Here is a 52,272-nt window from a genome sequence, read left to right on the forward strand (position 1 = left end):
CAACCAGTTTGCCTATGACTACTATCAGGGTATGCTGCTGGCCCGAAAGCAGCTCAAAGACGAAGGCATACTGGTCAACCTGCAGTCATATGATATCAATAATGATGAGGAACCGATGCGGGACCTGGTCAATAACAACCAGTTTCGGCAGTCGGATCTGCTCATAGGCCCCCTGTACCCCAAGACCTACGAAATCGCTTCGCAGTTTGCCTCGGATAATGAGGTTGTTCTGTTCAACCCTCTCTCGACGGATGGTAACCTGCTAAGCAACAGCACTACCTCGTATCTGGCGCGTCCGTCAGTAGAGTTCCAGATGAAGCAGGCGGCTCAGATGGCAAGCCGGCTGAGCCCGCGGCTCACGGCGGCTATCTACTACGGCGGCTCATCCAAGGACTCGGCCATGGCGGCGGCTTACGTAGAGGAAATAAAGAGTCGTGGTGGTAAGGTACTTGAGAAAGTCCGCATCAACGATCAGAAAGCAGATATAGATGCCAGAATATCCTTGTTTGAAGGAGAGAAGCCTTCTCACATTATCCTGGCTTCCACCGATCCTCAAACAGGTCCGGCGCTTTTTTCGGTACTGAACAGCCGCAAACTTACCGGCATTCCGGTTATTGCTACGGCCACCAGTTTTGATTTTCAGCGGTCAAGGCCTTCCAGCTATGGCGGCCGCCTGTACCTGATCGAGACCGAGTACATTGACCTGTTTAAGGAAGGGGTACGCAATTTCCGTCTGGCCTACTACGAGCAGACCGAAACCCTGCCCACGGTGTACTCGTACCTGGGGTACGATCAGATGCTGTTCCTGGGGCGTATGATGGCCCGGTATAAGGACCGCCTGGCTGAGGGGCTGAAGAGCCGCCAGCAGGAGGAAGGGTACCTGCTCTCGGGTTTTGATTTTACCAGGTCGCGCGAAAACCAGATACCACCGATCCTTCGTGCCGAAGGCTCTCGCTGGGTACCGGTAAGGCAGTAGTGAATTAGTTAGAAATAGTAAAAACAGATATATACAAGGTAATAACACCTCCTGTAATGGATCATATAGAAAGTCAACAATTATTCAAAAGAGCCCAGCAGTTTATTCCGGGCGGAGTAAATTCACCGGTCAGAGCCTTCAAAGCCGTTGGGGGATCACCCGTATTTATTAAATCGGCCAAGGGAGCCTACCTCTACGACGAGGATGGTAACCGATATCTGGAGCTGATCAACTCCTGGGGGCCGATGATCCTGGGCCACGCGCACGAGCTGGTCGAGAAAGCCGTTTCGGACGCCATACGTCAATCATTTTCCTTCGGAGCACCTACCCGCAAGGAGATCGAGATGGCTGAGTTGATAGTAAGCATGGTGCCGTCGGTAGAAAAAGTGCGGATGGTGAACTCCGGTACCGAAGCGACCATGTCGGCCATCCGGGTAGCCCGGGGCTATACCGGCCGGGACAAGATCATCAAGTTTGAGGGCTGCTACCACGGCCATGGTGATAGCTTCCTGATCGCAGCCGGAAGTGGAGCCGTTACGTTTGGTACGCCCGATAGTCCCGGAGTGACCCGCGGAGTAGCCAACGATACCCTGACGACTCCTTACAATGACCTGGCTGCCGTACAGCAGCTCGTCGATGCCAATAAGGGTACCATTGCTGCGATTATACTTGAGCCCGTAGTAGGTAATATGGGTTGTGTATTGCCCGCGGAGGGCTTCCTGAAAGGACTGCGCAGCATCTGTGACAAGGAGGGCATAGTACTTATCTTTGATGAGGTAATGACGGGCTTTCGTCTGGCCAAAGGGGGCGCTCAGGAGCGCTTCGGTATCATACCCGATATGACTACTTTGGGTAAGATCATCGGAGGCGGGATGCCCGTAGGTGCTTACGGTGGACGTAAGGAGATCATGGACTGCGTGTCTCCGGCGGGACCGGTGTACCAGGCAGGTACTTTGTCTGGTAACCCCATCGCTATGTCGGCTGGTCTGGCTATGCTGCATTACCTCAACGAAACACCTGATGTGTACACCCGTCTGGAAGCCATTGGGGCTAAGATCGTCGGTGGCTTCAATGATACGCTGAGCCGACTGGGCCTTACCTATACCATCAACCACATCGGGTCCATGTTCACGCTATTCTTTACAGATCAGACGGTAACGGACTTCCCGTCGGCTAAAAGCTCCAACCTGCCCCTGTTTGGCCGGTACTTCCACGCCATGCTGGATCGGGGGGTATATATAGCTCCTTCGCAGTTTGAGAGTCTGTTCCTATCGGTAGCGCTGGAGAATCCCCATATTGACAAGATCATTAAAGCCAACGAAGAGGCCCTGAAAGAAATCATGGCTCAGGGTTAGTATTCATAGATATTTCCTGGTACAATGCCGCCCTCTGTTTGCAGGAGGGCGGTTTTTTTTTACCTTGCCTCTCCTTTTTAAGATTTTAGAGGCTTTGTAGCCACTAGCTCGTCCCTGATCGGGTTGATGAGCCATTCCAGGACAATTCATGCGTAAGTACTCAATAATAATCCCTGTATATAACCGTCCGGATGAGCTGGAAGAGCTCCTGGATAGCCTCACCCGGCAAACCTATACCCATTTTGAGGTGATTGTGGTGGAGGATGGGTCAGTAAGAAGATCAGATCAGGTGGTGGAGCGGTACCACGACCGCCTTGACCTGAAGTACTTTGAGATAGAAAACCGGGGGCAGGGCTTTGCCCGTAACTTTGGTTTTGAAAAAGCGTGCGGTGACTACTTCATCGTATTTGATTCGGATACGATCATCCCGCCCCGGTACATGGAGGTAGTCAACACGCGCCTTAGCGACGACTTTCTGGATGCCTACGGAGGGCCGGATGCGGCCGATGAGAACTTCTCAGATCTGCAGAAAGCCATCAGCTACTCTATGACTTCGGTATTTACTACGGGAGGTATACGCGGCAAAAAAAATAACGCCGGAGGAGCGTTTCAGCCGCGAAGCTTCAACATGGGGATTTCCAGACGGGTCTACCGCGAAACCGGAGGCTTTGCCAAGCGGGATATGGGGGAGGACATTGAGCTGGGTATCCGGCTAAAGAAACACAACTACCGCATGGGACTTATCCCCGAGGCCTTTGTGTACCACAAGCGCCGGGGCAACTTCGGGGACTTCTTCCGGCAGGTCCACTCGTTTGGCCGCACGCGTTTTGTTCTGGACAAGCTACACCCGGGTCTGGAGCTGATCAAGCCGGTACACGCCTTTCCGTCGGCGTTTGTACTATTCTGCCTGCTTATTCCGGTCTGGTACTTTGTATTTGAGCCCTTTTTCTGGCTATCGCTGGCGGGACTGGCGCTATTTATAGTACTCATTTTTCTGGATGCTACCAGCCGAACCAAAAGCCTTAAAGTAGGTGCACTCAGTATCGTAGCAGCTTTTGTCCAGCTGTTTGGGTACGGGCTGGGCTTTATTCAGGAAGGGGCCAGAAGGGTACTTAGAAGATAGTACATGAGGCCGTTGGCCGGTAGCCGACTTATTTGCCGGCTACCGGTGCGTGGCCCGCTACATCCCGTTCGTAGGTAATATAATGTTCCAGAAGCGTCTGGAGCTGGTCAGCATACGTATCCGCCAGCTGAACATAGTCAGCCGCGGAGGTTTCGTCTACATGTACCGCATCCGTACGGGCTTTCAGAATCTCCACCTTGAGACGGGTGCAGGCCCGGTGCAGGCAGTAGTACTTAAACAGGATGACATCCTCCTGCGTGTGCATTACCTGAAACTGCTCGTTATAGGCCTCCATGAACGCCTTTCGGAGTTGCGGCTGCTGATACAGGTCCAGGTCGATGCAGAAGAAGGCGATCTCGTTCAGGACGTCAATACGGCGACAGGTTTCGTCGTATTCGAGGCAGTCAAAAATAACGGGGTCCTCTTCGTACATGAATATATTGCCCGAATGAAGGTCGCCGTGGCCGTCGCGCTGGAAGCCCTGCTCCATACGCTCCTTCATCCGCCAGGCAAAATGGTCAATGACCCAGTGGGTGAGCCGGGTCCATTCCTGCACCCTCGACTGCCACTCTGTGCCCAGGTGAATCGCCATCCAGTCGCTGTGTTCCAGAATTTCCATGAAGTCGTCCTTCTTCCATTCCACATTGACGGGTGTATGGGTAGGGGGCGAGGCCATATGAAAGGCCGCCAGCTTTTGGGCCAGTTTTTGAACAAAGGGTACGCTAACCTGCCCGTAGGCCAGCTGGTGGTTGAGCAGACGTTCATCGTCCAGCCGCTTCATAACGACGGCATAGTCTACTACTTCGCCATCCGTACCTATACATACGGTCCCATCCTTACTGACAATGGGTGATACGGCCAGGTATATATCCGGCGAAAGCCGCTGGTTAAGGGCCAGCTCGCGGCGGCACAGTTCATGCCGGACTTCCCGGTCGGTAAAATCAAGAAATGGGAACCGTACCGGTTTCTTTATCTTATAGGCTAGTGAGTCGGTCAGTAATACCCACGAAATATGCGTCTCCAACTGGTCTACGGGCTTCGTAGTTTCCCTGGCCAGCCAGTTTCTCAGTTGATCTATCTGATACGTTTGCATAGCTGTCGGGTTAAAAGGTTTACCTATTGTACAGGGTATCAATGGTAGAGGATCAGGCCGGCAGATCAGTACGATTATCTAGGTAGTAGCCGGCTCCTGATGCTCTGATATCTATGAGTAGAAAGTCAAAAGACCGTGCCAAATGGATTTGACACGGTCTTTTGCTAAAAACGGGAAATATGCAGCTATAAAAGAGTTATTTTTTCTCGCAGAAGTAGATAATCTCCCCGGCCGGCAGTGCATAGCGCCTCACTTCCTCTTTGGTAAGTTCATCCATCACAAAGCGATCCTCCTTTACCGTGAAGCCGCCTTTTTCGAGCTCGCGGGCGTAGTCACGGCCGAAGAGACGCAGGTGGTCATTCTGCCAGAAATGCTTCTCCCGTTCGCGCGGGTCGGTAATGGTAGGATCTTCGTAGGTAGTAGCTCTCGAGAAGTCCTGCGGTGACTGGATAATAGCCCAGCCTCCGGGGCGCAGTACCCGGTAGAGTTCGCTCATAGCCCTGACGTAGTCATCCACGTGCTCCATCACGTGGTTACAGATCGCCACATCAAAGGTATTGGCCTCAAAGGGGATGGAATGGATATCCATCTTCACCTTGGCCAGCGGTGATTCTATATCGGCCGTAATGTAGTCCAGGTTTTTCATGGACTCAAAGCGGTGGATGAAGCTGTACTCCGGAGCCACGTGCAGTACCTTCAGGTTATCGCGGAAGAAATTGGTCTTGCGCTTAAGGTACAGGTACATGAGGCGGTGACGCTCCAGCGCCAGACAGTTGGGACAAAGCGCATTGTCACGGCCGGAACGACCATAGGGCAGGAACTCACGGTACTGGTGGTCACAAACGGGACATTCGACGTTACGGCCGGTATAAAACACACCCAGTACCCGGGCCGCCCAGTGGCCTACCAGCTGAAGATAAGGACGGGGAACATGCCGAAGCACCAGGCTAAATATTGATTTCATGGAAGAAGGTCAGAGAAAAGATACTAGTGTAATCGTGATAAAAGGCATTGACTTTGCTACAAATGTACAGGATAGCCCGGAAATAGCGTTTTAATGGTCTCGAAAAGTCGCTGATTTATTAAAATAAGATTGAAAAAATAATTATTTTTGAAGATAGAATTAATTGCCTTTTACCATGATTGTTCCTAAGGCTGAAGCTAAGCCACCCGGCCGAAAGCTTCTAAAAAAAATGTCGTCGCATACTAAATGGCTCTTGCTGTCAACGTTCAGCCTGATTCTGATTAGTTATGGATTGTTTGTATTCAATGAAGCCGGAAATCTCAAGCATACGGGGGAGCCAACGGTGAAGTGGGTACTACTGAGTATATACAGCCTGGTACTCATTAATAGTGGTATTGCCTTGTTTGGGCAGGCGATCCGGATCCGGGTAATGATTGATGTTCGACAGGCTATTCGTCGTAATAATCGTAAGACGGAGAAGCAACTGGACGCTGTGAAGAAAGCGGCTAAAAAATCCAAAAGCCCTACCAAAGCTAATTGACAGGGCCTTTTTGAATACGTGTATCGCTTGGGGATAAACCCGTTCGTGCTTACTTCTTATTAGCTTCGAACTCGGCTTTGATAGCCTCTACGTCCACGTTCTTGATCTCAGGGCGACGAAGTAGATTCTTAATACGAGCCACACGATTCTTAGAGGTGGCTTTATTTCTACGTCCCTTACGTTTCAATTCCGTTACTCCCATTGTCTTAGTATAGTTTTGTTAAAGAGGCGCAAAAATAGCGTTTATTTACGAAAAAAGTAAAAAACAGACCTAAAAATTGCAATGCCTGCCCTACCTTTGTGGTAGAGTAGCAGGTCTTCCCGACGCTGCGCTCGCTGTTATACCCAATAGTTTAACGTAGTAATTCTTACACCGTAAGTACTGTCAGTTAGGGCAGATCAGTGATCTGAGGCTATAGACAGTAATATTTGGTGTACTGTGAATATTCTAATATGAGTAAACCATCCCTTGCCCGCGGAACGCGCGACTTTGGTCCCGACCAGATGGTGAAGCGCACGTTTATCTTTGATACCATCCGGCGTACGTTCCAGCGGTATGGCTTTCAGCCCCTCGAAACTCCCGCAATCGAAAACCTGTCCGTGCTGATGGGAAAGTATGGTGATGAAGGGGATCAGCTTCTTTTCAAGATACTTAACTCCGGCAACTACAACGAAAAGCTTACCGAGCAGGACTGGAAACTGGACCCTAAGCAGCTCACCACCCGGATTTCAGAAAAAGGCCTTCGCTATGACCTGACGGTACCTTTTGCCCGGTACGTAGTCATGAACCGGGGGACCCTTACCATGCCCTTCAAACGGTACCAGTTGCAGCCCGTGTGGCGGGCCGACCGTCCGCAGAAGGGCCGCTACCGTGAGTTCTACCAGTGCGATGCCGACGTAGTAGGTACCGACTCGCTGCTGTGCGAGGCCGAGATCGTGATGATGCTGCATACCATTCTGCACGAGCTGGGCATCACGGACTTTACTATCAAAATCAACAACCGCAAGATCCTGACCGGAATAGCCGAGGCCATTGGGGCCGCGGGGCAGGAAGGACCTCTGTGCGTAGCCGTCGATAAGCTGGATAAAATAGGCAAGGACAAAGTACTCACTGAACTGCACGAGCGCGGATTCAGCGAAGAGAGTACTTCCAACCTGGAGCCGATGTTTGCTCTGGCTTCCGAGACGGCTCCCTTTGCGCAGCTGCGCGAGTGGCTGGCCGGCTCCGAAACGGCCCTGAAAGGAATCGATGAGCTGGAACAGGTGTGGCACATGGTAGAAGGCTTCGGCCTGCAGAACCCCCGCACCCAGCTGGACGTAACCCTGGCGCGGGGACTATCGTACTATACCGGTGCCATCTTTGAAGTAAAGGTCAATAATGTACAGATCGGCAGCATCAGTGGTGGTGGCCGCTACGATAACCTGACGGGTACCTTCGGAGTACCGGGCCTATCGGGCGTAGGTATATCGCTGGGGGTAGACCGCATCTACGATGTGATGGAAGAGCTGGACCTGTTCCCCAAAGACCAGACCATCACGACCCGCGTCATGCTGACCAACTTTGATGCACAGGCTGCCAGCTATGGCCTGGGTGTCCTTTATAAACTACGTCAGTCGGGGCTCAACGCCGAGATGTACCCTGACTCGGTGAAGCTGAAGAAGCAGCTCGACTACGCCGACCGGAAGCAGATACCCTTCGTGATCCTGATCGGATCGGAGGAAATGGCTTCTGGACGCCTGACCCTGAAAAATATGCGCACCGGCGAGCAACAGCAAGGTACCCCCGAAGAACTTACAGCAATTATACAAGCATAGAGAGTATTATATACAGCTAACCCATGAATGAAATACTACGCATAGCGGTACAGAAGTCTGGTCGGCTCAGTGAGGATTCCCTCAAGCTGATCAAGGAGTGCGGCATCCGGTTTGACAACGGAGCCGGCAAACTAAAAACGGCTGCTACCAACTTCCCGGCAGAGTTCCTGTTTCTGCGCGACGATGATATTCCTGGTTATGTAGAGGATGGCGTGGCACATCTGGGGATAGTAGGGGAGAATGTAGCCGGTGAGACCAACCGTGATGTTGATACTGTACATAAGCTGGGCTTTTCGAAGTGCCGGTTGTCGATAGGTATACCAAGAGGCGTAGAATATAATGGGGTACAGGATCTGGATGGCAAAAGCATAGCTACTTCGTATCCGCGCCTGCTGGGCAACTACCTGGCTGAGCACGGTGTAACGGCCCAGATCCACGAGATCAGCGGCTCGGTAGAAATAGCCCCTAGTATCGGTCTGGCCGATGCCGTGTGTGATATAGTGAGCTCAGGAAGTACCCTGTTGAGCAATGGCCTGAAGGAGGTGGAGGTGATCTACCGCTCCGAGGCCGTAATGATTGCGAGTCGTACCCTGACCCCCGGGCAGAAGGACCTGCTGGACCAGCTGCTATTCCGGATCAAATCGGTACAGCAGGCCAAGAATAATAAGTATATCCTGCTCAACTGCCCCATTTCGGCCGTAGACGAGATTACCAAGTACCTGCCTGGTATGCGGGCCCCGTCGGTACTGCCTTTGGCTACGGAGGGCTGGTGCTCGCTGCACTCGGTGATCAACGAAAATGATTTTTGGGAAAATATTGAAAAAATCCGTCAGGCTGGAGCCGAAGGTATTCTGGTAATCCCGATCGAGAAAATGATCCAATGATCGTTTTTGAGCATCTGACGATTTTTAAGGATAAATGATCCATAACCATTAGTATTCCAGATTATGAAAATCGTATGCTTTCCTGAACGTAGTCAGTGGCCGGAGCTATTGGCTCGTCCCGAACACGAGTCGGGCAATATTGAAAAAGTAGTAGAGCCTATACTGCAGCAGGTTAGGGAAAAGGGCGACGCCGCCCTTCGTGATCTGGCTATGAAGTTTGATAATGTAGAGTTACAGGATCTGGCGTTCGCCCCGGAGGCGTTCGATCAGGCCGAAGCCAGGCTGGATGAAAAGCTGAAACAGGCCATACAGCAGGCCTATAACAACATTCGCCGGTTCCACGAGGCCCAGTACCAGCCCATCGAGAAGGTCGAGACCATGCCGGGTGTAACCTGCTGGCGTCGTAGTGTCGGTATTGAGAAAGTAGGTATCTATATTCCGGGAGGTACCGCTCCGCTGTTCAGCACCGTACTCATGCTGGGAATACCGGCTCAGCTGGCGGGCTGTCGTGAGATCATTCTCTGTACCCCCAGCGATCACCCGGCAATCCTGTACGCCGCCAAGCTGGTAGGTGTGACCAGAGCATTCCAGATTGGTGGTGCCCAGGCCATTGCCGCCATGGCGTACGGTACTGAGTCGGTACCTAAGGTGTTCAAGATCTTCGGTCCGGGCAATCAGTACGTAGTGGCAGCCAAAATGCTGGTTAGTAAGGAAGGCGTAGCCATCGATATGCCGGCCGGTCCGTCCGAAGTAGCCGTGTATGCCGACGAAACTGCCCAGCCCGCTTTTGTAGCCGCTGACCTCCTGTCGCAGGCCGAGCATGGTACCGATAGCCAGGTGCTGCTGGTAACTACCAGTAAGAAGCTCGTTAGCTGCGTTAACATGGCGCTGGCTAACCAGCTAGAGGAGCTGCCACGCCGGGATATAGCCCGCAAGGCCATCGAAAACAGCAAGGCCATTCTGGTAGACAATGAAGACGATGCCATTGACCTGCTGAATGAGTACGCCGCCGAGCACCTGATCCTGAGTATCAAGAATGCGGAGGAGGTGACTGAGCGGATCATCAATGCAGGTTCGATTTTTTTAGGTCATTATACACCTGAGTCCTGCGGTGACTACGCCTCCGGTACCAACCATACTCTGCCTACCAACGGGTTTGCCAGGGCGTACAGTGGCGTATCACTGGACAGCTTTGTAAAGAAAATAACGGTACAACATATTACTCAAGAAGGTATACGGGCCATTGGACCTACCGTAGAAGCCATGGCGGAGGCCGAGTCACTGCACGCGCACAAACGAGCCGTGAGTATCAGGCTGAAAGCGCTGGACGAAATGTAGTAGCCCCAATGGCCGCATTGGCAGCCTATGGAGCTATACAGAATTACGCGTGACCGTCACCGGGACGACCTGACGGGAACGGAAGCCTTTAAGAGCGGGGGACGCTGGAATACGGAGGGCAGACATGCCCTCTATACCGCTTCTAGCCGATCGCTGGCCTTGCTGGAAAAGCTGGTGCACCTGGAAGAAACCCCACCGCCAGATGACTACGTGATGGTAGTACTACACGTGCCCGACGAGGTGTCGTGTCGTCAGCTGGAAGACTTACCCGCCGACTGGCCCAGTCAGCGCTCCTGGACCGAAGATGCCGGCAACCGGTGGCTGGACGAAAATAAGACTCTTCTTCTGAAAGTACCCTCGGTTATTGTACCTTTGGAGTACAACTATATCCTTAATCCCCGGCACGAGGATATGAAACTAGTAAAAATAGTTGGCATAGAGCCCTTCACGATTGACGAACGTTTATGTACCTATGAACAATAAGTTTAGCCTCAGTACTATCATCCGACCGCACATCCTGACCCTTACGCCCTACTCGTCGGCCCGTGATGAGTACACAGGCAAAGAGGGGATATTTCTGGATGCCAACGAAAATCCGTTTGGCTCGGTAGGGCAGGAGTCCTATAACCGCTATCCTGATCCGTATCAGTCGGCCATCAAGGAAAAGCTGGCTCCTATCAAAGGAGTGCGACCTGGACAGATATTTCTGGGCAACGGAAGCGATGAGCCCATCGACCTGCTGGTACGGGCTACATGTACACCGGGTCAGGACCGCATCTTGATTATGCCGCCCACCTACGGCATGTACGAGGTAAGTGCTTCCATCAACGATGTACCCCTCACCAAAGTACCGCTGACGCCCGACTTCCAGATTGATACCGATGCGGTGCTGGCGGCCATTACCCCTGATACCAAAATCATATGGATATGCTCCCCTAATAACCCCTCCGGCAATCTGGTGCAGGCTTCGGCCATTCAGACCCTATTGGAGCAGTTTGCGGGTCTGGTTGTAGTCGATGAAGCTTATATCGATTTCGCCGAGGTTGAATCCTGGACGCAACGACTGGATGAGTACCCTAATCTGGTGGTACTACAGACCTTCTCCAAAGCGTGGGGACTGGCCTCGCTGCGACTGGGGATGTGCTTTGCCTCCGAGGACCTGATCAGGATCCTGAATAAGATCAAGCCGCCGTACAATATTAGTGGGCCAACCCAGCAATTGCTTCTGAATGCCCTGGACGGCGTAGAGGCCAAGAACCAGATGGTCATAGATATCCTGCACGAGCGGGACACGCTGCGTAACATGCTCAATGATTTGCCCCTGGTAAAGAAGGTACACCCTTCGGATGCCAACTTCCTGCTGGTGCAGTTTGAGGATGCCAAGGCCGTAATGGATTACCTGCTGAGCGAGAAGATCATTGTGCGCGACCGCTCCCGCGTTATCCTGTGCGATGGATGCCTGCGAATCACCGTGGGTACCCGCGACGAAAACGTGGCGGTAATTGATGCGCTCAAAAAATACCACCAGAATGCGGTGGAGGCGTAGTGGTGAAGCAAGGAATAGATGTCTTAGTGTATACAGTACTGAACCAGACCTACCATGAAAAAAGTATTATTTACCCTCATAGGCTTATTTGCAATGAACCTGGCGCATGCGCAGTATGACAACTGGGCCGTTGGTTTTAAGCTGGGAGAACCTACCGGGTTTAATGTACGTAAGTACTTCAACAACATCAATGCCTTTGACGTCACTATTGGTACATACGGTGGTATCGTGGGCAACAACCGCGACTATCGCCAGGGACAATATCGTAACGCCGGGCTCTCCGTACAGGCTCACTACCTGTGGCACTACCCCCTGTTCAACGCGGAGCTGGTCCATATCTACTACGGCTTTGGGGGACAGCTCAACAGTCGTCGCTACTATCCCAACCGCCTGAGTGGTGGCTACGAAAATACTATTTCGCTTGGAGGATCCGGTGTGGGTGGTATTGAGTACTACCTGCCTGATGGCCGCCTCTCGGTATTTCTGGAAGGTGGTGCCTACGCCGAAGTACTTCCCCGCCCACTATACATCAGCCCCAATATTTCCGGAGGGATACGTTTGAATCTTTGATCGTTTGATATAGAATACCAAAAAAGCACAAAGTTGAACTTTGTGCTTTTTTGGTAACTACCGTCCGGCAGCGATCAGGGCTGAGCCGTTTCCTGCCCATGGTAGGCAAGGGATATGGCTTCAATATTGATCTTCCCCATTTGCATCATAGCATGCACTGCTCTTCCCGCTTTTTCTGCCTCTTCGCTATGCAGGTACTTACCCAAGGTGGCCGGTATGATTTGCCATGACAAACCAAATTTGTCTTTGAGCCAGCCGCACCGGCCCTTTTCTCCCCCATACGACAGCTTATCCCACAGTTCATCTACTTCCTGCTGGGTGTCACAGTGTACGAAGAGCGATGTACCGTTTGAGAAGGTAAAGTAGGGGCCTCCGTTCAGCGCCATGAATTCCTGTCCTTCGAGCTGGAACATAATGGACATAACAGTACCTTTCGGCAGATGTCCACCATCGCCATAGCGAATGGTCTTGGTGATGCCGGAGTTCTTGAAGAGGGAAGTATACAGATTCACCGCTTCTTCGGCCTGGTCGTTAAAGGTCAGAAATGTCGTAATCTTTTGCATAGTAGTTAAGTCAGGATATAGGTATAAGCAAAAGTAAGGGTTACGAAGCCAATAGGCCGGGTGTGGGAGAGCCATTCTACGGGTGAATTGCGACAATGTTTTTCCAAGTCCTAAATGGCAGGTACTTAACAACTGCTTCTACACCCTACCAATACTACTACAAGCAAAAGAGCAGGACCTTTGCCTGCTCTTTTGCTATGGGTGCTTTATACCGAAGGTACGGTGCTACGGCTTAATGATGTACGATGGAATGTAGTTGAACCGGGGCTTATGTATCTGGATAGCCATATCCTCAAAAAACTCATCAACAGCCCTGGTTTCACCCTCCACGGTTCCGTAATCATCAAGCATGACCACTCCACCCTTTACAACCCGCTCCCAAAGATTCTCAAGGATGAATTTCGTAGGTTCGTACACATCCACATCAATGTGAAGCAGCGCAATCTTTAGGGCCGGGTTTTGCGCCAGGAAGTCAGGTAGGGTAAGCAGGATATCGCCCTGTACCAGCGAGAAGTTAATAAAGCCCTTGTTTGTAAGGTGCATTTCCAGTTCTTCGCTGCTGATTCCGTACCCTCCGGCACTTTCAAATTTTTCTACAAAGCTCCGGTCACTCTCCAGCTCAAGCGCATCTGGAAACTTACCAAACATATCAAATCCGTAGACTTTTCTGACGTATTCATTTTCCAGTAGGTTTCTGAATGACAGCAGCCTAACCAGCGACGTGCCCTTATATACGCCAAACTCAAGGATATCTCCGGGCAGGTCCAGAATCTTATGATAGACGTCCAGATGATTGAGCAGTTTCCCGATTCGGTTGGTTTCGCAGGTTAGATAAAAACCATTCTCATAGTCCCATTTTTTATCTGGGTTAACGGTGTAGTTTTTCATGGATTTGAATGCCTGATGTGGTTTCTTTTACATGCAAATTATGCAATGGACGATCAATATATTTCTGTTTGCTCTGATACTTTTATTTCTCCTGATACAATTGTACCTACAGCACATCCCTATATTAAGAATATTAAACCAATAAAAAACAAACGCATAGTTGCACCGACATGATGCGCGTTTGTTTTTTTATTGGTACATAAATAAAGCTGACTTACTACATTCTCCTCATATAGTTGATTTATAGTACTTGATTAGCCGGATCAGAAATTGGTGTGGCGTTAGATCAGGCTGCCTGCTTCTCCAGCTGTGCTCCTTTTCGTACATAGCTAACCGGAGTTATGTAATTATTGAGATAATGAAGCAACGCATAGATAAAGGTGGTAACACCCAGCATTTCCATAAGTTCTTCGAGGCAGTACAGGAGCTGATTGTACAAGTGGTCAATGCTGTACATCTTATAGAAATAGCCTTCAAATAGCTCAAGACCTACTGCACCTCCTACGAAAATGGTTGCGGATAAAAAAAATAAATTCCGGGTAATGGTAGGCAATGAGAGCACAAATCGGAACATATAAACAGCAACGGCCAAAAACATCAAAAAGTAAGGTACTACCCATGCCCAATGTAATAGTCCGGCATAATCATTTGTGATATAGGGCCTTACGTGGAAGGTAGTAGTTTCGTGGATCTGGAGGTTTTCGTCTAAGGCCAGAAAAAAGAACACAATGCTCAGGACGAGCCATTGCTTCTTCCCTTTGCCGGATAATTTAATTTGGGTCTGTTTATATATAAAAAATAAGATAAGACTTGCCGATAACATCAGGAGGGTAGAGAAGAACGCAGGAAAATTATTTTCTCCGTTGAAATCAAAATATTTATGCAAAATTCGTGCGTACCAGACTTCGTAGTAGGAGGAGTTCTGAGCAATGATATTAGCAATATTAGCCAGCAGAAGGAAGGTTATGGCTACTGCTACATACTTTACAATTCTTCCCGGGTTTACCGAAACAATGTAAGAGGCTGTTTTCGTAGAGCCTAAAGTTTTTTCCATAAGGTTTTGTGTTTGGGGTGGTATACAACAAAGATGCCTGGTTATTCAATCCACTTTACACGCTACTTGAGGTTTGATTTTTACGTAAGTGCAGGTGGAAAAAATAATGGAAATTTAACATGGCGCATTAGATGGGTTCTTAGGTTAACGCCCCCCAAAAACGTAATGTTTGGAAAAAATTAACAAAAAGATAAAATGAAAGGAGCTGATTATGGCCCTGTTATATAAAAATCCGGCGCTGAGTATGAGGAGATTGTATTCTCAATTTGTGTTTGATCGGTAGGTAATTTACTTGTTTACAAAAAGTTACATACCTGTTCGTTAGTTTAACTCCTGCATGAAGAATTTGTAAAATTTACAGGATCATAAAAAAGTTTTGACTAGCCTTGAACCTGGCCATTTTTTGTGGCTTATCCACCTTTGGAGAGGCTGTGCTGGTGGAGCTGAACAGCCCCCTGATTCCGTCGCTGAAGCTGCATGGTATGGTTTTATACAACCCTGTTCAATTTCTAACTTGTAATGAGGATGTATAACTAATTACTACCATGGCTAAGAGTGAGTGTACTTTGAATAATCATCTGATACAGCGTAAGGGGGCGGCTGGCGTGACTACCTATACAGGCATCCAGCGGGGTATCCAGCGGGGCTTTCAGCCGGGCCTCTTACCAGTACTTTTTATACTTCTTTGTCTTTTCCTCAGCGGTTGTGCTACTTCTGAGTTGGGAAAGGCCGGGCAGCGCAAAACCGCCGGTAAAACATTCGTCATCGTGGGAGCATCCAGTGGATTTGGTCGTGGAGTAGCGGAGCAGCTGGGAGCCTATAAGGCCAACGTGGTACTGGCCGCCCGACGAGCCGACCTGCTGGAAGAAATAGCCGGTAAAGTGCGAGCTGCCGGTGGAACCGCCCTGGTGGTACCCATGGACATCAGTAAGCCCGAAGATGTACAGCGCCTGGCAGATGAGGCCCTGAAGCAGTATGGCGATATTGACGTATGGATCAATATGGCCGGAGTAGGGGGGATCGGGCGCTTCTGGGACATCCCACTGGAAGATCAGGCCCGGATCGTCGATATCAACCTCAAGGGCGTCATCTATGGCAGCTATGCCGCCATCCGGCAGTTCAGAAGCCAGGGGTATGGTACCCTTATCAATATGGGGTCGGTAGAGAGCAATGTACCGCTTGCCTACCATGCTTCGTATGCGGCCACCAAGGGAGGAATACTTAACCTGGGACAGGCGCTCAATCAGGAACTACGGCTCAACGGAAACAGGAACATCCGGGTAGTGACCGTAGAGCCCTGGGCGGTGGATACGCCGTTCTGGCGGCACGCGGCCAACTACAGCGGAGGTACGCCGCGTATGGCAGCCATGGATCCGCCCAGTAAGGTAGTCAATGCTACCATACGGGCTTCGCTCCACCGCCGACCCGAGCGCCCGGTGGGCTGGAAAGCCAAGGGAGCCTGGATTTCGCACCACCTGTTTCCCCGCTTTACCGAAAGGCTGTCTGGTAATATCATCCATAAGTACCAGATCAGGAATGCGCCTCCGGCGCCTCCTACTTCCGGGTCGGTACATGAGCCCATGGAAGCAGGCCGCGGAGTGGATGATGGGGTGCGCCAGCGCATGAAGGAAGAAAAACGTCAGCGACGCAAAAACCAGTAATAGCTACGCATTCTCCTGCGAATATGGGGCAGTAGTGCCTGTTATTCGTGTGAGAGTGCACATTTAAGAGGTTATTTCTGAGCCGGTATAGGATGGGACCACAGTACATTACCATCGGGCTTGGCCAGCGCCAGCAGGAAGGTGCCGAATCTGTCCCGGCCTGTCAGGTTGAGGGTGCCATCGGGGAAAGGAAGTACTTCCACCCAGGCACCAACAAACGAATGTCCATATACCTGGTTACGCGCGATTTCCTGCCCCGACTGATCCGTTACCAGCAGATGGATGTTATTCCCGTTTAGGGAGTACACGGCTGTAGCGGTACTGGCAGAACTGAAGATACCCAGGGGCGTGACATTGCTTTGGCCTTCGGAAAGCGGATAATTCTTAACCCTTTGTAAATCGCCGGTTTCGCTTAGGGTGCACTGAAAAATATTTTTCTGATTATGGGTCTGAGTGGCTTGTAGTAGGTAACCACCTCCCGGCCTGGGACAGGCAAATCGAGATGCAAAAAGGCTGTACTTCCTGGACCAGAGTTGGCTGCCATTGGCATCTGTTTTCAATATGTAAGTTTGATCAATGTTTTCGTTCTGATTCCATTCGTGCCAACTTAGCAGAAATCCATTTTCCGGGGTGGGAGTCAAGCCGATAGGATCACTACTAATAATGGATTCAGGGTATGTCTTGTGCCATCGGATTTGGCCCTCCTTACTGTATCGGACTATTGCCGGAACGGGGTCACCGTCACGAGTACGCATCCTGCCGGCAACGACGAAGCCTTCGTCAGGTAGAGACAGGATACGATCAGGTGTAAAAGTCGTGGGATAGTAGGGAAGGGAGGCTTGCTGTTTTTCAAGTACCTTACCCTGCGCATCCAGACGGAGTACCAAAGCGGAGGTTTGCTCTACTCTTGGGGTGGAAACCCACTCAAACGGAATTGTGAATACCCAGAAGCTGCCATCGCTTAGCGGATGAATCAATGGACGTTGTTCCGTCATGCTTACCGACGTATAAGCCAGAGCCTCCCACAGAGTCTGCCCCGTCAGCGAGGTTTTTACCACCACTACCTGGTATTGCTCCAGCCAGGGGTAAGTAGGGGCAATGGCGCCGGGGGAGTTGTTGGAGGCTTTGCGCAGCATGACGGTAGCCAGCGTCCCGTCGGCTGCTACGCAGGTATTGCCCAGCATCAGGTACCGCTTATAGGGGAGGTCCTGGTCCTGAATGGGGAGGTCACGCTTCTGCAGGTCTATCTGAATCAGACAACTACTGAGCAGTATCGAGATGCTGATGAGTAACAGGATCTGTTTCATGACAAGTACCGTTAAAACCGTCGGCCAAAAGAAAATCCAGGGAAGAGGTTCAGCCGGGTTACCTCCTGTTTCACCAGTTCGCCAGCCGCATTGGTATCTGACTCGATATCGGTGTATACCCAGCCGGTCAGGTACAGCCGAAAGAGCCACCTTTGAGGGCCATTGTACCGCAGGCCCAGCAGACCCGCAGACAGATAGGACTGGTATTTTAAATCGTCAAAGAGAAAGTGGGTTTTGAAAAGGGAGCCAGCATAGCCCAACTCCGTCTGGAGCCTGCGCCCGTATAGCAGGAGTAACGAATGGTGGGTAGACACACTACCGCTGCATCGTTCAAACAGGCAAAGGCTCGGCATATAACCCAGACCAGTACTCAGTTCAACAGCACCTCTATATAGGTTGCCTTCGGGCCGGAAACGTACCACCTGCACGTGGTAGCTGGCTCCGATAACAGGAGTGTTACCCGCCAGATCAAGCGTAAAGGCATTCCGTAAGGCTTCGGGTTTGGGCGTAAGAGTGGAGTCCTGACCCAGTACCGGCCATCCTACCGACAGCAGCACAAGCAGCAAAACAAATCTTGGTAAGGCCATAGTGTGTATCCAATAGTGTGTACATAAAGATACGGCTGTTATCCTTTACCTGCGTCACCTCTTAATAAAGTTTCAGTGACTTGTCTGTTGCTTTTACCGATAGTACTTTTTTCTAAACTCTGCTTTCTGCTTTACGTACTCCGGATGGTTTTTGGCCCTGAACCAGTACTCCCTGAATACGTCCGCCGCCCGGGCCTTTTCGTTGGTCAGGGCATCTTCTTCCTGTTTCAGTATGGGGTTGCCTTTGTTCCTGCTCCCTGATGTATAAGGGTACTCCAGTCCTTCGGTTTTGTCGTCTTCGCCGATGCTGTACTTCCGGCCGCTCTTATGGTTGGCGTAGCGCCGGGCGCGGGTAAATCCCATCTGTAAGTACTTACGGGCCATGTCGGCCCCTACAAAGTCAGCGTCTTTGAGGTACTGCTCAAACATGTCATAGATCTTCTGTGCCGACTCCCGCGCTACCTCTTCGTTCTTAAACCTCCAGTGGGGCAGTATCTCCGACTTGTACGGCTGCACCAGCAGTACCCCCTGTTCGCCCACGCCTATACGATACAGCTCCGGATGCTGCCGGAAGTCAGTAGTTGTAAAGTCCAGGGTATAGTCAAAGGCGTTTTTGGGCATAGAGTGGGGAGTATGGAGTAATTGGTAATGATTATCGGTTTAACACAACACACGTACACCTTTTTGCAGCGGTACCTCCGCAATCAAATCTACACGTAGCTGATCAGGTCATGGATCTCCTCCATTGAAAACGACACAAAATTGTTTCTGAGTCACTGCATATAATTGCCAAAGTAGTAGCTTTACTGTAGATAAAATTGCTATTAACTCTCCAACCAGAAATGAATCAAATAGTTAGTACGGATCAGCAGCTAGTGTGCAAGAATTGTGGTGAAACCTTTACTAAAGAATTTTGTAATCATTGTGGACAGAAAGCCGCTCATCGAATTACTGTACATCATGTTCTGCACGATCTAGTCCATGTGTTTCTTCATGCCGATAAGGGAATCTTTTCGTTTTTGACTCGTGTAGTTCTTACTCCGGGCGTTCTGGCTCGCGAGTACGTCAATGGAAAAAGGAAGATTTTCAACCCGTACCAATACCTTATATTCAGCGTGGGTATAGTTATCTTTTTAATGTCCAGGTCTCATTTCTTCGAAAGTCTGGATAGTTATAGTACAGGCAGTTCAACCCGAATGCCGGAATATATGCAAAAAGGATTTGCCGGATTCAACCTGTTTCTCAGGAATTACATGAACATCATCACGTTTATGGCATTACCTATTTACGCGTTTTCGGGATGGGTGTTCAACCGCAAAAGAAAGGAAAACTATGCTGAACACTTTACAATTCTGGTTTTTGCCATGTCTCAGATCAATACCATCAATGCTCTGGTACTGCTTCTGCTCATCTTTTTGAATATTACCACTTTGGGAACCGTTTCCATTTCCATCGCTCTATCCATATTTAGCTTCTGTATAACGTATAAACAATACTACAACCTGACTTGGATGGCCGGACTTTGGAAAGGTATCATTATTTATATTGCCTCCTATATGGGCCAGATCCTGATCATGGGTATGGGGCTGCTGATTTATATACTACTACTCAAGTATCACTATCTGCATTGATACGTATCGATCTCAGTACAGAGTGAGAGTTATACTTAGTCCAACTCTACGCTATCCTTGATCTGTACTACACCTTCTTTCAGAACAACGTCATATACAGCCTAAATCAGGCGGTCTTTTTATCTATTGGTACTTTCTGGGTCTTGTCAAAGCAGCGTAAGCAAGTTTTAAAGCCCTGGTGTGCGGCGATCAATGGTAGATGCTCTAAGCCTGGAAAACTGAAACTTTTTGAAAAGTTCAATAAATTTTTAGACCGAATCAGTCTGATATACAGCCGTCTACCTCTGAGGTGCTACCTGATTAGCTATTTTGTATAGAATAGCTATTAAACCTTAGGAGAAGAAGATCCTCTAACCCACATAACACAGAACATCTATTAGCCATAACATCTATTAGCCATGAAAAAGACCCTTATTCTATTTGCTCTGTTTGTAGTTGCCAGTCTGGGAGTTTCGGCGCAAACCGTACGGTCCAACCGTACCCTGCCCAGTGATCGTCAGGCCATAAACCAGATTCAGCAACTCGACCAGGAAGTACGTACCAAAATAGCCCGCGGCCTCGAAAGGGAAATGATCAACCCCACTGATGCGATGCGGCTGCTCAACGAGTACCAGCGTATCCAGCAACGTGAGCGCCAGTACCTGACCAACGGCAGGCTCAACAACCGCGAAACCCGCGACCTTATTTACGATCTTGAAAGCCTGTCGCGCCGCATTACGCTTGACAGCTACAACGATCCATCCGGCCGGGTAGGCAGACGATAATACCATAATCTCATAAACCACAAGCTGTAAAAAAGGGACTCATTGAGTCCCTTTTTTATGGTACTTCACTGTATGATGGACATAACCTAGGGTAGCGGATCGAAAGCTTTACCCAAGCCTGATTGAGGTGATAGTTTGGGCAGCTTCCTCCATTAAGGTGGTGATGATAGTCTCAACCGGTTGTATATCCTGCACCAGACCTACACCCTGTCCGGCCAGGAGCGCCATCTCTTCCAGGTCTCCCTCGGTGGTGGGCATAGGTACAAAGCTGGAGAAGCGTTTCAGCGTCTGCTCCTGCCCGAATAGGGATGTTTTGCCAATGACGGGTTCATTCTCAGTAGTAGCAGGTACCAGATGCTCCTTGCCCTGGAACTCTGTCACTACTCCGTTTTTCAGTACACGCATCGGATTGAAGTCAACCATTTCGGGACCGAAGATGGACGTCAGGCAGGTATCGGTACCGGTGGCCTGGGTCAGGCGGCTTTTATAATCAGGATGGATAAACGCCTCCTGGCTGGCCAGCAGACGGGTACCTACCCATACGCCCACGGCACCCAGGCACAGTGCGGCCGCGACCTGCCTGCCCGTGGTGATACCGCCGGCCGCCAGTACCGGCGTGGGCTTGACGGCTTCCACCACCTCGGGTACCAGTACGAAGGTAGGCAGGGTACCGTAGTTATGACCTCCCGCTTCGGCTCCCTGCGCTATGATCAGATCAATACCGTCCGCGACCGCTGTACGGGCATCCGCTACCGAGCCTACCTGTTCCCACACCTGTATGCCTGCTTCGTGCAGCACATCGATGTATGCTTTGGGCGGGTGGCCCCAGTGAAAGGAAACAATAGGTACCTGCTCCTCTACGCACACCCTGATCTTTTCCTCATCGGTGAGGAAGGTGATGAAGTTGACGTGGAATGGCCGGTCGGTAGCTTTTTTTACTTCACGGATCAGGAACCGGACGGCCTCGGCGGGCAGCGGTCCCATGGCGATGGCGCCAATACCACCGGCCTTACATACAGCAATAGCCAGGTCGGGCGAGGTGCCGGCAAAGGCCATTCCGGCCGATACAAACGGATAGATAACGTTATAGGTTTCGGTAAGGCGGGTAGTGATAGTAGGTTTAGTCATGGCGGTTTTAGTTATTTTGATCCACAAGTATACCACTCACTACTACCCAGCCCTAGTTATTAATTAATGGAAAGTCTGAAACAGGCTACGAATGGTCATTATCCTGCTTTGGAATGAATGGGCCACTCGTCCGGTACTAGTTGTGTACTGCCTGCCTGTAATGGAGCTGCGTAAGGCCGCTTTCAAATGCTCTGGCCGAAACCAGCTCTAGCTCCTGCTCAGGACGGCCATCTTTGAATAACCGGGTACCATTACCGACTAGTGTGGGAACTACCGAAATGATCAGTTCATCAAGGAGGCCCTCCTTCAGGAGTTCGTTGACTACCTCGGCCCCTCCGTCACAGAATATATGCTTTCCATCTTCCTGTTTCAGGCGTAGTACCAGGTCTTTGAGGTTACCGGTGTAGAAGGTGGTGTTCCCGATGCGGGGACGTTCGGTGCGGGTGAGGATATAGGCGGCCTTGTCGGCGTGCGGAAATTCCGGTACCTTGTTCATGACCCAGTCGTAGGTCTTGCGGCCCATAATCACGGTATCTACGGTGGCAACGAAGTCGGCATAGCCGTAGTCTTCGCCCGGCTGTTGTACCCGCGACAGAAAGCTCAGGTCATCGTTGGGTTGGGCAATGTAGCCATCCAGACTGGTGGCGATGTAGAGAATCAACTTTTTCATTTTCTTCCTTTTGGTTCGCTGCAAAATTGCCTGATCCGGACAGGAAGAAATTGTACAAAATTTACGCGGGTACCTGCAGGCTCTTCCGATACGCGCGGGGCGACATTCCGCAGAAAGATTTGAAGACCCGGATAAAGTGGGCCTGGTCGAAGAAACCCAGCTCCAACCCGATTTCCGTGAGGCTCCTCTCCGGGTGTTGCCGGATCTGCCGGAGTGCCCGGTTTACCATCCTGAGGTGAAAGTACCTGACCGGACTGATGCCCAGGGTGGTGTTGAAGGTATCGATGACGGTCTTGGGGGAGAGATGGAGCTGGCGGGCCAGCTGACTCATAGTACCCTTCTCAAATCCGGTATAGTCCAGCTTTTCTACCTGCTCCAGGACCTGGTTTTTGATCCGTCGGGCCTGGTAGGAGCGGAGCAGGTACTGTTCCAGAGCCGCCAGAAACTCCCCCGGCGGCAGGAGTCGGGCCTGTTCCTGTACGAACTGACTAAATGAAGTACCAAGGATTACGCTCACCTCTACCGACTGATTGGACAGCTCCCGGGCGTTGATCCCGAAAGCCTGGTACAGGCCCCAGGGCTTAAACAGAATACCTACCGTCAGGTGCCTGCCCTGGGTATAGACCTGCAGGGGCTTCGTACGGATTCCGCTCACCCACGAATCCTTCTGTGTTATGGGATAGGTACCTGACGGATCACAGACTTCGAATACATCCCCCAGATTAAAAAACACCTCCTGTTGTACCATCGGCATGGCCCAGCTACGGGTCTCAAAGCTCTCCGCGCGGTTGATGTAGAAGCAATCCACGGCTTCGGCCAGTCGGGTTTTCGGCAGGTATATTTCAGAGATCATGGCTCAGGTACTAGTGTATTTAGGCAGGTAAAGATACCATGTACCCGTACTTCTCGGATCAATCTCTTGATGAAAGGTACATGTCAATTATAGACTGCTATTATAGGACCACGCACGATCATGCTCCGGTAGTACCGTCACCCAAGCCATCAGGCTAAGGAGCAGCACCGGCAGGAGTATTCATCCCTCTGCTGATTTACCTCACTTCTTGGCAGTGAGCTTGCCGGATAGCCAGAACGAAAACGATACCACGGCGGCCTGCACGGCATTCATAGAACCATCGGGCGGAGGCGATACAAAATACAGGTCCAGCTTGTCGTAGTTTTTGAGGACCCGGTCAAAGCGCGCCGGTCCGGGCTTAGTGGGTACTACGTGCGAATAGTAGGGAGTACCTAGTGCATCAAAAAAAGGCTCAAAAAGGCCCGGTGCCAGAAAGCCGATGAACCTGGTGTTGGGGCTGTCCAGCCGGTAGGTATGCTTGGTATGGGCCGGTATATGCAGAAAGTCCCGGGGGTTGAGGGCCACGGCCTGTCCTTCGTTCCACATGGTCATGCTGCCTTCCAGGCAGTAGAAGCACTCCGTATGCCGCTTGTGGTAGTGTTCGATAATGGCCTTTCCCTTTGGTCCATCCGTCATCAGGACCAGAAACTGTCCGTCCGTATTGTTCTGCCGGGCCAGAAAGCTAAACAGCTGGTCTTCTACGATAAAATGCTCGCCACCACCATTACGAATCACGTACGGCTTGGTACCGTTGGGGCGATCCATATTCTCCACTTCCTGTACGTGTCGGGCCGGCTCATATTCATCCACCAGCTGGAAATCCACTTTATCCGATACCTCATAGAGAGGTTCTTTCTGGAAAGCCTGATTCAGGGCTAACTGGGTGAACAACGAAACTACCCCGCCGGGTCCGGTCAGGCACAGCAGACGGGTGTTAGGCTCAACGGTTCTCAGGATATGCGTAACACCCCTGGGTATATGTCCGTAGTCGCCCTTCCTGAGGTGGTAGGTTTTGTTTTTGAATGAAAGCAGTACCTCGCCCGACAGCACATAGATTCCCTTATGAGTATGCTGGTGAAAATGAGCCGGAAAGTAAAAGGTACCCGATGCGAATATTTCTACTACTTCGAGTAGCTCGTTGGTTTGTTCAGGTGAAGCTATGACCGAAATCTCCGCCCCACCAAAATATAGTTTTTTTCCCTCGCCTGCTCTTAGCAAATAAGCGGGTGCCGCCTGTACATCCATAGCCTTGACAATTAATTGACCCTATAAGAACGTAATAAATAGGATTTACTTAATGGATCCTACGGGTTCAGTTAGATAGTGATGCTGGAGGGGATGGTCTTGCGGTTTGCTTCGCCTGTACCAGGGCATGAACAAGCATGAATACTCCCAGCCCTACAATAACCGCATACAGAAAATAGGGGCCTTTGACATTGATATCCGGTAGTACGGCTATATTCTGTTCCGCATCGAAGTGCACCTCAATGCTGTCTGCTTTGGCTGTACTCCTGAAGTGCCGGTTGGGGCTGAGCAGGGTATACTCTTTCCCTTCGTGCCAGACGTAAATCTTGTTAGGAGCGCGCAAAGTACCCAAGCCGTTGTACCTGCCGATGATGGGCATCTTTACCAATGGGCTGTGCTGCTGGACGTAGGCCTGTTTTTGATCATGGGTATACATGCCGTAGGTAAGAAAAATAAACAGTACCCCTCCGGCTACCAGAAAAATGGTGCGGGTCCATTTTGCAATCTTCATAGCATTATTTTTAGCGTGTTGAGGATTAGGCAGTACGGCAAGTAGGGCTGATTAGATATCAGCCCTACTGCCGTACTATATTCCATAAATATAATCAAAATCCGGATTTTTGCGCTCCCGACAGGTGGATTGTAGTCAGGTAGTTCACTACTACCGGTTTTGTTATGGCCGGGGTACCGCAGTGGACCTCTACGTTTTACCTGGTGCGCCGGGCCGACCTGGAATGCCCGTTCTGATGGAGGAGGAGGCTGTTGACGGCACTGCTGTCTTTCACAAACTCAAGCTGCGCGGGTACCTCTTTCAGGAAGAATTTGGTCGGTTCTTCGGCAAACAGGTCAAATGCCGGCTGATTCGTAGCCTGGACTTTCAGGCCGTGGCCCTCCCGCCGGATCTGTAACCTGAACTCAGGCGTCAGCTCGTATTCACCCACGTAAGTATCCAGGATTTCATCAGGTACCTGCACCACCCGTTTGATCACGGGTTTGTAAAAATCTTTCCAGCCGTACACCGTAGCGATGCTGTTGACGATCTCTTCCAGGATCTGGCCATTGTCCGAGTTGACCATCACCACCGCGCCGTTGCCCCCCTGCAGGCTACCCAGGTACAAACACCGGAAGCCCTCGTTGGCGCCGCTGTGGGTAAAGTACCGGTCAGGGCCGGCTGTCTTATTAAATACCCCCAGCCCCGCTTCCTGCATCACGGGCGTGAGCATGGTCCGGGCGGTTTCCTGCGTAAGTACCTTGTCCGAATGCCCCGCGTAGGCCCGTTGCATCTCGATGATGTAGCGGCTGAGCTCGGTCGGGTTGGTCCAGAGGGCGGCGGCTCCCTGCTCCGGATACTGGTGGTACTTCCCTACTACGGGCGTGCCGTCACCGCGGTAGCCGGTTGAGAGCAGGGGGACCCTGTCGGCAGGAGGCGGTATGGTATAAAAGCTGCTGGTCATGCCCAGCGGATCCAGTACCCGCTGCTGCGCGTAGAGGTCGTAAGGCAGGCCGGTCAGGTCCATTACCACCAGTTGTGAAATGGTAGTACCTCCGCCCGAGTACTGCACCCGGGTACCCGCCTCAAACAGCGACCGGATGGGCTGGCTGTTGGCCGGACTCTCTCCGTTTAAGATCTGAATTACGGTGGGTACCTGTTCACCGGCCGCGTAGCCTCTGAAACCGTGGACTGACGTACCGGCCGTGTGACTCAGCAGGTGCCGTAGCGTGATGGGCGTTTTGCCCTTGCTGCTGTCATACGGAAACTTCCAGCTCCGGAGGTAGGTATTGATATCCTGGTCCAGATCGGCCTTCCGGTCCTGCACCAGCCTCAGTACTCCCACCGCGTTCAACGACTTGCTGATGGAAGCGGCCTGAAACAGGGTCTGCGGGGTGACGGGCACCGTTTGTTCTTTATCGGCATAGCCGTAGCCACGCGCCCAGTCCAGTTGGTGGTCTTTGATGACAGCTATACTCACTCCCGGAATCCTGAGCTGCTTCATGCGCTCCTGCAGCACCAGTAGGTTGTCGTCAGTCCGGATGGCCTCACCCAGGCTCTGTTCTACGCGCCTGATGCGCTCCTCCACCTCCGGGCTATAGGTCGGGTTGGTCTGGGCCAGAAGAGGCAGATGGCCAATCAGGACCAGTACAAATAGTGGTACCTTACATGTTTTCATGATATAGCATAGGGATTGTTGAGCGAATGGTACAGTACTGTAAAACCATAGCAGAATACGGGGTGCCAGGTTTTACACCCGGACTTGTAAAATCACGGTTTCCCTTACCAATACTCTGTAATGGTGGGGGAAAGGCAAGCAGATAACCACCTGTTTACGAAAGAGTAACAGGGGGGAGAGTGCTGGTAAGTACCGAAATATTATTGAAGAAGTATACCAGTATGTGATGAGCGGCCTGGGATGTACTATCAGATGATACAGCCGCGGTGGCCCTCAGCGGCAACAGCGGCGCCTATTGGTGTAAGATAGAGTCTTAGAGGGGGCTATTTATGCGGCTTTTTTCCCAGCCTCACTAGCCGGTATACAAAAATCCCGATGGCCAGCAGCAATACCCCTACCTGTAGATAGATATTGCCATTCTGGTCATCGGGGAGCTTACTGGCCAGCCTGATCTCATTGGAGATATAAACAATAAATAAAAACGGGACTAGCAGATTAAAGTACCTTCTCATCGGTAGCGTATCAGGGTGGATGTACCGGGTCAAGTTAGAAAAATAGGCTGACTTTCCCAATTGCCCGGCTCCCGTCGCATACTCTGCCGGTTTAGTTAGTACTGAAAAGACTGATGGTATAGTCAAGCAGTTCGGTGCCGCCAGGTTTGCCGTGGCCGGGTATGACTTTCTTAATAGCGGGGTACTTCTGCTTCAGGCGGGTTACCGTGGCGGGCCACTCATTGGTATTGGCGTCTCCCAGGTACCCCTTCGTGGCGCCTACTTCCTTGATCAGGCAGCCGCCAAAGAGTACCTTCTCCGTCGGGAAGTACGCTACTACATTATCGCGCGTGTGTCCTTCCCCAAAGTACTCTACCACTACTTTCTGGGAGCCTACTTTGAGTTCCTGTACCCTTTCAAAGCCGTGCTGGGGTACGGGCAGGCCATTGGCCCTGGTTAGTTCGATGGTGCGCTGGCTGGCGTAGGAAGGTACCTGCTGCTTATGAAACTCATCCAGTCCGCCGAGGCAGTCATCGTGGAAATGCGTAGGTACTACAGCCTTGATCTTACAGTGGAGCCCATCCTGCACCCATTGGATCAGTTCCTGGGTGGCTTTGGGGGTGCTGGGCGTATCAAAGATCAGCGCCTCCTTTTTATTCACGACCACCATGCCGTTGCATTCCACTTTTCCAAAGCTCTGGGTCTGGAGGTACGAGATATGCTGGTATACATTATCAGCCACTTTCTGCACGACCAGGTTTTCTGTTTGGTACACTGGTCTGTCCTGAGCGGAGGTGGGGCGAGAGAGTCCAATAAAGAGAAAGGGTAGAAGGAGGTAGGCTACTAGTGGCATCGGGTTAAAAAATGTGATTAGTGTGAGGTCAATGGTTTACGTAGAAATCTTAATTCCAGTTCAGGACAAAGTTCTTCTGTTCTGTGGTTTCAGGGGACATTTTGCCCGCAATGGAGGTATTACGCTTCAGGTGGTCAATCGTATCAAATACGTTTTCTTTGGTAGCCAATCCGTGCCGTAGCAGATAGCAACCTACTACAGTGCCTGTTCTGCCGATACCTCCCCAGCAATGTACATATACCTTTTTGTTAGCAGCGTGCAGTGAATCGATCAGATCCAGAATTTCCTGCATCCGCTCCTTCGTCGGGACAGATACATCTTGGATGGAGAGCCGGTATGTTTCGACTTTATTTTGGTTCAGGAAGCCGGTGTAGTCATTGAAAGGCTGACCTTTCCAGTTGGTTTCGCCCGCTTCCATCAGGTTGATGACCGCATCAACCTTGCTCCCAATAAGGCCTGTCAATTTTAGTTGAGTAGCTTCGTCAGTAACAGCCGCCGGTATCTCACCGGCCAGTAAATTGTCAGTAACCCAGTAGGATCTTTCGAAGGGGAGAGGATTGGTAGTTTTCATTCTGTGGTAGTGTAGGTATGAGTGATGAGTACTAATTGGCTCTAAGTACCTCGAAAGGACTAAAAGCGCAAGAAAGTTAGTAAGAATTCTCTCCAAAATAGTAGACTATTTGCTCCCCGTCCAGATGATTTTTGTGTCAGGATTTTTTCTACTTTTATCGACTGTGCCTAAGCGATTTACCGGTCTGAGTAGTTGAAGTGAGAAATTGGAGATGGACTCCACTTTCAACGCAGAATAGTACAAGATTCAGCCGCAAAAGACCTGATTTTTGTAGCGGTCAGGCAGGCAGTGACACAATAACTCAACCCGTTATAATCAACCTGATGAAGAATTTTTCCTCGCACAGCCGCCGGGACTTCCTGAAGTTCTCTGCGAGTGCCTCTCTGGGCTTTGCAGGGCTCCTGTCCTGCGTGCGCGAAATAGATACCGTAGTGCCTCCAATTCCGGTCCGACCGGTTGGCTACGGCCCCCTGCTGCCCGACCCGCATGGACTGCTCAATCTGCCCAAAGGCTTTACGTACCAGATCATATCGCGGCAGGGCGAAACCATGAGCGACGGACTGCTGGTACCGGGCCTGCCGGATGGAATGGGTACCTTCCGGGGCACCAACGGCAAAACAATTCTGATCCGCAACCATGAGCTGAGCCCGGACCCCATCTGGGGGAGTCCGTATGGCCTGGATGGGAGCTTGGCCTCTAAGGTGGACCGCTCCCTGCTGTACGATCCGGGTAGTGGAGGCCGGCCGGAGCTGGGCGGCACTACTACGCTGGTCTATAATCCGGCTACGGCCCGCGTAGAAAGGCAGTTTCTGAGCCTGACCGGAACCGCCCGCAACTGCGCCGGAGGCCCCACCCCCTGGAACACCTGGCTCACCTGCGAAGAGACTATCAAGAGAGCAGGCTTCGAAGGCTGTCAGAAAGATCATGGCTTTGTATTTGAAGTACCCGCCACGGACTATCCCAGACTTCATCCGGCGGTTCCCATCAAGCCCATGGGCCGCATGAATCATGAAGCCGTGGCCGTGGACCCGCGTACGGGCATTGTGTACATGACCGAAGATATCAGCGATAGCCTGATCTACCGGTACCTGCCCACCGTACCCCGCCAACTGCACAAGGGAGGTACCCTGCAGGCGCTCATGATCAGGGACCAGAAGAGCGTCGATACCCGCAACTGGCCCACATTGACGGCGCCCGTGTTTCCGGTCGGGCAAACCTTTGACGTAATGTGGGTGGATCTGGAAGAGGTGGAGTCGCCTGATGATGACTTAAGGTACCAGGGCTTTGATAAAGGCGCCGCCCGTTTCGCCCGGACCGAAGGCATGTGGTTTGGTAATAATGAAGTGTACTTTGCCTGTACCAACGGGGGCAAGAGCCAGCTGGGGCAGGTATTCAGGTACGTACCCAGCTCGCAGGAGGGGAAGCCCCAGGAGAAAAGCTCCCCCGGCAAGCTGGAGCTGTTCATCGAGTCTAACAGTACCGAGCTGCTCCAGAATTGTGATAATCTGACCGTAGCTCCCTGGGGCGATGTGATACTCTGTGAAGACAATGATCACCCCTTTCTGGTCGGCGTTACCCCCAAGGGGGAGCTGTACCGACTGGCCGAAAATGTAGCCCACAAGACCGAGTTTGCGGGTGGCGTTTTCTCTCCCACCGGCGAGACCTACTTCGTCAACATGCAGGGAACGGGTATGACCATCGCCATCACCGGCCCCTGGCACAAATGAAAGCAGAGGAGGGTAGGTAGTAGTACTTAGGTATATGGAAAATTAATGGCAGATTATTCTCCACTTCAGGCACTATATAAATAACCAATCTCATTTCTAATTTCCCAAACTTCATCATAACTCATAGTGGAGAGAGAGTTGCGGGTGCCGCGCAGGACAAACTGGTAATCGCCCACGGTTACCATCCGGAGGCGTGAGTCAAACCTTTCGTCGCCGGTGAGGGTACGGAAGTACTCTACCGCTTCTTTGCCGTGCACGTATACGAGGGTGGGCCGGATGGTGTCCATTAAGTACCGGAATACCTCCGTACGGTGGTCGTTGGGTAGGAGCTCCCTCGCCGTTCGGGTAGGTGTGGAGCAGATGTTGGTGTCGAGGCAGGGGCGAGGCATCCGCTCCAGCATGTATTCGATGCGGCCACGGGTGCCCTTAGGCAGTATCCATCCCCTTTTCACCATGTAATCCCGTAGAAAGTAAGGCTTCGCGAATCCCTGGGTGTCGCTCCAGTACGACCAGAACGGCTCATCCATCTCTACCGGAGGATTGAACCCCACTATGAATATATCACAAGCCAGGGGCGATTCGTCACACAGGAAAGGCCGGGCCTTCGGATCGGGCACGAGCTGCTGCATCCGTTCACGGAACTGCCGGAGGGAGAGGGTAAGGTTGGGCATAAAGTATGGCAGTCAATGGCAAATGCCTGGGTGGTCTGCTGGCTTAGTTACTAGAGGCGAGCCTTTGTATTCTACGCCCCATTGCTGGTCCCTGTCCTGATGACGAAAGCCTTCAGCTCCGCCATCTTCCCGTCGCGAAACTGCCAGACGTCGCAGTAGGAGTAGTCTGCCTCTTTTCCAGCTTCGTCCTTTAATCGGATGGTACCGAGGGCCGTTACATAATCACCGCCAGCAATCAGGTTTTCGACGTTGAACTTTGGCGGCTCCTCATAAGCCGTTGCCATCCACTGCCGAACTGCCTCCTTCCCCCGTAGGGTCAGGTCGCCTACAAAGGTCCACTCCGTGTCGTCGGTGCAATAAGCCAGAAACCCCTCATGGTCGCCCTGGCTGATAGCTGCGTTGGCCTTTTCCAGTATGGCTATATTATTCTCCATCCTATGTATAGGTCTTGTTTAAGTAGATACCATAAATATAGTGAGATAAGTGATAGATGGATAAGATGCTAAGCTCAGGTATAAAAGAACTCTTGTATCTCATCTCTCACTTTCCTGACTTCCTCATAGCTCATGCGGGAGAGCGAATTGAGGGTGCCGCGCAGGGCAAACTGATAGTCACCGATGGTTCCAAGCCGGAGGCGTGAGTCAAACCCGTCCACGCCGGTGAGGGTACGGAAGTACTCTACCGCCTCTTTGCCATGCACATATACTACGGTAGGCCGGATGGTGTCCAGCAGGTACCGGAATAGTTCCGTACGGAGGTCATTGGGCGCAAGTCCCCTTGCCGTTCGGGTGGGGGTGGAGCAGATAGGGGTGTCGAGGCAGGGAAATAGGGGGAACCCTTCGGTAAGTTGTTCTATGCGGCCACGCAATCCTCTAGGCTGCATCAACCCCTGCTTGACCGAGTTGTCACGCAGGAAGTAGGGCTTATTGAACCCCGAGGCGTCGCTCCAGTACGACCAGAACGGGGAGTCCGTCTGAGCCGGGGGATTGAACCCTACAATGAACAACTCACAGTTCAGAGGCGACTCGTTACATACAAACGGCCTAGCTTTCGGATCCGGTACCAACTGCTGTACCCGTTCACGAAACTGCCGGAGGGAGAGGTTTGTGTTAGGCATGGATAGGTGTGTAGAGGTAATACCTATAATGGCTAGAAAGTTAAAAAATAAGAGGCAGTCTATTTCAGACAACCTCCTGTTTTTTAGTGAAAGGCTTCACTGCTCCATTTCCTGCATTACCATTCGGCACAGGTACTTTATTTATACATGTTAGCTGTGCGGTAGAAAACTTCCCTTTACGCCATGGCCCCGTTGGCACCAATGTTCTGGGCGGAGATCCATTTGGCCTCATCGCTGGCAAGGAATACCACTACCCGGGCGATATCCTGCGGCTCGCCGATGCGGTTGAAAGCGGAGAGCGAGGCCAGGCGGGCTACTGTTTCTTCTGATTTGCCTTCCAGGAATAGTTCGGTGCGGGTAGGACCGGGCGACACTACATTGACATTGATACCCCGGCTCCCCATCTCTTTGGCAAAGATGCGGGTAAGTTGCTCCACCGCGGCTTTGGAGGCGGCATAAGCCCCGTAGGTAGGTAGCATCAGGCGGGTGACGGAAGTGGAGAAGTTGATAATACTGCCGTGGTCGGCCAGTCGGGTAGCGGCTTCCCGCAGGGTATTGAATACCCCCTTGACGTTCACATCCAGGATCCGGGTCAGGTCCTCCTCCGTCGTGTCCTGAATGAGCTTGTAGAGGATGACACCGGCATTATTTACCAGGATGTCGACCTTACCGAAGTGGGCGATGGCCTGATCAAAAAGGTGGGCCACCTGATCCGGCTTACTCACATCGGCCTGGACGGCCAGGGCCTCACCGCCCTGCCCCCTGATTTCCTGTACGACCTGTTCGGCGGCCGCCTGGTTGCCGGCGTAGTTAACCACTACCTGCGCACCGGCCTTCGCCAGCGCTTTGGCGATCCCGGCCCCGATTCCCCGTGATGCCCCGGTGACAAGCGCTACTTTTCCGTTGAGATTATTCATGACTTTGTATCTTTTTGTTTCGATACAAAGATGGTGGATCCATACTCCCGCGAACGTACAAGGATTACAGCAAGACGTACAAATATTTAAGATGGACTAGTGGAGGAGCTGTTTCCGGTAGTCTGCCGGACTCAGGGAGGTGTGTTTTTTGAAGTAGTTGCTGAAATGCGGAGCTTCCAGAAAACCCAACCGGTTGGCGATCTCCTTCACCGAAAGTTCCTGGTCCTGCAGTAACACCCTGGCTTCGGTGACCAACTTATCCGCCATCCAGGTACTGATGCTTTTGCCGGTTTTGCTCCTGATCACCTGGGACAGGTACGTGGGGTGCAGCTGCTGCCGGTCGGCAAAGTCCTGTACCCTCATCTGCTGTTGTACTTTCCCGGTGAGCAGTTCCCGGATATGGTTTTCCAGATTGAGCCTGAATTCCTTCACGATCCGGGAGCTACGGGTGCCCTCCACGATGGGGTTGTAGTCCTGAAAGAAATACTCTTTGATCTTCAGCAGGAGCACCACCATCAGGGTACCGATGAGCCCATTTTTATACGGCGAACCTCCCAGATGCTCCCGGTGGATCTGCCGGTATAGCTGCTCCAGTACCTCAAAGGGTTCGTGGCCAAGTACACGGGGCTCTACCGTCTCGGTCAGCAGAAACGAAAACTCCCGGTATATATCCGTATGTACATACTCTTTCAGATACGATGCATGGAAAGTGATCAGGCAGGCGTCCGTAATGCTTTGCCACTCAAACATCCGGAAGTTGCCGGGGTTCGTAAAATACACGGTGCCCGGTTGTATCGTGTACTGCAAGTCGTCAATGGTGTAGTTGCCAAGTCCCTCGCGTATAAATAGAAAGCTAAAGTAGTTGGGGCGGTAAGGTACCGATCTGAAGGGCAGCTGCTTAAAGATATCCTGTAGATAGTTGACTGTAAAGCCGGAGCTGTCACCCACTACGGGCAGCCCCATGAGCTCGTACAGTTCATGCAGATCTTTTACTATAATGTCCTTTTGTTGTGCCACATATACGTTTTAAACATGAAGTTACAGATATTTAATTTAGTTTCCTTCTACTAGGAAGCAGAGGTTGTCGAATCCTTTGGTATCGCTCCGGTACAAACAAAATGAATGATCAATTTTTTTATTGAGGAATTAACCACATTATAAACCTTACATAAGACAAGGGGGCGTTGAAACAAGTAGCTGGGTTTTTCGATTGGGCATGGGGAGGAGTGGAGTCAAGTGAGTTTAATAAAGTTTCAAAATAGGTTGTTGATGATAAATTTTTAAAAGTAGAAATGGCTCAGTTTAATAAATCTGCTATTTCTTGTGGTGTTTTGCATTTACCATCTATATACGCCCGAGTTTCTACAATATCAGGGGTCTTAGAGCTATCTATTTTGACAATTTTAAGAAAATTAGATGTGTAATCATTTACTAGTTTTTGCTTAATTGTACTCCATTCAAAGCTAGTCCACTTTGTATTGATATAATTGCTAGAAAGAAAGACTATAACATTTTTAGCAGAGTGTTTGTAAACCTCATGTAAATAGTCTATCAAGTCTTCTCCAACTAAATTCTTTTCAAAGTCTTTGTCGTAAAAAATTCTTAATCCTTTTGCTTTAAGTTCTAAGGTTACTGCCTCAACGACGTGTCGGTCTAGCCCTGAGTATGAAATTGCATAATCATATATATATTTGATTTCCTTGAATTCGTAGTTGTTTCCGATTATATTTTTCTTGTTGTAAAAATCTAAATCAAATATTTTTAAAAAATAGCAATCTAGAATTGGGTGGGTGATATAGTATTCACTTTCCGGAAAATAATTTAGTTTATGGTAGAGGTAGTCTCCAGCCTTTTTAAAATATTGTACTTTTATCCTATTTCCATTCTTGTCGTTTTTTTGATTTATGACACCAACTAGTCCTGTATTATAGCAAATTCCTAAAAAATTTCTTTCTTCTACTGATAGTATTTTGTGATGGAATACATTCGATTGAATTTTTTTTAAAAATTTAATTAGGTACTCTTCATCAAAAGATGGGATTATTTCATTTAAGTAATTTCCAATAATTTCTTCTGATTTCTCATTTATAAAATACCTAATGTCAGTAATTCGTTCTTGTTCATCTATAGTTTTATAGTCTGGTTTGGAAATTTTTTCATAGAAAAGTCTGTTTCCTAAGTAAACTATTTCTCTTGGCCTACCAAGTGTGTGTCTTAATATAAAGTCCAAAGAACTTTCTTTTTCTTGATGTACAAAAGGATGAGGCATCTCAGAATAACCTAAAAATTTTTCGACAATATCCTTTGCTTCTCTATTAACAAGCTTCTTTTCGTCTGTTGCTATTATATTATTTATAAAAATAGTTTTGAGCTCATTTATGGAGTAGTTTAGGTTTGTAGCAAATCCTTCTAAGTTTAATGACATTCCACCTGGAATAAGCTTAAAGGCTTCACTTCTAAGGGTAGTATAAATTTTAATATGTGAGTTTAGTTGGCTTATGTCATAAATTGATTTTGCGACTCCAACGTGTATCTGGCTCCATACTTTGAGAGGTATGTCTGAATAAGTATCGTAGTCGTAAAAGTTTTTATCCACTAAAACGTCAACAGCTTGGTCAATCCCATCTATAAAAATAATTACACTGCTTTGTATTCTGCGAGATATACTTATGAGTTTTGGTAATTTGGTTGATATTGTCTTTACTAAATTTCTTCTATCACTCAATATAAAATTCAATGTACTTGAAACGCTGGAAAAGTCTTCGTTGTTGATTCCTAATTCTTCCTCTATGCTTATCCCATAGGTTTTGCAAGAGACTGACAATAAAGCGAATTTCCAAATATTTTCCCAGATGTCAGGTGTTTGAAACTTCACTATTTCTTCTTTTGAAAATTGGCTAAAAAATACAATCAAGTTTTCGGTCAGTTCTTTGCTAGGTGAAAACTTTACGTCTGTACTATGTAATTTTCTAAATAAATAGCTTTTGTAAGATAATAGAAAAGTTTTGCCAATTCCTTTTGGTCCTACCAGAAATAACTTTTTGTCTCTCTGGTTGATGGTTAGATACTGGTCAATTAGCTCATTTCTTAGTAAAATGTTTTCCACATTTTGGGAAAAATCAAAATTGCCTGATTCAAATGTCCATGGAGCAGTCATAGTTATTTCAATTTTTAGGATTCTATAATGTATTATTGTTCAGAGTACAGATTTCTTTAACTAATAGTTGCTACAAGGTTCTAGTACCTTATATTTTACCTTGTTTTTTTATTAAATTTATCTAACGGTACTTCTTTTTATCTTTTAATGAGCGAATAAAGCCTTCCCCACTTCCAAATCCCCCCGACAACCCTTAACTTTAACCCTCCGTACCATTCAACCCCAGATTCTCCGTGTTTAAGATATATAGTTCATCCGCCGGGTCGGGCAAGACCTACACCCTTACGAAGGAGTACCTCAAGCTGGCCCTGCACAGCAACAGCGATACCTATTTCCGTCAGATCCTGGCCGTTACCTTTACCAATGCCGCCGCCAACGAGATGAAGGACCGTATCCTGAGCATGCTGCGGCTGTTCGGGACAGAGGAAGGCAAGCGCCACCCCATGATGCGCGACATCGTGACGGAGCTGTACGGGGAGGCCATTCAGCAGGGCGAAGGTACTTTTGAGGAAGGCTGCGAGCTGATCGGGCTACGGGCGCAGCGGGTGTTCGTGAAGCTCCTGCACCGCTATTCCGACTTCTCGGTCATGACCATCGATAAGTTTACGCAGCGGCTGGTGAGCAGCTTTACGGATGAGCTGGGGATACCCTTTGGATTCGAGACCGAGGTGGACAGCGACCTGCTGGCTTCGGCCGTGGACCGGCTGCTGGCCCGCATCGGGCAGGAGGGGGAGGATACGCTGACGCGCATCGTCGAAACCTACTACCGTGAAAGCGCCGAGGACGGCAAGAGCTGGGGCTCGCTGCCCGCCCAGATCCGGGAAGCCGCCGGTGACCTGCTGAGCGAGAAGAGCTACCTGGCCATGCTGAAGGTACAGGACCTGACCATGGAAGACTGGGTAGCCATCCGTAACCAGCTCAAGGAGTCGATGGATAGCATCGTGAAGGATAGCTACTGTAAGGTCATTGCCCGCGAAGCCATTGCGCTGGTGCAGCAGAATGGGTTGGACATCAGTGACTTTGCCGGTGGGAAGAATGGCCTGATCGGGCACTTTAACAAATTCAAACCCGATGAGGAGGAGCCGGTAGAGTGGTGGAAGCTGGAGGCGACCGCTACCGTCTTGAAGAATCTGGAAGAGAAGAAATGGTATGGCAGCAAGGCTACCAAGACTACGCAGGCCAAGATAGATGAGCTGAGACATAAACTGGAAGAGCTGTACGAGTGCATACAGGCGCACCAGGTGAAGCACCGCGAGCGGTACTTCCTGTTTAAGCAATTAGAAAAGCACCTCTACAACCTGTCGCTGCTGGGCGAGATCCGGAAGGAGTTTGACTCGCTGCTCCGGCAAAACAACCAGGTCCATATTTCAGAATTTAACCGCCGCGTGCTCGAGATCGTCGCGCGCGAGCCGGTACCTTTTATATTCGAAAGGCTGGGGGAGAAGTACAACCACATCCTGGTGGATGAGTTTCAGGATACCTCCAAGCTGCAGTTTGCTAACCTGCTGCCCCTCATTGACAACGCCCTGGCCTCGGGCTACATGAATCTGGTGGTGGGCGACGCCAAGCAATCTATCTACCGCTTCCGCGGGGGCGATATGGACCTGATCCTGCACCTGTCGCAAAACCAGGCCATGGAGCTGGCCTCCCTACTGGGTGATAATCCTTTTGCCCACGAGCGGCTCCTGGGCATTGACCGCTTCCTGCACAAAAGCTCCCTGCGCGAAAACCGCCGGAGCTACCGCGAAGTCACGGAGTTTAACAACGCGTTCTTTGGCTACCTGTCGCAGACGCTGGGACAGAGCGAGCCCATGGTGAGCGCGGTATTTGACGAAGAATTTAAGCAACGGATACTACCCGAAGTAAAGAGCGGCGGGCACGTGCAGGTGGAGTTTGTGACGATGAAGGACGAGGACGATGCCTCGGCCGAAGGTGGTCAGGTGCAGGACGCCATGGTAAGCCGTACACTGGCCCTGATCGCGGAGCTGCGGGAGCAGGGCTACCACTGGCGCGACATCGCCATCCTGTGCCGCAAGAAGAAAGAAGCCGCCAACCTGGCGAGCGCCCTGAAGGAGCGGGGCTATCCGCTCATCTCCGAAGACTCGCTGTCACTGGCCTTTGCGCGTCCGGTCAACCTGCTGGTGGCCTTCATGCAGGTACTGCATACGCCCGACAACCGCCTGGCGCGTTACGAAGCGGCCTACCTGTTTCACCGCGTCATCGCCAGTGAGGTACCTTCGGCAGAGCAGCACGAGCTGATCCGCAGCATGTGCTCTGAGAAGGGACTGGCCTCCTTCCTAGACTACTTCGGTAAGCAGGGGGTGGAGCTGAATGCTTTTCGGCTGCGCCAGCTGAGCGTATACGAACTGTGCGAACAACTGATCACGGCTTTCCGCCTGTTCGAAACCCAGACCGACTCGGAGTACCTGTTCCGCTTCCTGGATGTGGTGCTGGAATTTGGTACCCGCCGCAGCAACCACCTGGCCGACTTCCTGAACTACTGGGAGGGCGCCAAAAATAAACTTTCTATTACCATACCGGCCAATGCCGACGCCCTGCGCATTACCACCATCCACCGCTCCAAGGGGCTGGAATACCCGGTGGTGATCATCCCCTACACCAACTGGAGCTACCGGTCGAACCCGTTCCTGGACCGCCTGTGGGTAGACCTGGACCGGCTGGATCACCAGGAACTCATGCTGACTCCAGTGGGTGAAGCAGAGAATCAGATACCCAAGCGACTGCTGAGCTCGGTGGTGTCGGTGGTGAGCGATCTTGAGAAAACGCCACTAAAAAAGCAGTACAAGGAAGAAGGTACCCGTACGCTGCTCGAAAACCTGAACCTGCTGTACGTGGCCTTTACGCGGCCGGTGCAGCGCATGTACATCCTGGCCCAGTACGATACCAACTGGGACAAGGGCAAGACCTCCGATCGGGTCAGCTCCTGGCTGTACAACTACCTCAATCGCCCCGATGCCGAGCCGGGCTGGCAGGAAGGGCAGTCGGTGTACGTGCTGTCGGAGGGAGCGGGCGAGTGCCGCCACGCCCACGGCAGCCAGAGCGCCATACCGCACCGCCTGGGCCACATCATCAGCACCGACCGTACCAAGTCGCTGCGCCTGCGCCGCCTGGCCGACCGGATATTTGATACCGAAACCTTTGAGAAAAAGAACGACTGGCTGCAGAAACTGAAACATGCCCTGTCGTACCTGCAGACGCCCGACGAACTCCCCGCGGTACTGCGTAAGCTAACTACGGAGGGAATCATAGAGTCGGTAGATGCCGAGTACCTGCGCCGCTCCCTGCAGGAAGTACTGGATATGGATCAACTGCGCGAGTGCTTTGACAGGGAGGCTACGGTACTGATGCGCCGCGAACTACTCCTGCCGGGTGGCCGCATGCTCTGCGCCGACCGCGCCGTCACGCTGCCCGACGGTACCTGCGTACTCGCCAACTTTGTGGCTGGTGCCGGCAATACCGATGCCCGCCGTCAGATGCGCAAGCTGGTACAGGCCTACCAGGACATGGGGCAGGCCCAGGTGAAGGGGGTAGTGGTGACGCTGGAAAATAAAGAGGTAGAGTGGGTGTAGGTACATCCATGAAAATAACTGATGTCATTGCCCGGAGGGCTATGGATAGCTATCACTCGTCGGAGCCGAGCGATGGCTATCCATAGCCTTTATGTTTACCAGTCTGAATCCTTAACCCTACTAGCCCATGAAAGCTATGTACCTTCTGATCGTCCTAAGTAGTATGCTGTGCTTTGAGCTGTATGCGCAGGGGCCTAAGCAGGACCAGGCCATCCGTACCCTGGTCGATAGCTACTCGCTGGCTCGTGAGAAGCAGGATACGGTACTGCTGAAAACGATTCTGACGGAGGATATAGATCAGCTGGTTTCGTCGGGTGAATGGAGGGAGGGCATCAAAGGGGCGACAGCGGGCATGATTCAGAGCTCCACCACCAACCCCGGCACCCGTACGTTGCGGGTGGAGAAAATCCGGTACCTGACTCCCCAAAGTGCCGTAGCCGATGCCCGCTATACCATCCAGAATCCGGATGGTACGGTACGGCAGATGTGGAGTACCTTCATCGTGGTGGCCCAGCGGGGAAAGTGGAAGATCGCCGCCATCCGTAATATGCAACCCAGTGGACAGAGGTAGTACAGTCACTTAGCTCAGTGTTTCTCTGGAGTTGATACTTCCCGGCCTCTTGACTTTCTGCTCACAGCTATTTGAGAAACTGGGAGGTGGAGTTGGTATAGGTGCAAGAGGTGACTAAACCAAAAGGGTAGTCAAATAGTAGTAGGGCAGGGTGCGCATACATCCAAAGATCCGGAAGCGGCGTAAGTCTGTCAAATTCCAAAATAACCCCACTTTTCACTTTGCCTTACTACTACATGAGAAAACTGCTACTTGCTGTTGTCCTGACGGTTTTGTACTTCCCCCTGTGGGCCCAGCAGCTAACCGGTCAGGTCCGGGACCAGGCTACTGACCAGCCACTGGCGGGAGTAAGCGTTCAGGTCAGAAGTACCCAGTCGGGTACCCTTACCGATGCCAACGGAAATTTCAGCCTGTCTAATCTGAGTCCGAACAGCGTCCTGGTGTTTTCGTTCATTGGCTACCGCAGTCAGGAATTCTCCTACACCGGACAATCCTCCCTGACGGTAACCCTCCAGGAGGGGGTATCGCTCAACGAGGTAGTCGTAACGGCACTGGGTCTGGAGCGTAGTTCCCGGAGCCTGGGTTACGCGATACAGAAGGTGGAGGGGCGACAGATCAACGATGTAAAGGCTCCTAACTTCCTGGACAATCTGGCGGGCAAGGTAGCGGGCGTCACCATCACCGGGGGCTCCACGGGCGTAGGCTCTTCCTCACGCATCACCATCCGGGGCGAGTCTTCCTTTACCAACAATAATCCACTCTTTGTCGTAGATGGCATTCCTATCAATAACTCCACCATCGTCAACGTGGTGAACGACGACGCCAACGGATTTCAGGAAATAGATTTCGGCAACGGAGCCATGGAGATTAATCCGGATGATATAGCCTCGGTGTCGGTGCTGAAAGGTCCCGGTGCGGCCGCTCTCTACGGAACGCGGGCCTCCAACGGGGTGATCCTGATCAATACCAAAGACGGCTCCCGTACGGAGGGATTGGGGATTAGTTTTAACAGTACCTTTTTTGCCGAACGCCCCTTTCAGCTGCCCCGCTTTCAGAACCTCTATGGGCAGGGCAACAGCGGGGCCTTCAGCTATGTCAATGGGCTGGGGGGAGGAATCAACGATAATATCTCGTACAGCTACGGACCCCGCATGGACCAGGGTACGCTCATTCCCCAGTACGACAGTCCGGTACAGCTACCCGATGGGCGCACGGTACGTGGCGGCGACATCTATGTACACGGAGGCTTGCCCATAACTCCCACGCCCTTTGTATCACATCCCGACAACCTGAAGAACTTCTACGAAACCGGCTACACGGCCATCAATAACCTGGCCATTGCGGGAGGCTACACCAGGGGGAACTACCGCCTTTCGTACACGGACCTGAACAGCGAGTCGACCATACCGGGGGTAAATCTCAAGCGGAAGACCATGGCGGCGCGGCTCCTGTTTGAGCCGGTAAAGCGCATCCGGGTGAGCTCTTCCATCAACTACATCAACTCCAACAGCGACAACCGGCCCGCTACCAAGTACGGCTCCGAAAATATCAACTACGCCATGAGCGCGTGGCTGGGCCGCCAGACCGACGTTAACCCCATGAAGCAGTACTGGCAGCCGGGGCTCGAAGGGGTACAGCATTACTCCTACAACTATACCTACTTTGATAATCCGTACTTTACCCTCTACGAAAACCGCAACTCATTCAACCGTGACCGGCTGATTGGTAACATAGCCGTAACGGCCGACCTGGCGGATCATTTGCAACTGATGGTGCGCAGCGGAATGGACTACTCCACGGAGGCGCGGCAGTTTAGGAGGGCGTACAGCAGCAACCGGTTCAAGAATGGCGCCTACGCCGAAAACTCTCTGTTCTTCCGGGAGGTCAATACCGATTTCCTGCTGAACTACACCCGGAGCTTTGGCAACCTGACGCTGGATGTATCTGCCGGAGGAAACCGCATGGATCAGCGGGCCCACTTTGACCAGTACCAGGCCCTGTCGCTGGCGCAGCCGGGGGTATTCAAGCTGAACAACGCCGCCTCGCCGGTGGAGGTGTACCAGCAGGAGGCTACCAAGCGCATCAACAGCCTCTACGGCATAGCCAAGCTGGGGTTTAAGGATGTCCTCTTTGTTGATATTACCGGCCGTAACGACTGGTCCAGTGCGCTGGCTACGCCTACTTCTACGGCCAATACATCCTTCTTTTATCCATCCCTGTCGGCCAGCTGGGTCCTTTCCAACCAGTTTAGTTTGCCGTACGTACTATCATTCGCCAAGATCAGAGGGAGTATCGCCAATGTGGGTAACGACACCAGTCCTTACCAGACCACCGGGGTATTCAATGCCCGTACGCCGGTATTTTCGCAGCCTACTTTCAGCGATCAGAACACCATTGCCAATGCCAACCTGAAACCCGAGTCTACTACGTCGGTGGAGGTAGGTGCCGACCTTCGCCTGTTCGACGACCGGCTGAGCTTTGATGTGACCTACTACGACGCGCTCACCAGCAATCAGATTCTGTCGCTGCCCATTGCGATATCTACGGGCTACGGTGAGCGGGTCATCAACGGCGGAGCGGTACGGGCACGGGGCGTAGAGGCCGTGGTCAACTATGCACCCATACGGACGCAGGAGGTGAAATGGAACATCAGCCTGAACTTCACCCGCAACCGCAGTACTGTAGTGTCGCTGCCCGACGAAGCCGGTACGCTCACCCTGGGCTACAACCGGGTCTATGACAACGTCAACCAGACGGTATGGTACCAGGTACGCGAAGGTGATCGGGTGGGAGATATGTGGGGAACAGGCTACCTGCGCAACCCGCAGGGCGAATTTGTCGTAGGAGCCAACGGGCAGTACATCGTGGATAATACCCTCAAAAAGCTGGGCAACTACAATCCTGATTTTATGATAGGGCTTTACAACCAGCTCAGCGTGAAGAACTGGAACCTGGGCTTCCTGCTCGACTGGCGGCAGGGCGGTATACTGGTATCACGTACCCTGTCCCTGGCGGCTGTAGCCGGGCAACTGATCGAAACGGCCGACCGGCCCGAAGCAGGCATCGTAGCGCCGGGCGTGGTGAATACGGGTACCGCCGAGAACCCCAGCTACCAGCCCAATACCAGAGCCATCCCGGCCGAGACCTTCTACCGCATGTACTACGACCGCAACCACGAAGAGAACAACACCTATAATGCCTCCTACGTCAAGCTGCGGGAAATGAGCATAGGCTATACCCTGCCCGAAACGGCCGGACTGTTGCGGAAGCTACGCATGCAGCGGCTGACGGTGGCGCTAGTAGGGCGTAACCTGCTGGCCTTATCACATATCCCCCACTTTGACCCGGAGCAGACTTCCTTTCAGGGGCAGCAACTGCAAAGTGGGGTAGAGGATATGACCTATCCGACCAGCCGGAATGTGGGGGTGAAGCTGAGTGTGAATTTTTAAGAAATTAACCACAGAGTTAAAAGAGGTAAGGCATAGAGTAATAAGAGTTTAAACTTACTCTATGAAACTCTGTGAAAATACTCATTTCACTCTGTGCCGGGCTGCCGGTGCAGTAAAATAACATATCAAACGATGCGGAAATTAATTCTAATAGTACTAGTTGGCCTGTTTCAAAGCTGCACGGATGGCTTTAAGGAAATTAATACCAACCCCAATGCACCCGTAGACGTGCAGCCGTCGCTGCTGTTCCGGAAGGTCTTGTTTGACTACGGAGAGCAGATGTCGTACGAGGCCTTTGTGGCGGGTAACCTGCTGGGGCAGTACTTCACGGCCATTGACTTCAACCTCTTTGACCGGCACAGCCTGACCGAGCCGCAGTACGGAGGCAATCCGTGGCCTTTTATCTATACCAACCTGCGCGACAATGAGATACTTCTGCAGAAGTCGCGTACCAATCCGGCCTTTGCGGTATACGAGGGCCCGGCACTGATCATGAAGGCATACATGGCGGCCGCCCTGACGGATCTGTACGGTGATGTACCGTATAGTGAAGCCCTTCAGGGCAAAGCCGGGGTAATCGCCCCCGCCTATGATACTCAGGAGGCCATCTATACCGGTCCCAACGGGGTACTGGATAATCTGGAAAAAGGAATTGCCTCCATCCGCAACTACAAAGGAGCTACGCCCCTGCAGGGTGATATACTCTACAACGGTAATCTGTCGAAGTGGGTACTATTTGCCAATTCGTTAAAGATCAGGTACCTGGTGCGCATATCGGGTAAGGTTGACGTAAAAGCGCAACTGCAGAAGGTGGTAGAGGAAGGAGCCTACATCAAATCAAATGCGGATAACGCGGTGTTCCGGTTTACCGCCAGCCAGCCCAATAACTTCCGGATGGCTACGGCTCGAGTGGGGGACTATAATCTTTTCATTATGTCCAAAACCATCGAGGAGGTACTTACTACATTACAGGATCCGCGGGTGAGGGTGTACTTCCGGCCTTCGGCCTCCAACCCGGCCGTATACCAGGGCTTGCTGAATGGTCCTGATGCCTCCAAGCTTTCCATCACGGTAGCTAACTACTCACTGACCGGATCTATTTTTAGAGAGAATTCCGACAGGCTACACGCCAACTACATGACGGCCGCGGAAACAAGCTTCCTGCTCGCCGAAGCGGCAGAGCGGGGTTGGATCGCAGGCGTGGCCAAGGACTGGTACGAGAGGGGAATTACTCAGGCTTTTGAGTACTGGCAGACCCCGCTGCCAGCCAACTACCTGACGAGCGAACGGGTAGCCTACGGTATGAACGGACAAAGCTCTTTGGAACAGATCCTGACCCAGAAGTGGCTGGCCAACCTGAACAACGGGTACGAGGGCTGGATCGAGTACCGCCGCACCGGATTTCCCCGGTTGAAAACCATATCCGCCAGCCTGAACAATGGCCTGATACCGATACGTATGCCGTACCCAAACAGTGAAAGTGCTCTGAACGGAGAGCAATTTAAAAAAGCCGCCGACCGCACCCAGAGCAATAGTGTCAATGTGCCGGTATGGTGGGACGTAAACTAACCCTTCGCGAATGACGATTACCGTTTTACAGTGGGTACTGGTGGTGGCTTCCAGCGTAGGATTGTACCTGATATCGCCCCTGTCCCGCACTGCCGCCGAATTTTTTAAGGGTACTCATAAAGAGCGCTCTCCCAATGTGGTGCTGCTGACCAGTAGTCTGGTCATATCCTGGCTATTTGCCAAGTCGATCACCAACGCGGCCAATCTGGGGCAGAGCTTCGGACTGGTAGGGGGAGTGGCCTATGCGGGGTACTACGTATCCTTTATCGTAGCTGGCCTGGTACTGGTGTCGTTACGGGTCCGGGGAGGCTATCGCAGCATACACCACTTTCTGGAAACGAAGTTTGGCCGGGGCGCGGTGGTGGTGTTTACCTTCCTGATCCTGATCCGGCTCTACAACGAGGTGTGGTCCAATACCATCGTTATAGGGTCGTACTTCGGCGACACGGGTACTACTGAGTACTACGCGGCCATACTGGTATTTACACTACTCACTCTGGCGTATACCCTCAAAGGTGGGATGAGCAGCTCCATCATGACGGATGTGATCCAGATGGCGCTCTTTGTCGTGCTGCTGGGTATTATCCTGGGCTTTATACTACCGGAGCAGGGAAGCATTCAGCCTTTCCTGAGTAGTGGTAGCTGGAAGCTGGGGCAGGGGCTTGACCTGCTGCTGGTGGCCCTCATCCAGTGTTTCAGCTACCCGTTTCACGATCCGGTACTCACCGACCGGGGCTTTATCTCCGATACGGGTACTACGCTGAAGTCTTACTTCGCGGCCGCGTTGGTAGGAGCCTTGTGCATCATCTTTTTCAGCTTCGTAGGCATTTTTACCCGTCTGTCTGAGTTGGAAGGAGAGGCTCCGGTGGCGGCGGCCCGGTACTTTGGGGCTCCCATGCTCCTGCTCATGAACCTGATCATGGTCACATCGGCCTCTTCTACACTGGACTCCGCCCTGGCTTCTTTTTCCAAGCTGGTCAGTATTGATCTGAGTAAAGCGGACACCCCCAAGGTATCCACCGGTCGTATCGCTATGGTGGGGCTGACCGTGCTGGGTACCATACCGGTTTTCTTCAATCCGGCCATTCTTTCGGCTACTACCATCAGTGGTACCGTGGTACTGGGGCTGGCACCCGTATTCCTGTTCTGGAACCGTCGGGTACCCCGCTCTGCTTTCTACCTCTCGGTGGTGGGAGGACTGCTGATCGGAGGAGGGCTTTCCTTTTATCCTTTACCCGATTCACTGCTTTTTACTGAGGGGAAGTACGCCCAGTTGTTAAGTGTCAATATCATTACCAGCGGGTACTGTTTTCTGGTGTACCTGGGGAGTACTATGTTTGTAAAAAAAGCTCATGAACACTAGCTCTGATATACTGGACCTGGGCGACCTGAAAGGGAGGCTGCTGGTTTTCGGCGGGCCGTATTCCAATCTTCAGGCGCTGGAAGAACTGAAACGTATTGCGGAAGAGCAGGGGATTCCACCCCGGAATATCATCTGTACGGGTGACATTATCGGGTACTGTGCCCAGCCCGAAGAGGCAGTTCAACTGGTAAAGGGGTGGGGCATTCACTCTATTCAGGGCAATGTGGAGCAGAATATTATTGCGGGCGAAGACGACTGCGGCTGTAACTTTACGGAAGGCAGCCGCTGTGACCTGTTTTCCCGTACCTGGTTTCCTTATGCGGTTCGCTCGGTATCCGACGTCTCGAGTGAGTGGCTCTCGACGCTACCCCTTCACCTGACCTTTCGCTACGCCGGAAAGTCCGTAGCTGTAGTACACGGCTCAGCCCAACATATCTCCCAGTTTGTTTTTAAATCCACTCCCTGGTCGGTGAAGGAGGAAACCTTCCGGGCCACCGGTACTGACGTGATCCTGGCCGGACATGCCGGACTACCCTTTGTGGATGTACAGGAGAATAAGTACTGGCTCAATGCCGGGGTGATCGGAATGCCTGCTAACGATGGTACGCCGCGCGTATGGTACCTGCTGCTGGACGATACGGATAGCCAATTTACCTATTCCTTTGAAGCCTTCACCTACGATAACCAATCCGCCCACCAACGTATGTTGGGAAATCAGTTACCGTCTACCTACGCCGAAACGTTAATCACGGGTATCTGGGACAACTGCGAGATCCTGCCGGAGGTGGAGAAGAGGTTGCAGGGCCTTGCGATTGAGCTGGAGAGTCTGGTGGGGAAATCTTAATTCTGAATTAGGAGTGTACGAAGGAGGTTGAGTCTAGTCCCAGAGACGGACAACCCCAGCGACGGACGGCCACTACCGGGCGGAAGCTCAGTAGAAATGGTTTGGTAAAGCAGGTACAAGCCCCGGCAGGGGTGACACCTGACTTTATAGGTGCCGCCCCTATGGGGCTAATAACACTCATAATTGTTATTCTTCTACTAAGGTGTAGCCCCTCTGGGGCTGTTTTTGTATATATTGATTCTTTTGTACACTAGTGATTCAGAATTCCTAACTCAGCATTCCCAGCACTATTCAAACTGAAAAGCAAAGTAGGTACAGGGCTCCTTTCCGGTATTACGAATGGCGTGGGGTACATTGGACTGCAGGAAGATAATGTCTCCTACACCGGCGGGTATCCACTTTCCATCGATGCTCTCTTCGGCCTGGCCTTCGATCAATAGCAGAATTTCGGCGGCCCGGTGAGTATGGGGCGGATGGCTCATCAGTCCTTCATTGAGCGTGGTAATGTGCATCTCAAACCGCGCCGAGTGTGCCGTAGCCCGGTCAAATACATCGCGGCGCCCGCCCTTGTCGTGCGTCCGGTAGTCCAGCTCCTTCCAGTGTTTTACAAATGATCCCCCGGCCCTGGTGCCGCGGTCTAATTGGGGAGTGGGCGCTTCGTACCGCATGATGTAGTAGGTAACGGGTCCCGTACTCCGGTTCTCAAAGCCGTGCCGGTCGCCGGGCATGAACAGGGCTATGCTGCCGGCTTCAAGCAATTCTGTCTTTCCATTATAGGTAGCAGTAAGCTGACCTTCTTTCACGATGACGAGTTCCTCGTCGGGGTGTGCGTGTGCATCATGGGGAGCCTGGCCGGCTTCCACGGTGGTAGCGTGGATTTTCAGGTGGGTAAAGTGCGGCGTGGCTCCTTCCAGTAGCACCCGTTGTTCGGAACCTGCTTTTCTGAAAATCGATACCCCATCCCAGCGGTAGACAGCCGATGGAATTTGGTCGTGCTGGGCACTCGCCGAGAAGGCAAGTAGCATGAGGGGGAGCAGGAGTAACTTTGAGCCGGATGGAGCGCTTAGTGTCATGGAAGGCAGTTTTATCAGTATCCTACAAAGAGACTACGCACTATGGACCTACTTACTTTAGGGGCTGATTCGTGATCTAATCTTACTTTTAAGTACCTGTGCCTTATTGTTTGACCTATATGACTTGCCTGTTTAATAGCTCGTAAAACAGGCCGGTTATTCAACTTCCAAAGTCCCTCAAGGGTATTTTCTTAAAATAACAGCCCGCTGCTGTCCCGGGCGCTGTGGTATCTGGTCAGGGTACTTCTACTATTTATAAGGTAGGTGAAATGTAAGCAGCCGGAAGCGCCGGGACTGTATTTCTATTCCTGTGGTATTATTTTTAAGTGGTAAGCTACATGGACTTCAATTAAATAAATATAGATATGGGAGAGGATAAAAATATGGTCGTCATTTCGGCACGCTGGGATTACCTGCTGTTCCTTAACTACGAGGTCGACCCCACGATCCTGCTGCCGTACCTCCCCCGGGACACCCAGATCGAAACCTGGCAGGGCAAAACACTGGTGAGTGTGGTGGGCTTCCTGTTTGATAATATCAAAGTACTGGGTATCAAGTGGCCCCTGCACGTCAACTTTGAGGAGATCAACCTCCGCTTCTATGTCCGGTACTTCGACGGCAGGCAGTGGAAACGCGGCGTGGTATTTATCTCCCAGATCGTACCCCGACCTACGGTACCCCTGGTAGCCAACACGCTTCTGCACGAAAACTACACCTACATGCCCGTCCGCCACGCTATCATTGAAGATACCGACTCGCTGGGCGTCAACTACGAGTGGGAGTCCGACGCGGGCTGGAACCGGATGGCGGTGCAGGCGGATCGGGCGGCACAGGATATCACACCCGGCAGCGAAGAAGAATTTATCCTGATCAACTACTGGGGCTACAACAAGTACACCGACCGCACGACCGTGGAGTACGAAGTGGAGCATCCGTACTGGAAGGTGTACCCCATCCGGCAGTGGGAGTTCAACTGTAAGGTAGCGGATGTATACGGAAAAGAATTTGAGCCCTATCTGCTGAAGTCGCCCCACTCGGTGATGCTGGCGCGGGGCTCCGATATCATCATGCGGAGGCCTTCTCCGATAAATTAATCCGCTTCAATTCTTTGACGCCCTGTTGGTAGCGCTCAGGTACCTGCTACGGTACTTGTTCGGTACCGTTTCTCTCCCTTTTTTTGTAGCCCATAAATAGAAAGGCGGGCAGGCGACGCTCTCTTACTACTTCTGCTTATAGCTACTCCTGCCAGGAGTCAGTAAAGTGGATGCAGAGGGAGCTAACACCTAACAACCTAATCCCTAAAAGCTACCAGAAATGAATTACCCTCTTATAGCCACCCAGACGGGCGTTTCGGAACGCCAGGTACGTAATACCATACAACTACTGGACGAAGGAGCTACGGTTCCCTTTATCTCCCGTTACCGCAAGGAAGCCACCGGCGGACTGGACGAAGTACAGATCGGCGCCATTAAAGACGCCTACCAAAAGCAGCAGGAGGTAGAGAAACGCCGCGAAGCCATCCTGAAAAGCATCGACGAACAAGGCAAACTGACCTCTCAACTACGCAAGCAGATCGAGAGTGTATTTACCCTGATTGAATTGGAAGACCTTTACCTGCCCTACAAGCAAAAGCGCAAGACGCGGGCTACCATGGCCATAGAGAGGGGGCTGGAACCCCTGGCGCAGGCGCTGTTTGGCGGTAAAGAAGCCGATGCGGAGCGCAGGGCGGCGGCCTTTCTTAACGATCAGGTAGCTAACGTGGAGGAGGCCCTGCAGGGCGCCCGCGACATCATGGCCGAGTGGATCAGTGAGAATACCGACGCCCGTAACAAGGTACGCACTACCTTCGAGCGCGGAGCCATCGTGACCTCCAGAGTCAAGAAGAAAAAGGAGGAGGAAGGAGCCAAGTACCGCGACTACTTCGATTTCTCAGAGCAGCTCTCCAAGATACCATCGCACCGTCTGCTGGCCATCCGTCGCGGCGAAGAGGAGGGAATCCTGAGCGTGGATATCTCGCCCGACGAGGACCAGGCCATCTCGCACCTCAACCGCCAGTTTGTGCGGGGGCTGTCGGGGAGTCAGGGGCAGATCGAGCTGGCCGTAAAGGATAGCTACAAACGCCTGCTGAAGCCCAGCATAGAGACAGAGTTTGCCAAGCTTTCCAAAGAGAAGGCTGATCAATATGCCATCCAGATATTTACCGATAACCTCCGTCAGCTCCTGCTGGCGTCGCCCCTGGGGCAAAAGCGGGTGCTGGCCATCGACCCCGGCTACCGTACCGGCTGTAAAGTGGTGGTACTGGACGAGCGGGGCTCGCTGGTGACCGATACGGTTATTTATCCTTTTGACAAACCCGCCGAGGCGCAGAATACCCTGCGTTCGCTGACCGAAAAGCATCAAATCGAAGCTTTTGCGGTAGGTAACGGTACGGCCGGTCGCGAAACCGAAGACTTCCTTAAGAAGGTATTTCCTGATGGTACCATCTTCATGGTTAGTGAGCAGGGGGCTTCTATCTACTCAGCTTCGGATGTAGCCCGGGAGGAGTTCCCGCAGAAGGACGTAACCGTGCGGGGGGCGGTATCCATTGGCCGCCGGCTCATGGACCCGCTGGCCGAGCTGGTAAAGATTGACCCCAAATCCATCGGGGTGGGGCAGTACCAGCACGACGTAGACCAGGGGGATCTGAAAGGAGCCCTGGATACGGTGGTGGAAAGTTGCGTAAACCAGGTAGGGGTAAATCTCAATACTGCCAGCAAGCACCTGCTTCGCTATGTATCGGGGCTGGGGCCGGCCCTGGCTCAGAACATCGTGGATTACCGCGCAGCCAATGGCAACTTCAAGACGCGGCAGCAGCTCCTGAAAGTACCTCGCCTGGGCGCTAAAGCCTTCGAACAGAGTGCCGGATTCCTCCGGATTGATAATCCCAAGAACCCACTTGACAATAGCGCGGTACACCCCGAGCGGTACGAGATTGTGGAGCAGATGGCGCGTGACCTCGGAGCTACCGTAGCCGACCTGATGCAGAAGCCCGAGCTACGCAGGCAGATAGATCTGAAGCGTTACGTGAGCGCTTCGGTAGGGTTGCCTACCCTGCAGGACATCCTGAAAGAGCTGGAAAAGCCCTCGCGTGACCCGCGCCCGCCCATGCAGCAGTTTGAGTTTGACAAGAGTGTACGGAAGGTGGAGGACCTGCGCGAGGGGATGGTACTGCCGGGCATCGTCACCAACATCACGGCCTTCGGGGCCTTTGTGGATGTGGGCGTAAAGCAGGACGGACTGGTGCACGTATCGCAGATGGCCAACCGCTTCATCAAAGACCCTAATGAGGTGGTAAAGCTACAGCAGGCCGTCACGGTGAAGGTGGTGGAGGTAGATATTGCCCGCAAGCGCATAGCGCTGAGCATGAAAATATAGGCAGGGTGAGAATCGGTAAAAGCGGAAGGAGCGGTCTCCTTCCGCTTTTTTTGTTTGGGGTGTCTTGTCCTGAAATAGCGATACAAAAAAGTATTGTTATGAAAGCAGAGAAGAAGTATGTCAAGCGGAGTCAGAAGGATTACACTACGAGCTTCAAGCTTGCGGTAGTCC

47 protein-coding genes and 1 pseudogene (1 of these 48 running past the window's edge) are annotated in these 52,272 nt (G+C 51.7%); 23 read left to right on the top strand and 25 right to left on the bottom strand.

Features of this window, described 5'->3' with window-relative positions; all coding sequences use genetic code 11:
* The 3 genes from JTN23_RS02915 to JTN23_RS02925 all read left to right on the top strand — a co-directional run.
* Positions 1 to 976, top strand: partial view of an ABC transporter substrate-binding protein gene (locus JTN23_RS02915; RefSeq protein ID WP_247232252.1) — the 3' portion only. The gene continues 728 nt to the left of window position 1, outside the view; only the last 976 of its 1,704 coding nucleotides appear in the window; the start codon falls outside the window, past its left edge; its stop codon occupies positions 974 to 976.
* A 56-nt stretch (positions 977 to 1,032) separates the two neighbouring features.
* Entirely contained in the window at positions 1,033 to 2,331 is a 1,299-nt protein-coding gene (hemL, locus tag JTN23_RS02920) for a glutamate-1-semialdehyde 2,1-aminomutase (protein WP_247232255.1), read from the top strand.
* Positions 2,332 to 2,479: 148 nt separating this feature from the next.
* On the top strand, positions 2,480 to 3,454 hold the full coding sequence (locus JTN23_RS02925; RefSeq protein WP_247232256.1) for a glycosyltransferase family 2 protein: 975 nt from the start codon (positions 2,480 to 2,482) through the stop codon (positions 3,452 to 3,454).
* Between the two features lie 28 nt (positions 3,455 to 3,482).
* Here JTN23_RS02925 and JTN23_RS02930 read toward each other — a convergent pair whose 3' ends face one another.
* Entirely contained in the window at positions 3,483 to 4,547 is a 1,065-nt protein-coding gene (locus JTN23_RS02930) for a phosphotransferase (protein ID WP_247232257.1), read from the bottom strand.
* 196 nt (positions 4,548 to 4,743) lie between these two features.
* Positions 4,744 to 5,511, bottom strand: coding sequence for a methyltransferase domain-containing protein (locus JTN23_RS02935; RefSeq protein WP_247232259.1), 768 nt, complete (start codon positions 5,509 to 5,511; stop codon positions 4,744 to 4,746).
* Between the two features lie 175 nt (positions 5,512 to 5,686).
* Between JTN23_RS02935 and JTN23_RS02940 the strand changes: the two genes are divergently transcribed.
* On the top strand, positions 5,687 to 6,052 hold the full coding sequence (locus JTN23_RS02940; protein WP_247232260.1) for a hypothetical protein: 366 nt from the start codon (positions 5,687 to 5,689) through the stop codon (positions 6,050 to 6,052).
* Between the two features lie 49 nt (positions 6,053 to 6,101).
* Here JTN23_RS02940 and JTN23_RS02945 read toward each other — a convergent pair whose 3' ends face one another.
* Positions 6,102 to 6,254, bottom strand: coding sequence for a hypothetical protein (locus tag JTN23_RS02945; RefSeq protein ID WP_247232262.1), 153 nt, complete (start codon positions 6,252 to 6,254; stop codon positions 6,102 to 6,104).
* A gap of 251 nt (positions 6,255 to 6,505) precedes the next feature.
* On the opposite strand from JTN23_RS02945, the gene hisS reads away from it, so the two are divergent.
* The 6 genes from hisS (at position 6,506) to JTN23_RS02975 (ending at position 12,205) form a co-directional block, all read left to right on the top strand.
* The gene (gene hisS, locus JTN23_RS02950) at positions 6,506 to 7,867 is read left to right on the top strand and encodes a histidine--tRNA ligase (RefSeq protein ID WP_247232263.1); all 1,362 of its coding nucleotides are present in this window, start codon (positions 6,506 to 6,508) and stop codon (positions 7,865 to 7,867) included.
* A gap of 23 nt (positions 7,868 to 7,890) precedes the next feature.
* Positions 7,891 to 8,751, top strand: coding sequence for an ATP phosphoribosyltransferase (gene hisG, locus JTN23_RS02955; RefSeq protein WP_247232265.1), 861 nt, complete (start codon positions 7,891 to 7,893; stop codon positions 8,749 to 8,751).
* Positions 8,752 to 8,814: 63 nt separating this feature from the next.
* Positions 8,815 to 10,089: a histidinol dehydrogenase gene (gene hisD / locus JTN23_RS02960; RefSeq protein WP_247232268.1), complete on the top strand. Its 1,275-nt coding sequence runs from the start codon at positions 8,815 to 8,817 to the stop codon at positions 10,087 to 10,089.
* Between the two features lie 27 nt (positions 10,090 to 10,116).
* Positions 10,117 to 10,572: an RES family NAD+ phosphorylase gene (locus JTN23_RS02965; RefSeq protein WP_247232269.1), complete on the top strand. Its 456-nt coding sequence runs from the start codon at positions 10,117 to 10,119 to the stop codon at positions 10,570 to 10,572.
* Positions 10,562 to 11,635 carry a histidinol-phosphate transaminase gene (gene hisC / locus JTN23_RS02970; RefSeq protein ID WP_247232271.1) on the top strand — a complete coding sequence of 358 codons (1,074 nt, stop codon included), beginning with the start codon at positions 10,562 to 10,564 and terminating at the stop codon, positions 11,633 to 11,635. The genes JTN23_RS02965 and hisC overlap by 11 nt, the downstream gene beginning before the upstream one ends.
* Positions 11,636 to 11,689: 54 nt before the next feature.
* Positions 11,690 to 12,205: a hypothetical protein gene (locus tag JTN23_RS02975; protein ID WP_247232274.1), complete on the top strand. Its 516-nt coding sequence runs from the start codon at positions 11,690 to 11,692 to the stop codon at positions 12,203 to 12,205.
* A 74-nt stretch (positions 12,206 to 12,279) separates the two neighbouring features.
* On the opposite strand, the gene JTN23_RS02980 is transcribed toward JTN23_RS02975, so the two are convergent.
* The 3 genes from JTN23_RS02980 to JTN23_RS02990 all read right to left on the bottom strand — a co-directional run bounded on the left by JTN23_RS02980 (position 12,280) and on the right by JTN23_RS02990 (position 14,710).
* Positions 12,280 to 12,768 (bottom strand): VOC family protein, encoded by a 489-nt coding sequence (locus JTN23_RS02980; protein WP_247232276.1) that lies wholly within the window; start codon positions 12,766 to 12,768, stop codon positions 12,280 to 12,282.
* A 225-nt stretch (positions 12,769 to 12,993) separates the two neighbouring features.
* Positions 12,994 to 13,656 (bottom strand): TylF/MycF/NovP-related O-methyltransferase, encoded by a 663-nt coding sequence (locus JTN23_RS02985; RefSeq protein ID WP_247232277.1) that lies wholly within the window; start codon positions 13,654 to 13,656, stop codon positions 12,994 to 12,996.
* Positions 13,657 to 13,942: 286 nt separating this feature from the next.
* The gene (locus JTN23_RS02990) at positions 13,943 to 14,710 is read right to left on the bottom strand and encodes a DUF8692 domain-containing protein (RefSeq protein ID WP_247232279.1); all 768 of its coding nucleotides are present in this window, start codon (positions 14,708 to 14,710) and stop codon (positions 13,943 to 13,945) included.
* A 545-nt stretch (positions 14,711 to 15,255) separates the two neighbouring features.
* Here JTN23_RS02990 and JTN23_RS02995 point away from each other — a divergent pair.
* Entirely contained in the window at positions 15,256 to 16,371 is a 1,116-nt protein-coding gene (locus JTN23_RS02995; protein WP_247232280.1) for an SDR family NAD(P)-dependent oxidoreductase, read from the top strand.
* A gap of 71 nt (positions 16,372 to 16,442) precedes the next feature.
* Here JTN23_RS02995 and JTN23_RS03000 read toward each other — a convergent pair whose 3' ends face one another.
* The 3 genes from JTN23_RS03000 to JTN23_RS03010 form a co-directional block, all read right to left on the bottom strand.
* Positions 16,443 to 17,678, bottom strand: coding sequence for a hypothetical protein (locus tag JTN23_RS03000; protein WP_247232281.1), 1,236 nt, complete (start codon positions 17,676 to 17,678; stop codon positions 16,443 to 16,445).
* Positions 17,679 to 17,689: 11 nt separating this feature from the next.
* Positions 17,690 to 18,265: a hypothetical protein gene (locus JTN23_RS03005; RefSeq protein ID WP_247232282.1), complete on the bottom strand. Its 576-nt coding sequence runs from the start codon at positions 18,263 to 18,265 to the stop codon at positions 17,690 to 17,692.
* Positions 18,266 to 18,358: 93 nt separating this feature from the next.
* Positions 18,359 to 18,886, bottom strand: coding sequence for a DUF4385 domain-containing protein (locus JTN23_RS03010; RefSeq protein ID WP_247232284.1), 528 nt, complete (start codon positions 18,884 to 18,886; stop codon positions 18,359 to 18,361).
* 221 nt (positions 18,887 to 19,107) lie between these two features.
* On the opposite strand from JTN23_RS03010, the pseudogene JTN23_RS26085 reads away from it, so the two are divergent.
* The 3 genes and pseudogenes from JTN23_RS26085 to JTN23_RS03020 all read left to right on the top strand — a co-directional run.
* A pseudogene (locus tag JTN23_RS26085) lies at positions 19,108 to 19,377 on the top strand (hypothetical protein); the annotation flags it as partial.
* 96 nt (positions 19,378 to 19,473) lie between these two features.
* Positions 19,474 to 19,896 carry a hypothetical protein gene (locus tag JTN23_RS03015; protein ID WP_247232286.1) on the top strand — a complete coding sequence of 141 codons (423 nt, stop codon included), beginning with the start codon at positions 19,474 to 19,476 and terminating at the stop codon, positions 19,894 to 19,896.
* A 398-nt stretch (positions 19,897 to 20,294) separates the two neighbouring features.
* Positions 20,295 to 20,660 (top strand): hypothetical protein, encoded by a 366-nt coding sequence (locus JTN23_RS03020; protein ID WP_247232288.1) that lies wholly within the window; start codon positions 20,295 to 20,297, stop codon positions 20,658 to 20,660.
* A 108-nt stretch (positions 20,661 to 20,768) separates the two neighbouring features.
* Here JTN23_RS03020 and JTN23_RS03025 read toward each other — a convergent pair whose 3' ends face one another.
* The 9 genes from JTN23_RS03025 to JTN23_RS03065 form a co-directional block, all read right to left on the bottom strand.
* The gene (locus JTN23_RS03025; RefSeq protein WP_247232290.1) at positions 20,769 to 21,788 is read right to left on the bottom strand and encodes an NAD(P)H-dependent flavin oxidoreductase; all 1,020 of its coding nucleotides are present in this window, start codon (positions 21,786 to 21,788) and stop codon (positions 20,769 to 20,771) included.
* A 136-nt stretch (positions 21,789 to 21,924) separates the two neighbouring features.
* Positions 21,925 to 22,458, bottom strand: a complete 534-nt coding sequence (locus tag JTN23_RS03030; protein ID WP_247232291.1) for a dihydrofolate reductase family protein — start codon at positions 22,456 to 22,458, stop codon at positions 21,925 to 21,927.
* Positions 22,459 to 22,519: 61 nt separating this feature from the next.
* A complete protein-coding gene (locus tag JTN23_RS03035; protein WP_247232292.1) occupies positions 22,520 to 23,311 on the bottom strand; it encodes a helix-turn-helix domain-containing protein in 792 nt (263 codons plus the stop codon).
* Between the two features lie 201 nt (positions 23,312 to 23,512).
* Positions 23,513 to 24,556, bottom strand: a complete 1,044-nt coding sequence (locus tag JTN23_RS03040; RefSeq protein ID WP_247232293.1) for a cupin domain-containing protein — start codon at positions 24,554 to 24,556, stop codon at positions 23,513 to 23,515.
* Positions 24,557 to 24,623: 67 nt separating this feature from the next.
* Positions 24,624 to 25,067, bottom strand: a complete 444-nt coding sequence (locus tag JTN23_RS03045; RefSeq protein ID WP_247232294.1) for a hypothetical protein — start codon at positions 25,065 to 25,067, stop codon at positions 24,624 to 24,626.
* Positions 25,068 to 25,263: 196 nt separating this feature from the next.
* The gene (locus tag JTN23_RS03050; protein ID WP_247232295.1) at positions 25,264 to 26,724 is read right to left on the bottom strand and encodes a serine hydrolase; all 1,461 of its coding nucleotides are present in this window, start codon (positions 26,722 to 26,724) and stop codon (positions 25,264 to 25,266) included.
* A 323-nt stretch (positions 26,725 to 27,047) separates the two neighbouring features.
* Entirely contained in the window at positions 27,048 to 27,236 is a 189-nt protein-coding gene (locus JTN23_RS03055) for a hypothetical protein (RefSeq protein ID WP_247232296.1), read from the bottom strand.
* Between the two features lie 91 nt (positions 27,237 to 27,327).
* Entirely contained in the window at positions 27,328 to 28,068 is a 741-nt protein-coding gene (gene bla / locus JTN23_RS03060) for a subclass B1 metallo-beta-lactamase (protein WP_247232297.1), read from the bottom strand.
* A 49-nt stretch (positions 28,069 to 28,117) separates the two neighbouring features.
* The gene (locus tag JTN23_RS03065; RefSeq protein ID WP_247232298.1) at positions 28,118 to 28,639 is read right to left on the bottom strand and encodes a protein-tyrosine phosphatase family protein; all 522 of its coding nucleotides are present in this window, start codon (positions 28,637 to 28,639) and stop codon (positions 28,118 to 28,120) included.
* A gap of 323 nt (positions 28,640 to 28,962) precedes the next feature.
* Here JTN23_RS03065 and JTN23_RS03070 point away from each other — a divergent pair, with 323 nt between their 5' ends.
* The gene (locus tag JTN23_RS03070; RefSeq protein ID WP_247232299.1) at positions 28,963 to 30,366 is read left to right on the top strand and encodes an alkaline phosphatase PhoX; all 1,404 of its coding nucleotides are present in this window, start codon (positions 28,963 to 28,965) and stop codon (positions 30,364 to 30,366) included.
* Positions 30,367 to 30,431: 65 nt separating this feature from the next.
* On the opposite strand, the gene JTN23_RS03075 is transcribed toward JTN23_RS03070, so the two are convergent.
* The 6 genes from JTN23_RS03075 to JTN23_RS03100 all read right to left on the bottom strand — a co-directional run bounded on the left by JTN23_RS03075 (position 30,432) and on the right by JTN23_RS03100 (position 36,228).
* Positions 30,432 to 31,037, bottom strand: coding sequence for a hypothetical protein (locus JTN23_RS03075; RefSeq protein ID WP_247232300.1), 606 nt, complete (start codon positions 31,035 to 31,037; stop codon positions 30,432 to 30,434).
* Between the two features lie 71 nt (positions 31,038 to 31,108).
* On the bottom strand, positions 31,109 to 31,471 hold the full coding sequence (locus tag JTN23_RS03080; RefSeq protein ID WP_247232301.1) for a nuclear transport factor 2 family protein: 363 nt from the start codon (positions 31,469 to 31,471) through the stop codon (positions 31,109 to 31,111).
* 74 nt (positions 31,472 to 31,545) lie between these two features.
* A complete protein-coding gene (locus JTN23_RS03085) occupies positions 31,546 to 32,154 on the bottom strand; it encodes a hypothetical protein (protein ID WP_247232302.1) in 609 nt (202 codons plus the stop codon).
* 176 nt (positions 32,155 to 32,330) lie between these two features.
* A complete protein-coding gene (locus tag JTN23_RS03090; RefSeq protein WP_247232304.1) occupies positions 32,331 to 33,071 on the bottom strand; it encodes an SDR family oxidoreductase in 741 nt (246 codons plus the stop codon).
* Positions 33,072 to 33,167: 96 nt separating this feature from the next.
* Positions 33,168 to 34,088 (bottom strand): helix-turn-helix domain-containing protein, encoded by a 921-nt coding sequence (locus tag JTN23_RS03095; protein WP_247232306.1) that lies wholly within the window; start codon positions 34,086 to 34,088, stop codon positions 33,168 to 33,170.
* 280 nt (positions 34,089 to 34,368) lie between these two features.
* Complete coding sequence (locus JTN23_RS03100; protein ID WP_247232308.1) at positions 34,369 to 36,228, bottom strand: TIR domain-containing protein; 1,860 nt, start codon at positions 36,226 to 36,228, stop codon at positions 34,369 to 34,371.
* A 233-nt stretch (positions 36,229 to 36,461) separates the two neighbouring features.
* Between JTN23_RS03100 and JTN23_RS25905 the strand changes: the two genes are divergently transcribed.
* The 6 genes from JTN23_RS25905 to JTN23_RS03130 all read left to right on the top strand — a co-directional run bounded on the left by JTN23_RS25905 (position 36,462) and on the right by JTN23_RS03130 (position 47,614).
* On the top strand, positions 36,462 to 39,818 hold the full coding sequence (locus JTN23_RS25905) for a UvrD-helicase domain-containing protein (RefSeq protein WP_247232310.1): 3,357 nt from the start codon (positions 36,462 to 36,464) through the stop codon (positions 39,816 to 39,818).
* Between the two features lie 127 nt (positions 39,819 to 39,945).
* Positions 39,946 to 40,389, top strand: coding sequence for a YybH family protein (locus tag JTN23_RS03110; RefSeq protein WP_247232312.1), 444 nt, complete (start codon positions 39,946 to 39,948; stop codon positions 40,387 to 40,389).
* A 236-nt stretch (positions 40,390 to 40,625) separates the two neighbouring features.
* Entirely contained in the window at positions 40,626 to 43,838 is a 3,213-nt protein-coding gene (locus JTN23_RS03115) for a SusC/RagA family TonB-linked outer membrane protein (protein WP_247232313.1), read from the top strand.
* Between the two features lie 132 nt (positions 43,839 to 43,970).
* Positions 43,971 to 45,407 carry a SusD/RagB family nutrient-binding outer membrane lipoprotein gene (locus JTN23_RS03120; RefSeq protein ID WP_247232314.1) on the top strand — a complete coding sequence of 479 codons (1,437 nt, stop codon included), beginning with the start codon at positions 43,971 to 43,973 and terminating at the stop codon, positions 45,405 to 45,407.
* A gap of 10 nt (positions 45,408 to 45,417) precedes the next feature.
* Positions 45,418 to 46,770: a sodium:solute symporter family transporter gene (locus JTN23_RS03125; protein ID WP_247232315.1), complete on the top strand. Its 1,353-nt coding sequence runs from the start codon at positions 45,418 to 45,420 to the stop codon at positions 46,768 to 46,770.
* Positions 46,760 to 47,614 carry a metallophosphoesterase family protein gene (locus JTN23_RS03130; protein ID WP_247232316.1) on the top strand — a complete coding sequence of 285 codons (855 nt, stop codon included), beginning with the start codon at positions 46,760 to 46,762 and terminating at the stop codon, positions 47,612 to 47,614. Before JTN23_RS03125 ends, JTN23_RS03130 begins: the two co-directional genes overlap by 11 nt.
* Before the next feature lie 287 nt (positions 47,615 to 47,901).
* Here JTN23_RS03130 and JTN23_RS03135 read toward each other — a convergent pair whose 3' ends face one another.
* Positions 47,902 to 48,687, bottom strand: coding sequence for a cupin domain-containing protein (locus JTN23_RS03135; RefSeq protein ID WP_247232317.1), 786 nt, complete (start codon positions 48,685 to 48,687; stop codon positions 47,902 to 47,904).
* Positions 48,688 to 49,052: 365 nt separating this feature from the next.
* Here JTN23_RS03135 and JTN23_RS03140 point away from each other — a divergent pair, with 365 nt between their 5' ends.
* Together JTN23_RS03140 and JTN23_RS03145 are read left to right on the top strand one after the other, a co-directional pair.
* Positions 49,053 to 49,781, top strand: a complete 729-nt coding sequence (locus JTN23_RS03140; RefSeq protein WP_247232319.1) for a YqjF family protein — start codon at positions 49,053 to 49,055, stop codon at positions 49,779 to 49,781.
* 220 nt (positions 49,782 to 50,001) lie between these two features.
* The gene (locus tag JTN23_RS03145; protein WP_247232320.1) at positions 50,002 to 52,101 is read left to right on the top strand and encodes a Tex family protein; all 2,100 of its coding nucleotides are present in this window, start codon (positions 50,002 to 50,004) and stop codon (positions 52,099 to 52,101) included.
* Positions 52,102 to 52,272: the final 171 nt, after the last annotated feature.

It is taken from the genome of Telluribacter roseus, from assembly GCF_017355915.2.
Taxonomy (GTDB): Bacteria; Bacteroidota; Bacteroidia; order Cytophagales; family Spirosomataceae; genus Telluribacter.

Coding starts and splice junctions, on each gene's coding strand:
- hemL (WP_247232255.1), top strand. CDS start 1,033: ATGGATCATATAGAAAGTCAACAATTATTCAAAAGAGCCCAGCAGTTT.
- JTN23_RS02925 (WP_247232256.1), top strand. CDS start 2,480: ATGCGTAAGTACTCAATAATAATCCCTGTATATAACCGTCCGGATGAG.
- JTN23_RS02930 (WP_247232257.1), bottom strand. CDS start 4,547: ATGCAAACGTATCAGATAGATCAACTGAGAAACTGGCTGGCCAGGGAA.
- JTN23_RS02935 (WP_247232259.1), bottom strand. CDS start 5,511: ATGAAATCAATATTTAGCCTGGTGCTTCGGCATGTTCCCCGTCCTTAT.
- JTN23_RS02940 (WP_247232260.1), top strand. CDS start 5,687: ATGATTGTTCCTAAGGCTGAAGCTAAGCCACCCGGCCGAAAGCTTCTA.
- JTN23_RS02945 (WP_247232262.1), bottom strand. CDS start 6,254: ATGGGAGTAACGGAATTGAAACGTAAGGGACGTAGAAATAAAGCCACC.
- hisS (WP_247232263.1), top strand. CDS start 6,506: ATGAGTAAACCATCCCTTGCCCGCGGAACGCGCGACTTTGGTCCCGAC.
- hisG (WP_247232265.1), top strand. CDS start 7,891: ATGAATGAAATACTACGCATAGCGGTACAGAAGTCTGGTCGGCTCAGT.
- hisD (WP_247232268.1), top strand. CDS start 8,815: ATGAAAATCGTATGCTTTCCTGAACGTAGTCAGTGGCCGGAGCTATTG.
- JTN23_RS02965 (WP_247232269.1), top strand. CDS start 10,117: ATGGAGCTATACAGAATTACGCGTGACCGTCACCGGGACGACCTGACG.
- hisC (WP_247232271.1), top strand. CDS start 10,562: ATGAACAATAAGTTTAGCCTCAGTACTATCATCCGACCGCACATCCTG.
- JTN23_RS02975 (WP_247232274.1), top strand. CDS start 11,690: ATGAAAAAAGTATTATTTACCCTCATAGGCTTATTTGCAATGAACCTG.
- JTN23_RS02980 (WP_247232276.1), bottom strand. CDS start 12,768: ATGCAAAAGATTACGACATTTCTGACCTTTAACGACCAGGCCGAAGAA.
- JTN23_RS02985 (WP_247232277.1), bottom strand. CDS start 13,656: ATGAAAAACTACACCGTTAACCCAGATAAAAAATGGGACTATGAGAAT.
- JTN23_RS02990 (WP_247232279.1), bottom strand. CDS start 14,710: ATGGAAAAAACTTTAGGCTCTACGAAAACAGCCTCTTACATTGTTTCG.
- JTN23_RS02995 (WP_247232280.1), top strand. CDS start 15,256: ATGGCTAAGAGTGAGTGTACTTTGAATAATCATCTGATACAGCGTAAG.
- JTN23_RS03000 (WP_247232281.1), bottom strand. CDS start 17,678: ATGAAACAGATCCTGTTACTCATCAGCATCTCGATACTGCTCAGTAGT.
- JTN23_RS03005 (WP_247232282.1), bottom strand. CDS start 18,265: ATGGCCTTACCAAGATTTGTTTTGCTGCTTGTGCTGCTGTCGGTAGGA.
- JTN23_RS03010 (WP_247232284.1), bottom strand. CDS start 18,886: ATGCCCAAAAACGCCTTTGACTATACCCTGGACTTTACAACTACTGAC.
- JTN23_RS03015 (WP_247232286.1), top strand. CDS start 19,474: ATGCAAAAAGGATTTGCCGGATTCAACCTGTTTCTCAGGAATTACATG.
- JTN23_RS03020 (WP_247232288.1), top strand. CDS start 20,295: ATGAAAAAGACCCTTATTCTATTTGCTCTGTTTGTAGTTGCCAGTCTG.
- JTN23_RS03025 (WP_247232290.1), bottom strand. CDS start 21,788: ATGACTAAACCTACTATCACTACCCGCCTTACCGAAACCTATAACGTT.
- JTN23_RS03030 (WP_247232291.1), bottom strand. CDS start 22,458: ATGAAAAAGTTGATTCTCTACATCGCCACCAGTCTGGATGGCTACATT.
- JTN23_RS03035 (WP_247232292.1), bottom strand. CDS start 23,311: ATGATCTCTGAAATATACCTGCCGAAAACCCGACTGGCCGAAGCCGTG.
- JTN23_RS03040 (WP_247232293.1), bottom strand. CDS start 24,556: ATGGATGTACAGGCGGCACCCGCTTATTTGCTAAGAGCAGGCGAGGGA.
- JTN23_RS03045 (WP_247232294.1), bottom strand. CDS start 25,067: ATGAAGATTGCAAAATGGACCCGCACCATTTTTCTGGTAGCCGGAGGG.
- JTN23_RS03050 (WP_247232295.1), bottom strand. CDS start 26,724: ATGAAAACATGTAAGGTACCACTATTTGTACTGGTCCTGATTGGCCAT.
- JTN23_RS03055 (WP_247232296.1), bottom strand. CDS start 27,236: ATGAGAAGGTACTTTAATCTGCTAGTCCCGTTTTTATTTATTGTTTAT.
- bla (WP_247232297.1), bottom strand. CDS start 28,068: ATGCCACTAGTAGCCTACCTCCTTCTACCCTTTCTCTTTATTGGACTC.
- JTN23_RS03065 (WP_247232298.1), bottom strand. CDS start 28,639: ATGAAAACTACCAATCCTCTCCCCTTCGAAAGATCCTACTGGGTTACT.
- JTN23_RS03070 (WP_247232299.1), top strand. CDS start 28,963: ATGAAGAATTTTTCCTCGCACAGCCGCCGGGACTTCCTGAAGTTCTCT.
- JTN23_RS03075 (WP_247232300.1), bottom strand. CDS start 31,037: ATGCCCAACCTTACCCTCTCCCTCCGGCAGTTCCGTGAACGGATGCAG.
- JTN23_RS03080 (WP_247232301.1), bottom strand. CDS start 31,471: ATGGAGAATAATATAGCCATACTGGAAAAGGCCAACGCAGCTATCAGC.
- JTN23_RS03085 (WP_247232302.1), bottom strand. CDS start 32,154: ATGCCTAACACAAACCTCTCCCTCCGGCAGTTTCGTGAACGGGTACAG.
- JTN23_RS03090 (WP_247232304.1), bottom strand. CDS start 33,071: ATGAATAATCTCAACGGAAAAGTAGCGCTTGTCACCGGGGCATCACGG.
- JTN23_RS03100 (WP_247232308.1), bottom strand. CDS start 36,228: ATGACTGCTCCATGGACATTTGAATCAGGCAATTTTGATTTTTCCCAA.
- JTN23_RS03110 (WP_247232312.1), top strand. CDS start 39,946: ATGAAAGCTATGTACCTTCTGATCGTCCTAAGTAGTATGCTGTGCTTT.
- JTN23_RS03115 (WP_247232313.1), top strand. CDS start 40,626: ATGAGAAAACTGCTACTTGCTGTTGTCCTGACGGTTTTGTACTTCCCC.
- JTN23_RS03120 (WP_247232314.1), top strand. CDS start 43,971: ATGCGGAAATTAATTCTAATAGTACTAGTTGGCCTGTTTCAAAGCTGC.
- JTN23_RS03125 (WP_247232315.1), top strand. CDS start 45,418: ATGACGATTACCGTTTTACAGTGGGTACTGGTGGTGGCTTCCAGCGTA.
- JTN23_RS03130 (WP_247232316.1), top strand. CDS start 46,760: ATGAACACTAGCTCTGATATACTGGACCTGGGCGACCTGAAAGGGAGG.
- JTN23_RS03135 (WP_247232317.1), bottom strand. CDS start 48,687: ATGACACTAAGCGCTCCATCCGGCTCAAAGTTACTCCTGCTCCCCCTC.
- JTN23_RS03140 (WP_247232319.1), top strand. CDS start 49,053: ATGGGAGAGGATAAAAATATGGTCGTCATTTCGGCACGCTGGGATTAC.
- JTN23_RS03145 (WP_247232320.1), top strand. CDS start 50,002: ATGAATTACCCTCTTATAGCCACCCAGACGGGCGTTTCGGAACGCCAG.